General features: G+C 64.7%; 40 protein-coding genes and 2 pseudogenes (1 of these 42 running past the window's edge). 23 read left to right on the top strand and 19 right to left on the bottom strand.

Features of this window, described 5'->3' with window-relative positions; translation table 11 throughout:
* On the top strand, window positions 1–2,320 hold the 3' portion of the coding sequence (locus RMO51_RS20505; protein WP_310397844.1) for a BamA/TamA family outer membrane protein. Its footprint begins 374 nt before the window's first position; only the last 2,320 of its 2,694 coding nucleotides appear in the window; its start codon lies beyond the left edge, outside the window; the stop codon is at window positions 2,318–2,320.
* Window positions 2,321–2,527: 207 nt separating this feature from the next.
* On the opposite strand, the gene RMO51_RS20500 is transcribed toward RMO51_RS20505, so the two are convergent.
* Window positions 2,528–4,735: a thiamine pyrophosphate-dependent enzyme gene (locus RMO51_RS20500; protein ID WP_310397843.1), complete on the bottom strand. Its 2,208-nt coding sequence runs from the start codon at window positions 4,733–4,735 to the stop codon at window positions 2,528–2,530.
* A 149-nt stretch (window positions 4,736–4,884) separates the two neighbouring features.
* On the opposite strand from RMO51_RS20500, the gene hemF reads away from it, so the two are divergent.
* Together hemF and RMO51_RS20490 are read left to right on the top strand one after the other, a co-directional pair.
* Complete coding sequence (hemF, locus tag RMO51_RS20495) at window positions 4,885–5,817, top strand: oxygen-dependent coproporphyrinogen oxidase (RefSeq protein ID WP_310397842.1); 933 nt, start codon at window positions 4,885–4,887, stop codon at window positions 5,815–5,817.
* A gap of 60 nt (window positions 5,818–5,877) precedes the next feature.
* The gene (locus tag RMO51_RS20490; RefSeq protein ID WP_310397841.1) at window positions 5,878–6,486 is read left to right on the top strand and encodes a phosphatase PAP2 family protein; all 609 of its coding nucleotides are present in this window, start codon (window positions 5,878–5,880) and stop codon (window positions 6,484–6,486) included.
* A gap of 90 nt (window positions 6,487–6,576) precedes the next feature.
* Here the strand turns inward: RMO51_RS20490 and RMO51_RS20485 are convergent, their stop codons facing one another.
* The 8 genes from RMO51_RS20485 to RMO51_RS20450 all read right to left on the bottom strand — a co-directional run bounded on the left by RMO51_RS20485 (window position 6,577) and on the right by RMO51_RS20450 (window position 16,021).
* Complete coding sequence (locus RMO51_RS20485; RefSeq protein WP_310397840.1) at window positions 6,577–7,245, bottom strand: hypothetical protein; 669 nt, start codon at window positions 7,243–7,245, stop codon at window positions 6,577–6,579.
* Between the two features lie 177 nt (window positions 7,246–7,422).
* Window positions 7,423–8,013, bottom strand: coding sequence for a riboflavin synthase (locus tag RMO51_RS20480; RefSeq protein ID WP_310397839.1), 591 nt, complete (start codon window positions 8,011–8,013; stop codon window positions 7,423–7,425).
* 122 nt (window positions 8,014–8,135) lie between these two features.
* Window positions 8,136–8,450, bottom strand: coding sequence for a hypothetical protein (locus tag RMO51_RS20475; protein WP_310397837.1), 315 nt, complete (start codon window positions 8,448–8,450; stop codon window positions 8,136–8,138).
* A gap of 322 nt (window positions 8,451–8,772) precedes the next feature.
* Entirely contained in the window at window positions 8,773–10,467 is a 1,695-nt protein-coding gene (locus tag RMO51_RS20470; protein ID WP_310397836.1) for a S8 family serine peptidase, read from the bottom strand.
* Window positions 10,468–10,502: 35 nt separating this feature from the next.
* Window positions 10,503–11,291, bottom strand: a complete 789-nt coding sequence (locus RMO51_RS20465) for a hypothetical protein (RefSeq protein ID WP_310397835.1) — start codon at window positions 11,289–11,291, stop codon at window positions 10,503–10,505.
* Window positions 11,292–11,320: 29 nt separating this feature from the next.
* Window positions 11,321–12,478, bottom strand: coding sequence for a tRNA 2-thiouridine(34) synthase MnmA (mnmA, locus tag RMO51_RS20460; protein ID WP_310397834.1), 1,158 nt, complete (start codon window positions 12,476–12,478; stop codon window positions 11,321–11,323).
* A 245-nt stretch (window positions 12,479–12,723) separates the two neighbouring features.
* Window positions 12,724–14,559 (bottom strand): choice-of-anchor Q domain-containing protein, encoded by a 1,836-nt coding sequence (locus tag RMO51_RS20455; protein ID WP_310397833.1) that lies wholly within the window; start codon window positions 14,557–14,559, stop codon window positions 12,724–12,726.
* A 76-nt stretch (window positions 14,560–14,635) separates the two neighbouring features.
* Window positions 14,636–16,021 (bottom strand): sugar transferase, encoded by a 1,386-nt coding sequence (locus RMO51_RS20450; protein ID WP_310397832.1) that lies wholly within the window; start codon window positions 16,019–16,021, stop codon window positions 14,636–14,638.
* 134 nt (window positions 16,022–16,155) lie between these two features.
* Here RMO51_RS20450 and RMO51_RS20445 point away from each other — a divergent pair, with 134 nt between their 5' ends.
* The 4 genes from RMO51_RS20445 to RMO51_RS20430 all read left to right on the top strand — a co-directional run bounded on the left by RMO51_RS20445 (window position 16,156) and on the right by RMO51_RS20430 (window position 20,851).
* Window positions 16,156–16,872 carry a protein-L-isoaspartate(D-aspartate) O-methyltransferase gene (locus RMO51_RS20445; protein ID WP_310397866.1) on the top strand — a complete coding sequence of 239 codons (717 nt, stop codon included), beginning with the start codon at window positions 16,156–16,158 and terminating at the stop codon, window positions 16,870–16,872.
* A 220-nt stretch (window positions 16,873–17,092) separates the two neighbouring features.
* A complete protein-coding gene (locus RMO51_RS20440; RefSeq protein WP_310397831.1) occupies window positions 17,093–19,297 on the top strand; it encodes a M43 family zinc metalloprotease in 2,205 nt (734 codons plus the stop codon).
* 240 nt (window positions 19,298–19,537) lie between these two features.
* On the top strand, window positions 19,538–20,017 hold the full coding sequence (locus RMO51_RS20435) for an acyl-CoA thioesterase (protein WP_310397865.1): 480 nt from the start codon (window positions 19,538–19,540) through the stop codon (window positions 20,015–20,017).
* Window positions 20,018–20,083: 66 nt separating this feature from the next.
* Window positions 20,084–20,851, top strand: a complete 768-nt coding sequence (locus RMO51_RS20430) for a hypothetical protein (protein ID WP_310397830.1) — start codon at window positions 20,084–20,086, stop codon at window positions 20,849–20,851.
* A gap of 82 nt (window positions 20,852–20,933) precedes the next feature.
* Here the strand turns inward: RMO51_RS20430 and RMO51_RS20425 are convergent, their stop codons facing one another.
* The 5 genes from RMO51_RS20425 to alaS all read right to left on the bottom strand — a co-directional run bounded on the left by RMO51_RS20425 (window position 20,934) and on the right by alaS (window position 28,323).
* Window positions 20,934–22,070 carry a TlpA disulfide reductase family protein gene (locus RMO51_RS20425; RefSeq protein WP_310397829.1) on the bottom strand — a complete coding sequence of 379 codons (1,137 nt, stop codon included), beginning with the start codon at window positions 22,068–22,070 and terminating at the stop codon, window positions 20,934–20,936.
* A gap of 164 nt (window positions 22,071–22,234) precedes the next feature.
* Window positions 22,235–23,695: an Asp-tRNA(Asn)/Glu-tRNA(Gln) amidotransferase subunit GatB gene (gatB, locus tag RMO51_RS20420; protein WP_310397828.1), complete on the bottom strand. Its 1,461-nt coding sequence runs from the start codon at window positions 23,693–23,695 to the stop codon at window positions 22,235–22,237.
* Between the two features lie 120 nt (window positions 23,696–23,815).
* The gene (locus RMO51_RS20415) at window positions 23,816–24,538 is read right to left on the bottom strand and encodes a hypothetical protein (protein ID WP_310397827.1); all 723 of its coding nucleotides are present in this window, start codon (window positions 24,536–24,538) and stop codon (window positions 23,816–23,818) included.
* A gap of 247 nt (window positions 24,539–24,785) precedes the next feature.
* Window positions 24,786–25,571, bottom strand: a complete 786-nt coding sequence (locus RMO51_RS20410; RefSeq protein WP_310397826.1) for an energy transducer TonB — start codon at window positions 25,569–25,571, stop codon at window positions 24,786–24,788.
* A 10-nt stretch (window positions 25,572–25,581) separates the two neighbouring features.
* Entirely contained in the window at window positions 25,582–28,323 is a 2,742-nt protein-coding gene (gene alaS, locus RMO51_RS20405; RefSeq protein WP_310397825.1) for an alanine--tRNA ligase, read from the bottom strand.
* Window positions 28,324–28,524: 201 nt separating this feature from the next.
* Here alaS and RMO51_RS20400 point away from each other — a divergent pair, with 201 nt between their 5' ends.
* From RMO51_RS20400 to RMO51_RS20385, 4 genes are read left to right on the top strand one after another with little or no spacing between them, the layout of a single operon-like run.
* The gene (locus RMO51_RS20400; protein WP_310397824.1) at window positions 28,525–28,887 is read left to right on the top strand and encodes a MerR family transcriptional regulator; all 363 of its coding nucleotides are present in this window, start codon (window positions 28,525–28,527) and stop codon (window positions 28,885–28,887) included.
* Between the two features lie 17 nt (window positions 28,888–28,904).
* Window positions 28,905–29,318, top strand: a complete 414-nt coding sequence (locus RMO51_RS20395; protein ID WP_310397823.1) for a hypothetical protein — start codon at window positions 28,905–28,907, stop codon at window positions 29,316–29,318.
* Window positions 29,319–29,364: 46 nt separating this feature from the next.
* Window positions 29,365–30,504, top strand: coding sequence for a DNA-processing protein DprA (gene dprA / locus RMO51_RS20390; protein ID WP_310397822.1), 1,140 nt, complete (start codon window positions 29,365–29,367; stop codon window positions 30,502–30,504).
* Window positions 30,505–30,540: 36 nt separating this feature from the next.
* Window positions 30,541–31,365, top strand: a complete 825-nt coding sequence (locus tag RMO51_RS20385) for an aminotransferase class IV (RefSeq protein ID WP_310397821.1) — start codon at window positions 30,541–30,543, stop codon at window positions 31,363–31,365.
* Here RMO51_RS20385 and thyA (RMO51_RS20380) read toward each other — a convergent pair.
* The 4 genes and pseudogenes from thyA (RMO51_RS20380) to RMO51_RS20365 form a co-directional block, all read right to left on the bottom strand.
* Window positions 31,310–31,786 (bottom strand): annotated as a pseudogene (thyA, locus tag RMO51_RS20380) (thymidylate synthase); the annotation flags it as partial. The gene RMO51_RS20385 and the pseudogene thyA (RMO51_RS20380) overlap by 56 nt on opposite strands.
* A gap of 582 nt (window positions 31,787–32,368) precedes the next feature.
* A pseudogene (gene thyA, locus RMO51_RS20375) lies at window positions 32,369–32,671 on the bottom strand (thymidylate synthase); the annotation flags it as partial.
* A 100-nt stretch (window positions 32,672–32,771) separates the two neighbouring features.
* A complete protein-coding gene (locus RMO51_RS20370; RefSeq protein ID WP_310397820.1) occupies window positions 32,772–33,875 on the bottom strand; it encodes a type I restriction endonuclease in 1,104 nt (367 codons plus the stop codon).
* A 110-nt stretch (window positions 33,876–33,985) separates the two neighbouring features.
* Window positions 33,986–34,228 (bottom strand): hypothetical protein, encoded by a 243-nt coding sequence (locus RMO51_RS20365; RefSeq protein WP_310397819.1) that lies wholly within the window; start codon window positions 34,226–34,228, stop codon window positions 33,986–33,988.
* A gap of 171 nt (window positions 34,229–34,399) precedes the next feature.
* On the opposite strand from RMO51_RS20365, the gene RMO51_RS20360 reads away from it, so the two are divergent.
* The 8 genes from RMO51_RS20360 (at window position 34,400) to RMO51_RS20325 (ending at window position 47,574) form a co-directional block, all read left to right on the top strand.
* A complete protein-coding gene (locus RMO51_RS20360; RefSeq protein WP_310397818.1) occupies window positions 34,400–36,703 on the top strand; it encodes an MMPL family transporter in 2,304 nt (767 codons plus the stop codon).
* A gap of 186 nt (window positions 36,704–36,889) precedes the next feature.
* Complete coding sequence (locus tag RMO51_RS20355) at window positions 36,890–37,696, top strand: oxygenase MpaB family protein (protein WP_310397817.1); 807 nt, start codon at window positions 36,890–36,892, stop codon at window positions 37,694–37,696.
* Window positions 37,697–38,058: 362 nt separating this feature from the next.
* On the top strand, window positions 38,059–39,396 hold the full coding sequence (locus tag RMO51_RS20350) for an SWIM zinc finger family protein (protein ID WP_310397816.1): 1,338 nt from the start codon (window positions 38,059–38,061) through the stop codon (window positions 39,394–39,396).
* A gap of 53 nt (window positions 39,397–39,449) precedes the next feature.
* Window positions 39,450–42,500, top strand: coding sequence for a DUF6493 family protein (locus RMO51_RS20345; protein ID WP_310397815.1), 3,051 nt, complete (start codon window positions 39,450–39,452; stop codon window positions 42,498–42,500).
* A 66-nt stretch (window positions 42,501–42,566) separates the two neighbouring features.
* Window positions 42,567–42,965, top strand: a complete 399-nt coding sequence (locus RMO51_RS20340; RefSeq protein WP_310397814.1) for a hypothetical protein — start codon at window positions 42,567–42,569, stop codon at window positions 42,963–42,965.
* Window positions 42,966–43,025: 60 nt separating this feature from the next.
* Window positions 43,026–45,575: a DUF4132 domain-containing protein gene (locus tag RMO51_RS20335; RefSeq protein WP_310397813.1), complete on the top strand. Its 2,550-nt coding sequence runs from the start codon at window positions 43,026–43,028 to the stop codon at window positions 45,573–45,575.
* Between the two features lie 149 nt (window positions 45,576–45,724).
* Entirely contained in the window at window positions 45,725–46,867 is a 1,143-nt protein-coding gene (locus RMO51_RS20330) for an FAD-dependent monooxygenase (protein WP_310397812.1), read from the top strand.
* A 188-nt stretch (window positions 46,868–47,055) separates the two neighbouring features.
* Window positions 47,056–47,574: an FKBP-type peptidyl-prolyl cis-trans isomerase gene (locus tag RMO51_RS20325; RefSeq protein WP_310397811.1), complete on the top strand. Its 519-nt coding sequence runs from the start codon at window positions 47,056–47,058 to the stop codon at window positions 47,572–47,574.
* Window positions 47,575–47,598: 24 nt separating this feature from the next.
* On the opposite strand, the gene RMO51_RS20320 is transcribed toward RMO51_RS20325, so the two are convergent.
* The gene (locus RMO51_RS20320; RefSeq protein WP_310397810.1) at window positions 47,599–51,336 is read right to left on the bottom strand and encodes an AAA domain-containing protein; all 3,738 of its coding nucleotides are present in this window, start codon (window positions 51,334–51,336) and stop codon (window positions 47,599–47,601) included.
* 566 nt (window positions 51,337–51,902) lie between these two features.
* Here RMO51_RS20320 and RMO51_RS20315 point away from each other — a divergent pair.
* The 4 genes from RMO51_RS20315 to RMO51_RS20300 form a co-directional block, all read left to right on the top strand.
* Window positions 51,903–52,484: a hypothetical protein gene (locus RMO51_RS20315; protein ID WP_310397809.1), complete on the top strand. Its 582-nt coding sequence runs from the start codon at window positions 51,903–51,905 to the stop codon at window positions 52,482–52,484.
* 15 nt (window positions 52,485–52,499) lie between these two features.
* Window positions 52,500–52,856 carry a hypothetical protein gene (locus RMO51_RS20310; protein ID WP_310397808.1) on the top strand — a complete coding sequence of 119 codons (357 nt, stop codon included), beginning with the start codon at window positions 52,500–52,502 and terminating at the stop codon, window positions 52,854–52,856.
* Window positions 52,857–53,640: 784 nt separating this feature from the next.
* The gene (locus tag RMO51_RS20305) at window positions 53,641–55,866 is read left to right on the top strand and encodes a beta-1,3-glucanase family protein (protein ID WP_310397807.1); all 2,226 of its coding nucleotides are present in this window, start codon (window positions 53,641–53,643) and stop codon (window positions 55,864–55,866) included.
* A 231-nt stretch (window positions 55,867–56,097) separates the two neighbouring features.
* Window positions 56,098–57,671 (top strand): AAA domain-containing protein (locus RMO51_RS20300; protein WP_310397806.1); only part of this gene is annotated, 1,574 nt, incomplete at its 3' end.

The following is a 57,671-nucleotide window of genomic DNA, read 5'->3' as shown; positions in this document are numbered from 1 at the left end:
GCGCAAAGTCAACCGCAAGCAGCTGGCCCTGGAAAAGGGCAACGCCATCATGCGCCTAGGCGAGGCCCCAGTGGTTTACGACTCGGCCCTCACGCGCCGCTCGGTGGACCAGATGACGACTTTTCTGCACTCGCAGGGCTTCTTCCGGGCGAAGGTGGCGGCCACCGACACCGCCCGCTACGAGCGGGGCCGGGTGGCCCGGGTGCTGCTGGCCCTGGGCCGGGTGTTGCCGGGCAAGCCCGACTCGCTGGACGCCGCCAAGCGCTACCGCCGCGTTACGCTGACTTACCGCATTGCCGAGAACCAGCCCTTTCGGTACCGGCTCGGGTCGCCCGCCATTCCCGACTCGGGCGTGGCGGCCGTGGTGCGCCAGGGCCAGGGCGCCACGCTGCTGCGCGAGAACGAGCGCTACAACGAAGACCTCATCGGCCAGGAGCGTGCCCGCCTGGAAACCCTGCTGAAAAACGCGGGCTACTACGATTTCCGCCAGCAGTACGTCACCCTCGAAGCCGACACCAGCTACGAGCAGTTTACGGTGCGGCTGCGCACCCTCATTGCGAACCCCGGCCCTGGCCAGGGCCACCGCCTCTACACGCTGCGGCAGGTACGCTTCGTGACCGATGCCGGGGTGGGCCGCACCCTGCGCAGCGCGGCCGGCGACACCCTGCGCCGGGCCGGCTCGGCCGGTGCCCTGCGCGACCGCCCCAACCTGGGCGTGCGAACCGATACAATCGTCACCGATTCGGTGCGCTTCGCGGCGTACAAGCAGAAGTTCACCACCCGCCTGCTGGCCCGCAAGGTGCTTCTGCGGCCCGGCCAGCGCTACAGCCTGGGCCGCACCGCGCAAACCCAGCGCCTGCTGGCCGACCTGGACATGTTCCGGTTCAATACCGTGAACTACCGCAAGGTGCCCGACCCGCCCACGGCCGACAGCGCCGGCACGCGCCCGAGCACCGGCGAGCTGGTAGCCGTCATCAATGCCTCGCCCTCGCCCAAATTTGCCGAAACCACCGAGTTTGGGGGCACCTTCGTGGCCAACCTGCCGGGTCCCTTCATCAACATCCGCCTGAAAACCCGCAACCCCTTCGGCGGGGCCGAAGTGCTGGAGCTGGGCGTCCGGGCCGGCTTCGAGGGCCAGCTGACCCGGGTGGCCGTGGCGAACGCCGAGGACCCGCCCCTGGCGGTGTACACCACCCAGCTGGGGGCCACCGCCGCGCTGGTGCTGCCGCAGTTTCTGGTGCCTTTCAACACCAACCGCTTCCTGACGCGCTACAACCCCAAAACCCGCTTCTCCCTGTCCGAGACGTACGTGGACCGGCCGGAATACGCCCGCTCAAATTTCGACGTGGCCATGGATTACATCTGGCAACGGTCGGCGTACCATCAGTACGTGTTTTCCCCGTTCATCCTCACGCTGGTGAACTCGTCGGTCAGTCCAGAATTCCAAGAGCGGCTTGACACGCTGCGGATTGAGGACGGGGTGTCGCTGTACCGCTCCTTTTTTCCGCTGCTGGAGCCCAGCTTCAGCTTCACCTCGCTCTACAATTCCAACGACTTCAACCAGACCCGGGACGCGCGCTATTTGCGGCTGTTCGCGGAAGTTGGCGGGGTGACCCGTTCGTTGTACCAGGACGCGCTACTGGACAAAGCCGGGCTGAGCGTTTACGACTTTGCGCGCGTCAGCGCCGACTACCGCCGCTACCATCGCCTCACGCCCAGCACCTTTTTCGTTTGGCGGCTCAATGGCGGGGTGGTTCACGCCCTGACGCGCACCCCCGACCCCCTCACCGACACCAACGAATTTTTTGTTCCTTACGACAAGTCCTTCTTCGCGGGCGGCTCCACGAGCTTGCGGGCCTGGCAGCCGCGCCGGTTGGGGCCGGGGGGCTACTCGCCCACGCGCACCGTGAACAACGAGCAGGTGCGTGATTTTGTGACCGAGCAGCCCGGCGAGCTCCTGCTCGAAGGCAGCGTGGAGTACCGGTTCCCCATCTACAATTTTATCAAAGGCGCCTTATTCACCGATTTTGGCAATGTGTGGGGGTTGCAGGAGCGCAAAAACCAGGATGCAAGCTCGTCGGAATTTGGGCGCTACCTCCGGCCCGGCGCCCAGTTTCAACTGAATTCTTTTTACAGACAAATTGCGGTGGGCTCGGGCCTGGGCATCCGCTTCGATTTCACTTTCCTCATTCTACGGCTCGACATCGCCACCAAAATCTACGACCCCACCGCTCCCCTGGCCGACCGCTGGGCCCTGCGCAAATTTGACACCAGCGCCAACCCCATTGCCTTCAACCTGGGCATTGGCTACCCGTTTTGACGCTGCGCTTAATGAGGAATGAAGAATGAGGAATGAAGAATGAGCAGTGCGCAAAAGAACCGTCATGCTGAGCGCAGCCGAAGCATCTCGCGTGCGGTAGTAACTCAATCGGGCAACGAAGCGAGCGAGATGTCTCGGCAAGCTCGACATGACGGTTCTTTTGCCCACTGTTCATTCCTCATTCTTCATTCTTCATTAAGCGCAGCGTCAATAAGCCAGCAGCTCGGTTAGCGCGGCGGCGACCTTGGCCGCGCTGGGCAGCATTTGGCGCTCCAGCTCCACGTTGAGGGCAATGGCGGGCAGGTTGGCGGCCCCGAGGGTGAATACCGGCGCATCGAGCACCTCGAAGCAGTGGCGCTGAATGCGGCCGGCCAGGCTTTCGGCAAAGCTGTTCAGGAGCGGCTCCTCGGTGAGCACCAGCACCTTGCCGTGGCGGCGGGCAGCAGCCGTCACAGCGTCAAAATCGAGCGGGTTGAGGGTGCGCAGGTCCAGAATTTCAATCCGGCCGGGGAAGTCGCGGCTGGCCGCTTTGGCCCAGTGCACGCCCATGCCGTAAGCAACCACCAGGGCCGTCTCGCCCAAGCGCAGCTTTTCGGGGTCGGCGGCCTGGGCCACGGCGGCCTGGCCCAGCGGAATGACGTAGCCCGCGGCCGGCTCCACGGTTTTGGCGTCTTCGGTGCCCGGCACCTTGCTCCAGTACAGGCCCTTGTGCTCGAGCATCACCACCGGGTTATTGTCGAGGAAAGCCGCCCGCATCAACCCCTTCATATCGGCCGCGTTGCTGGGGTACACCACTTTGATTCCCCGGATGGTGAGCAGGGTGCTTTCGATAGAGCCCGAATGGTAGGGCCCGCCCCCGCCGTAGGCCCCAATGGGCACGCGGATGAGCGCCGGAACCGGGAACTTGCCCAGGGTCAGGTAGCAGGACTTCGAGAGCTCCTCCACCAGCTGGTTGAGGGCCGGCCAGATGTAGTCGGCGAACTGAATTTCGACGATGGGCCGGGCGCCCACGGCCGCCATGCCCGCCGTGCTGCCCACAATGTAAGCCTCCTGGATGGGCGTGTTGAACACCCGCGCGTCGCCGTACTTCTTGGCCAGCAGCGCGGCCTCGCGGAAGACCCCGCCCAGCTCGCCGCCCACGTCCTGGCCGTAGAACAGCGCCTCCGGGAATTCGCGCAGAATGTCGTCCACGGCGTGCAGCGCGGCGTCCACCATCAGCACTTTTTCGGCCCCGGCGGGGCTGCGCTCCCCGGCCTCGGCGGCCACGACGACGGGCGCAAACTCGTGGTCGGCGAACGTGGCCGGGTCGGGGTTGGGGGCCGCCAGGGCCTGTTCCCAGTCGGCGCGCACCGTGGCCTGGGCCTCGGCGGCCAGGGCGGCCAGCTCCGGCTCGGCGAAGCCGTGGCGCAGCAGGTGCTGGTGCAGGCGGGGCAGCGGGTCCTGCTCCTGGTGCGCCGCCAGGTCGTGGCGGTACCACTCGCGGCGCACGCCGCTGGTGTGGTGGCCCAGCAGCGGGCACTTGGCGTGCACCAGGGCCGGACCACGCCGGGCGCGCACGTGCGCAAAAGCTTCGGTCAAGCCGCGGTGGGAGGACTCGAAGTCGGCCCCGTCCACCTGCAGCCGGTGCAGGCCCGGAAAGCCGGCGGCAAACTCGTACGCATTCATGGCCCGCATCTCCCGGCCCGTGGCCGAAATTCCCCAGTCGTTGTCCTGCACCAGGTACACGATGGGCAACTGGTGCAGCACGGCCATTTGCAAGGCTTCGGCCACTTCCCCCTCCGTCATGGCCCCATCCCCAATAGAGCACAGCACCAGCGGCTGCGCCGCTGGTGAATTAAGAATTAAGAATTGAGAATTAGAAATTGGACGTTCAGCAGGGGCACCGGCCTGATTCTCCGCAGCGTCATTCTTAATTCTTAATTCATAATTCTTAATTTTTTCTCCCTCCAAATACTTAATGGCGTGCGCCATTCCCGTGGCCGGAATCACCTGCATGCCCGTGGCCGAGCTTTGGTGCGGAATCACGGGCATTCCCGCCCGCCGCAGCGAGGGATGCGCGTAGTACGTGCGGCCGCCGCTGAACGGGTCATCGGCCTTGGCCAGCAGTTGCAGCATCAGCTCGTAGGGGCGCAGGCCCAGGCCCAGCAGCAGGGCATCGTCGCGGTAGTACGGGGCGGCGTAGTCGGCTTCGGTGAGCAGGAAGGCGGCGGCCAGCTGCACGGCTTCGTGGCCGCGGGCGGTGGCGTGCACGTAGCGAGCGGCGGTGGCTTTTTCCGTTTCGTAAAGCGCCGCCATGGCCGCGGCCGTGTGCATCAGCCGGTAGGCGCGGCGCAGCAAGGGGGCGTCGGGCGCGGGCAATTCGGGGGTAAAGTCGGGGGTTTCGGTTGCAGCAGCAGCGGCAGTTTCAACGGGCATGGGGGCGGGCAAAGGGACGACCAAAAGTACGGCGTTTGCGGCGCCCGGTCCAGCCCGGCGTATCTTCGCGGCAGCAAAATCCTCCCCTTAAAAGTGCGGACGGAGCCCGCCGCCGCGGCTATCAGCGGCTTCCCGCGCCGGAAACTCCCTTGAACAACTCCCCCACCACCCGCCCCGAAATCGAAACCTGGCTGGCCGACTTCCAACTGCGCCTGTGCCAGCAGCTAGCCGCTGCCGACGCCGGCCCCGCGTCCTTCCTCACCGATGCCTGGCAGCGCGCGGGCGGCGGCGGCGGCCGCTCGAAGGTGCTCGAAAACGGCCGCGTTCTGGAAAAAGGCGGCGTGGGGTTCTCGGCCGTGTGGGGCCAGATGAGCGAGGCCGCCGCCCGGCAGCTGCACATGCCCGACCCCGCGTTTTACGCCACCGGCGTGAGCGTGGTGCTCCACCCGCGCAGCCCCCGCGTGCCCATCATCCACATGAACGTGCGCTACTTCGAGGCCGGCAACGGCGAGGCCTGGTTCGGCGGCGGCATCGACCTCACGCCCATCTACGTGGACGAAGCCCAGGCCCGGCGCTTCCACGCGCAGCTGCGGGCCGTGTGCGACCGGCACAACCCCGCCTACTACCCCAAGTTCACCCGCTGGGCCGACGATTACTTTTACTTGCCCCACCGCCAGGAAACCCGCGGCGTGGGCGGCATTTTCTTCGACCGGCTGACGGTGGGCGCCGACGGCACCGCCCCGGAGCTGTTCGCCTTTGTGCAGGACGTGGCCGAGTTATTCGGCCCGTTTTACACCCAATTGATGGCCGAAAACCACGCCCTGCCCTTCGCCGGGCGCGAGGAAGCGTGGCAGTCGCTGCGCCGCGCCCGCTACGCCGAATTCAACCTGGCCTTCGACCGCGGCACCCGCTTCGGCCTCGAAACCGGGGGCCGCACCGAGTCCATCCTCATGAGCCTGCCCCCGCGCACCGGCTGGGCCTACAACCCCGCCCCGCCCGCGCCGGGCTCGCCCGAGGCCACCACCCTGGCGTGGCTGCGCAAGGGCGTGGACTGGCTGGGCGCTCCGCTTGATGAGGAATGAGGAATGGGGAATGAGAAGTGTGAAGATTCTGAAAACAACTGTGCGATTACGAGTGCCGCCATGGCAATTCTTCATTCTTCATTCTTCATTCTTCATTATCTGCAAGCTTTCGACCGGCAGGTGCTGCTGGCCATCAACCGGACCCACACGCCGGTTCTGGACGCGGTGATGGTGTTTGCCTCCAACCGCCTGGTGTGGTTTCCGGCCTATGCGTTACTAGTTGCAGGGTTGGTGTACTGGTTCCGGCGGCGCGTGCTGCTGCTGCTGCCGCTGCTCATTGTGGCCGTGAGTTTGGCCGACAGCATCACCAGCCGCATTTTCAAGCCGTTTTTTGCCCGCCCCCGTCCCTGCCACGACCCCGCCCTGGCCGGGCTGCTGCACCTGCCCGGGGGCTGCGGCGGCCAGTTCGGGTTTCTGTCGTCGCACGCGGCCAACTCATTTGCGCTGGCTACCTTTCTGCTGCTGGTCTTGCCGGCGGGGCGCTTTCGCTTCCTCAAAACCGGGGTGTTTTGCTGGGCTGCGCTGCTCTCGTACAGCCGCCTGTACCTGGGGGCCCACTACCTGACGGATGTCGTGGGCGGGGCGGCCATCGGCGGCCTGCTGGCCGCCGTCGCCGCCGCCATCTACCAGCGCCGAACCAACGCCGCAAGCAAGCCCGCATCCGTCTAGGGTCCCGCGTTGGCAGGCTGTGGGTACGCTCGGCTAAGCAGGTTTTTGGCCCGCCCCGCCGGCTTCCGAACCGCGCATCCTTGCCCGGGGCTACCGGAAGGTCCTGATTCCGTTGTCGTAATAAATGAGTTTGCCGCCGTTGTCCTCGTAATACGCGAATGGGTACTGCGCGTCTTTCCGCGTCACTTTCCAGGCCTTCACCAAATTCTCGGGCGCGTTGCTGGTGCCGGCCCCGAGGTCGTAATAGCCAAACTCGGCCGTTACGCACTGGTCTGAGTCAGCATTGGCCGCCCGGTCGAACTGCTCCATCGAAGCAAAGAACAAGTTTCTCACTTCGACCAATGTGAGGCCGGGCGAAGCCGTGAGGCTGGTACCGGCGGTGGACTGGCCGATTCTGCCATGAAACCGACCATTCCAAAACACAAAGTTTGAAACGGCCGTGAAAATCGGCAGTCCGTTGGCGTACTCTTGAATCCCGACCACCTGCTCGTCGTACGTGGTGTAGGGCGGGTAGTACGTTTCGAAAGGGCTGCGCTCGTACCTCACGTAGCGGAAAGTGCGGTTGTCGATGCCGCTGCTGCTAAATAATTTATTCGCCGCGGCGATGTCGGCCGCGCCGAGGCTGTGGGCCGTTACGGGGATACTGACAAATTCGGCACAGCCGGTTGCGCTGTTGGGCGCGGGCGCATCCGATTTGGCACAGCTCCAGAACGTGGCGGTCAACCCGAGAATAGTAGCGGCGCGTAAGGCACGTTTCATGGCAATTGGGAGGTTCGTTTAGTGCCTGACCGCCCGCTCCGCAAAAACGTTGTATTGCCCTCGCCTTTTCGCAAGCAACTACTTCAAGCAACTGTTTGAAGTAGTAAGAATGGATAGCGACGCAAAACAGTGCGCCCCTGCCCCGTTCCAGCGGCCCCGAGCCAACGCCCATAGTTGCTACCGCGCCAGCAGCTTGGCCACGTACTTCCCCACGATGTCAAACTCCAGGTTCACCGTTTCGCCGGCTTGCAGCTGCTGGAAGCTGGTGTGTTCGTAGGTGTAGGGAATGATGGCCACCGTGAACCCTTCATCGGTGCTCTCAAAGCAGGTCAGGCTGGTGCCGTTCACGCAGATGGAGCCCTTCTCCACGGTGAGCCGGCCGGGTCCGGCGCCGTGCCCGAACCGGAACAGCCACGACCCGTCCTGGTCGCTCACGCTCAGGCAGGTAGCCGTGGCGTCGACGTGGCCCTGCACGATGTGGCCGTCGAAGCGGCCGTTGGCGGCCAGGCAGCGCTCCAGGTTCACGTGGCGGCCCGGCTGCCACTGGCCCAGGTTGGTCACGCGCAGCGTTTCGTCGATGGCCGTGACCACGTGCGTGCCGGCGGCGGTGTCCACGGCCACCACGGTCAGGCACACGCCGTCGTGGGCCACGCTTTGGTCAATTTTGAGTTCGGCCGCGAAGGACGAAGCCACCGTAAAATGGCGGTTGCTTCCGCTGGCCTCAACGGCTACAATGGTGCCCAAGGCTTCGATAATCCCGGTAAACATGATTCTCCTTACTGAACGAATTTTGAAATGGCGCGGATGCTAACGCAAAGAACGGCACCCTGAACCCAGGAGGCCGTTCCGCTCAACCCAACAACTAACCAACCGCGCGGGCGGCCGAACGGTTACCGGTCGCCTTTGTCCAAGGCTTTCCAATCCAGCTCCCCGCCGTCGCGGCGGCGCAGGAACACGGTCTGGTCGTCTTTCTGGGTTTTGCCGAAGGTCAGGTCGCCGCGGCAGTCGAGGCATTTCACCGAGGTGTACTTGAACTTGTCCTGCGCCACGCGGCTGGTCAGGTCCAGGTTGTCGGAGCCGCACAAGCCGCAAGCGGCTACGTCGGCGAAGCTGAGGCGGTCGTATTCGGCCACGGTTTCGTGGAAGTTACTGCCCTGCACGGTGAAGTGAAACTGGCGGCGCCCGATGCGCTTAGTAATCATCATTTGTAACATTCTACGCGAAAAAACGAAGGTGAATTGAAGCTTTAAAGTTACAAAGTATGACCCTCAAAAACAAGCCGATACGCGACCTGAACGCCCAGAAAAAGCCACTGCCCAATGGCCTTTTTTTGGACGTGAAATTGCACAAGAAGTTCAAATTTCAGCCCCGGCGGGGCGGCACCCGGCTGCCCTGGCCCGCACGACCGCCGGGTGTCGCCCCGCCGGGGCCTGGTCGTGGTTGAACCGCCCATTGCAACCGATACGCCGCCCCGCTGGGGCTCGTGGTGTGGGAACGTGCGGAAGTCCCGTGTGACCAAATAGAAGATTACTGCTGGACGAATTTCACCGTGCGGCGGGTGCTGCCCGCGCTCACTTCGCAGGTGTAAACGCCCTTGGCCAAGCGCCCCAGCCGGAGCGGCGCCGCGCTGCCCGCGCTGGCCGGGAACTGCTGCTGCGCCACCACCGCACCCCGAACGTCGAGCACCCGAACGCGCAAAAGCTGCCCGCGCAAGGCCGCGGGCAAGGCCAGCGCCAAAGGGCCGTCGCCGGTCGGGTTGGGGAAGATTCCCAATGCCTCTTCAAACGCGGCGGGCTTGCTGCCGGACAGCGGGGCGTTGGGATGCAAAGCGTCGTAGGCCGCCACGAAGTTGGGGATGCCGTAGCCCAGGCTGTTATCGGGAGCGGTGGCCTGGGAAGCCGTGCTGCGCAGGGCCACAATCACCTGCTGGGCCGTGAGCGTGGGATTGGCCTGCCAGAAGCCGGCCGCCATGCCCGCCAGCACGGGGCAGGAATAGGACGTGCCGTTGCCCCGGAAGGCCACGCCGTTGGGCGCCAGCACCGCCGCGGCCCGCCCCATGGCCGAGAGCGTGGGCTTGGTGCGCCCGTCGGCCGAAGGGCCGAAAGAGCTGAAAGAGGCCCGGTTGCCCAAAGAATCCACCGCGCCCACCGACAGGACGGAATCGGCATCGGCGGGCGCCGAGATGTAGCGCCAGGCATTGTTGCCCTCGTTGCCGGCCGAGGTGATTACCAGGATTCCTACCCGAGCCGCCACGGCCGCGGCCCGCGAGCTAATGGCGGTGCGGCCGTTCATGTCGGCGTAGGTGTAGGAAACCGAGGGCGCGTCGAACGTGGTGTAGCCGAGCGAAGAGCTGATGATGTCGACGCCGGCCGAGTCGGCGTATTCGGCCGCGGCCAGCCAGTTGGCTTCTTCCACGGGATGCTCGGAGTTCACGTCCTCGGTCAGGCACAGGCGGTAGCGGGCCTGGGGGGCCGTGCCGATGTAAAAGCCGGTTTGGTTGGCCGCCATCGCCGACAAGCAGTTGGTGCCGTGCCCACTGCGCAGGTACACGGCGGTGCCGCCGTCCACGAAGTTGCGGGTGCCGAGCAAGCGCTGCTCCTGAAAGAGCGGCTGCAGCGCCGGAATCTGGTCCACGCCGGGGAAGCCCGCGTCGAACACGGCAATCTCCACGCCCTCGCCCCGAAAGCCCGCGTCGTGCATGGCCAGCGCGCCAATCTGCTGGTTCTGGCGAAAGGCCGGGCCGTATTGGGCCCGGGTGGCCGTAGCGCCGCGCGCGGCGGCGTTGGGCACCTGCACGGGCGGCACCGGGGGCCCCGGCCGCTGAAAGCTACGGTTGAGGGTGACGGCGTTGCGCACCACCGCCAGGTCCGAAATGCGGGCCAGGGTGGCCGAATCGCAGGAAACCACGGCCGCATTGAACCAGCGCGAGGCGTAGAGCACCTGCGCGCCCCCGGCCACGCCGCGCACCTGAGCCAAGTAGGCCGGGTTCACGGGCAAGTCGCGCGGGAGCACGGCAATGCCCTGCCGGGCGCGGCGGGCCACCGAGCGGGCCGACAGAAAAGCCTGCGGCTGCGCCACCGAAAACGGCGTGCCCGCCTTATCCCGAAAATACACCAAATGGCGCCGCACGGTGCTTTGGGCGGCAGCCGGCGCGGCAGCCAGCGCCCCCAGCGCCCCAATCAGCAGGCCCGCCACCAGTCCTTTGCTCGTCAAACGTGTCATAGGAGAACTTAATAAATTGTGACGCAAAAACAGGGCTAGCGCGGGCCGTATTCGACCAGCGTTTCGGTGCGGGAAAATCCGTAGAGGTAGGACCGGGACACGAAAGACACAGTGCCATCGGTATTGTTGACAAAGAAATTGGCGAACCGACGAGTGCGGCGGTAAACGGGCCCCACCGCCTTGCCGTACACCTGCTGGTAGGTTTTCACGTAGTACAGGTCGTCGGCCTTGGCTTCGCCTTCGTTGGTGGTGGTGACCGTGGCCGGGTACGTTTGCGCGCCCGCCCCGGTGCCGGCGCCGAAGGGCTGACTCACGTTGCGGTAGCGCCGGGTTTCGGCGGTGATGGTGTCGTTAAAGTTGTTGTTGTAGGCGTTCAGGTTCCACAGCCGGCCCTCGCGCACGGGGAAAATCAATTCCACGGTCCGGGTATTGTTGCGGTTGAGCACCACGGTCTGGGCCGTGGCGCTGAGCACAAACACGCTGTCGTCGCGCCAGGCCGTGCTCGGCGGCACGCGTTTGGCGCGCACCAACCGGTACGCTTTCTGCCCGGCGGCGTCCGTGAATTCCTCGGCAATGGTTTCCCGGAACTGGTAGGCGCTGGGGGTGGCCACGCTGGGCACGGCCGGCGTGGCCTGGCTCCAGGAAGTGTCGGCCACGGCGTAAATCCAGTAGTTGCCCACGGCCACGGGGTAATAGTCCCTGCCCGTTTCGGGGGCGGGCACCGAGGCGTCCTTGCAGCCGGCCAGGCCCAAGCCCAGCACCACGGCCGCGCCGACGCGCCGCGCGGCCCCTTTTCCGTTCCAACTCAACAGCATTCGCAGCATAAAACAGGGGCAGAAAAGAAATGGCAACGTTAATGAGTGGCCGTCGCGGCCGCAACGGGAAGCGGAATTTCGCCAATTACGTGGCGCTCAATCCAGCCCCCGCCGAGCACGTCGGCGCCGTCGTAGAACACGGCGGCCTGGCCGGGGGTGATGGCGTGCACGGGCTCCTCGAAGTATACGCGAATTTTGTCGTCCACAGATTCCAGGAACGCCGGGGCGCCGTCGTGGTTGTAGCGCACCTTCACCACGGCGGGCACCAGGCCCCGGCCGGCCAGGCTGGCCAGCTTGCCCATGTTGAGCTTGCCCACCACGGTGGCCGTGCTGGCCAATTCGTCGTAGTTGCCGAGTACTACTTCGTTGGAATCGGGCCGAATTTCGAGCACGAAGACCGGGTAGCCCAGCGCCACGCCCAGGCCCTTGCGCTGCCCGATGGTGTAGAACGGGTAGCCCTCGTGCCGGCCGATGACGCGGCCGTTTTTAGTCACGAAGTTGCCGCCGGCCACGCGGGCTTCCAGGCCCGGCACGCGCCGGCGCAGGAAACCCCGGTAGTCGTTGTCGGGGATGAAGCAGATTTCGTAGCTCTCGGGCTTGTTCACCAGCTCGGTGAAGCCCCGCCGCCGGGCCTCGTCGTAAATCTCGGTTTTGCGCATGCCGCCCAGCGGAAACAGCGTGCGGCTGAGGCTCGCCTGGCTCACGCCCCACAAGGCGTAACTCTGGTCCTTGTTTTCGTCGAGCCCCTTGCTCACCACGAAGCGGCCGGTTTCGGCGTCCTGGCGGATGTTGGCGTAGTGGCCGGTGGCAATGAACTGGCAGCCCAGCTGGTCGGCGCGGCGCAGCAGGGCATCCCACTTGATGTGGGTGTTGCAGAGCACGCAGGGGTTGGGCGTGCGACCGGCGAGGTATTCATCGGTAAAATTATCAATGACAAAGTCGCCAAACTCCTCCCGGATGTCGATGATGTAGTGCGGGAAACCCAGCTGCACGGCAATGTCGCGGGCATCGTTGATGCTGTCGAGCGAGCAGCAGCCGGTTTCCTTTTTGGAGCCGCCGGCGCTGGCGTAGTCCCAGGTTTTCATGGTCATCCCGACCACTTCGTAGCCCTGCTCGTGCAGCAGCACGGCGGCCACGCTGGAGTCAATTCCGCCGCTCATGGCCACGAGGACCCGGCCTTTTACTTCGGTATTCATAGTGAGATGCAATTCACCCGGAACTTGAATGGTTCCGGCCGGCAACCGCAAAGGTACCGGACGCTGCGCGTAAGACGCTGCGCTTAATGAGGAATGAGGAATGAAGAATGAAGAATACTCGGTTGAGACTTTGTGCCAAGCCATTGGGCTGATTCCTCCAGCTCCGCCTTCATTGGGGCTCACGCAAAGCCTTCATTCCTCATTAAGCGCAGCGTCTTACGCGCAGCGTCTTACGCGCAGCGTCTTCACTCCACCACCAATTGCGCGGCCCGCTGGCCGGGCACGCGCACCCAGTACTGGCCGGCGGGCAGGCCGCGCACGTCGAGCACCGCGGTGCCGGCCGGGTACAGCCGCACCGCCCGGCCCAGCGCATCGAGCAGTTGCACGGGCGCGCCGGGGCGGGCATTGGCCAGGCGGACGCTGGCACTGGCCGGGTTCGGCGCCAACTGCAAGGGCTGGTCGGCGGCGGCGGCGGGCCGGGCGGTCAGGGGCACGGCGCTGCCAAACTCGTAGGCCCCAGCGTCGGGTGTGTCCAGGCGGGGGGCGCCGCGCTGGTCGGTGGGCGGGGCGCCGGGGGCCGTGGCCCAGTCGCGGGCGGGGCTGGTGGCGGGCAGGGCCTGGGTGAGGGTGGGGCCGCCGTTGCTGGCCAGGGGCAGCAGCTGGGCGTCGGCCACGCGCACGGCCGGCGTGAGCCAGTCCTCGCGCTGGGGGCCGAACTGGGCGGCGTAAGTTTCGGGCCACTGCACGTTGCCGGCGGCCACGGTCAGGGCCGAGCCTTTGTTGACGGTGCCGCCGCCGTAGGGGTTGCTCTGGTTGCCGGTGCCGGTCAGGTTGTTGTGAAACACCGAGTTGGCCAGCGTGAGGTTGCCGCCGTTGAAGAGGGCACTGGCGAAGTTGCCGGCGCGGTTGGCGCTGAACGTGGCGTTGGTGATGGCGGCCCGCTTTTCGGTGCCCGAGCCGTCGATGGCCAGCCCGCCGCCCAGCCCTCCGCCCGCGTTGTCGTTGGCCTGGTTGGCGGTGAAGGTGCAGTTGCTCACGTCCAGCAGACAGTTGGTGACCCAGGCGCCGCCGCCCACGGCCGGGCAGCGGTTGCGCGCAAACGTGGAGTTGCGCAGCGTCAGCGGCCCGTTCATGTAATACAAGGCCCCGCCCTTATCAACGGCGGCGGTGTTGTCCTCGAACGTGAGGCGGTCCATCGTACCGCTGCTGCCCTTGCCGTCGTAGAAAATAATGTTCACGGCCCCGGCCTGGTAGCCGGCCGTGTTGCGCCGGAACGCGCAGCCGCAGAGCGACATTGAATTGGTCACCCCGTTCTGGTCCACGCCGTCGACGTACAGGGCCCCGCCGCTGCCGCCCAGGGCGAGGGTGCCGGTGGCCGCGTTGTCCTCAAACACGCAGTTGACGAACTGCTGGGCCGAGCCGATGGTACCCACCGCCCCGCCGTTGGCCCCGCGGTTGCGCCGGAACGTGCAGCCGCTGAACACCACGCTCTGGTACACGATGGTGTGCACCGCCCCGCAGGCGTCGGGCTGCGCGAGCGGGCCCTCGTTGCCCTCAAACACCACGTCCACCACCTTCAAGCGCCCGTAGGCCCGGCCCCGGATGGCGCCGCCGCCCAGCACGTCCTGGCCGGGGTTGGCGGGCACGTTGGGGGCACGGCCGTCGCGCAGGGTCAGGCGCTGAAGCACCAGGCGCGAGTCGAGCGCGGCCGACGGCGCGGCCAGCTTGTCGAAGATGCGCGTGCGTGCCCCCCCGCTCAGGGTGAGCAGGTTGCCGCCGTCGAGCAGCACGTCGCGGTTGGGCACCACCAGCGGGGCGCTGAGCGTGACCGTGAACGGCTGGCTGCCGCCGTTGCAGCGGATGGGGCCGCCGGCGTCAATCAGGGCCTGCAACGCGGCCGGGGTGCAGCTGGCGGGCGTGCCCGTGCCCCACACGGCGGCGTTGGCGGGCACGGCGTCGGGCGCCACGGCGGGGCACACCGCCGGCGGCCCGGCCTGGCCCTGGGCCCACGCCGGGGCCACGGCCCCGAACAAAAGGAGCGCGGCCGAACGACGACAACCCGCGAGAAAGAGTTTTTTCATGGGAAAGGAGAGGGATAAAAGCTTGGGAAGCGCTAAAGCTAGCGCCTCGTTTTCAGACCCCATCCCACGCCTTTGGCTACTTCCCCCGCCCTTGCAGAATAATCTTGAAGGTGTACAACAGCACCCGAAAATCCATGGCCAGGCTCATGTTCTCGATGTAGAGAATGTCGAACTTCAGCCGCTCCACCATCTGAGCCACGGTTTCGGCGTAGCCGTACTTCACCTGGCCCAGAGAGGTCAGGCCCGGCCGCACGCGGTGCAGGTGGCGGTAGTGGGGCGCAATTTTGACAATCTGGTCGATGAAGAACTGCCGCTCGGGGCGCGGGCCCACGATGCTCATGTCGCCCTTCACCACGTTCCAGAACTGCGGCAGCTCATCGAGCCGCACCCGGCGCATGAACCGGCCCCAATTGGTAATGCGCGGGTCGTGGTCGGAGCTGAGCGCGGGGCCCGCTTTTTCAGCGTCCACAAACATCGACCGGAACTTGATGATGTTGAACGGCCGGCCGTTTTTGCCAATCCGCTCCTGCCGGTAGAACACCGGCCCGGGCGAGGAAAGCTTCACCATGACGGCCGTGAAGGCGTACACCCAGCTGGCCAGCAACAGAAACAGGGCCGAGCCCACCACGTCGATGGCCCGCTTGAAAACCACCTGCCACACGGGCAGCAGGTCCTGCTTGATTTCGATGAGCGGCGTGCCGAACAAGTGGTTCACTTTCACCGAGCCCAGCAGCATCTGGTAGAGGTCGGGCAGGATGCTGATGCGGGCCGGCGTGCCCTCTAGCAGCGTCAGAATATCCTGAATGAGCCGGTGCTCGCTGGGCTCGATGGCAATGATGAGCTGCTCGACCTTGAGGGCGCGCACCAGGGCGGGCAGGCGCTCGTAGGAGCCGCTGGCGGGCAGCGCGGCGGCCAGGCCGGGGTCCACGGTGTTGCCCACGGGCGTAAACCCCACCAGGCGCAGGCCCAGGTGGCGGCTGGTCCGGGCCAACTCGTGAAAAGTACTCAAAGCCAGCGCGTTGGAGCCCACCAGCAGCGTGGGAAACGAAATGCGCCCCCGGTACACCAGGCCCTGCACGCTGCTCACGGCCGTGGTGCGCAGAATGCCTGTGATGAAAAAATGCAGCAGGTAATAGGCGGTAAACGTTTTGTAGTACGCGCGGTAGTTCATCACGCCCTCGTCGTCGAGCAGCAGGGTAAAGAAAATGACCACCGCCCCCAAAAATGACACCCGCGCCAAGCGGATGATTTCGGCCAGGCGCGACTTGCGGAAGATGTCCCGGTACTCGCCGACGAAGGTGTAGAGCACGGTCCAGAACACGGCGATGAGAACGGCCGACCCCGTGAGGTCAAACAGCGCGCCTTCGGTAAACCGGTAGCCGGTCAGCTCGTTGAACAAGTATTTGCGCACGAGGTAGAAGCACATCCACGCAATCAAAGCCGCGCCAAAATCTGCGGCCACGAGTTTGACGTATTGAAAGCGGCGGATTAACTGCAAAGCGGCGGTTTGGGTAGTATTTTCGCGGCCTGTGGGCGGGCCGCGTACCAGACAAAGGTAGGACCTGGGGGAGTTGTCGGGCCGGCCGGGCCGGCAATATCCGGGCCGGGCCGTGGCCGGCCTTTTTTCGTTTTTCAAAACCTCCGTTCGCCATTTCACCGCTCCCGGACACCTACCGCCACCAGGGCCAACGACGCGCCCTCGCCCGCGAGCTGCGCCTGCGCGGCATCCACGACGAGCGCGTGCTGGCGGCGCTGGCGGCCGTGCCCCGCCACTTGTTTTTCGAGCCGGCCTTCGAGGCCCACGCCTACCAGGACAAGGCCTTTCCCATTGGCGAGGGCCAGACCATCTCGCAGCCATACACCGTGGCCTACCAGACCCAGTTGCTGGGCGTGCAGCCCACCGACCGGGTACTGGAAGTCGGCACCGGCTCGGGCTACCAGTGCGCCGTGCTGCTGCGCCTCACGCCCCACGTCGACAGCATCGAGTTCAACGCGGTGCTCTTTGCCCGCGGCCGGCTGCTGCTGGCGGCCCTGGGCGCGGGCGGGGCGGCTTTGCACTGCGGCGACGGCTCCGTGGGCCTGCCCGCCCGCGCGCCCTTCGACGGCATTCTGGTGACGGCGGGCGCGCCGGGCCTCCCACCGGCCCTGCTGCGGCAGTTGCGCGTGGGCGGCCGGCTGGTGATTCCGGTGGGCGACAACCAAACCCAGCGCATGGTGCGCGTGACCCGCGAAGGGCCGGAAACGTTCGTGCGGGAGGAGTTTGAGGATTTCCGCTTCGTACCCCTGCGCGGGGCCAGCGGCTGGCGCGGCTAGTCCGGTTTCCCATGCCCGCCCGGAATGCGGGCTGGTGGGTTGCAATGGAATGCCGCGGGCGGCCGGTAAAGCCCTGATTGTCCGACTTAGTTACGGCCCAACCCGACGCGCAAAAGTTGCTGTTTTTTTGGTAAATTTGAAGGCCTCAGGGTGGAACGGTGGGGCCGGCTCCCGTTCCTTCGTTTCCTCCCAACGCTTTTTCCTTTTCACCTTGTTTTTTATGTTGAAACACCTTTTACCCACTTTGCTGACCGCGGCGTTGGCCCTGAATAGCTTCGGCGCCCGCGCCCAAACGTCGCCCGATGGGCGCAATCGCGCCTGGTGCGGCACCGCCGCCGAAGAAGAGCGGTACTACGCCGAGCACCCCGAAGCGCGCGCCGCGCAACGGGCCTTGTACCAACGGCTGGAGGCCGCGGGCCGGGGCCAGCAGCGCCGCGCGGCGGCCGCCCCCGACGTAACCATCCCGGTGGTGGTGCACGTGATTCACGGTGGCGGCGCCGAAAACATCAGCGACCGGCAAATCAACAGCGCCATTACCCTGCTTAACAACGACTATCAGCGGCTCAACCCCGACACCACTTCTATTTCCCCGCTGTTTTTGCCGATTTCGGCATCGACCGGCTTTCAGTTCCGGCTGGCCAAGCTTGACCCCAACGGCAACTGCACCACGGGCATCACCCGCCACTACGCGCCCAACCTGGTCAACGACAACCTGAGCGGCGCGGTGCAGGCCGTTTCGAACTGGGACCGCAACCGCTATATGAACATCTGGCTGGTCGGCTCCATTGGCACGGCGGCCGCCGGCGGCAATTTCACGGTCGGCTACGTGGCCAACCCCAAGGGCCCGCTGAACCCGCGCGACGGCTTCACGGTGCGCAGCGACTACTTTGGCGACGAAGGCACCAGCAGCCCGGGCCGAGCCCGGCTGCGCGCCGGCACCCACGAAATCGGCCACTACTTCGGCCTGCTTCATCCCTGGGGCAACAACAACACGCCGGAGGTGCCCGGGTACTGCAGCGACACCGATTTCGTGGACGACACCCCGCCCACGAACGGCACCTTCGCCTGCGACCTCGCCTACGCCCCCTGCGGACCGGTTGCCAACGTGCAGAATTTCATGGACTATGCCGCCTGCGCCAACATGTTCACGCAGGGCCAGCGGACGTTGATGCGCAATTTTCTGACCACAGAGCGCGCCGCCCTCACCACCCCGGCCAACCTGACGGCCACCGGCACCACCGACGGCTACGTGGCCCGCAACTGCGCCCCGATTGCCGCCTTCGCGCCGGCCGCCGGCGCCAGCCCCAGCGTGTGCATCAACACGCCCGTGACCTTGCGGGATTACTCGTATAACGTAACTCCCGGCGGCGGCACGCTGACGTACGCGTGGTCGTTTCCCGGGGGCACCCCCGCCACGGCCACCGGCCAATCGCCGACCGTGAGCTATGCCGCCGCCGGGTTTTACCCCGTGACCGAAACCGTGAGCAACACCGTGGGCAGCAACACGGTCACCGTCACCAACTACATCCGGGTGGAAGGCCCGACGGGGGCCGAAACGGCGCCTTACGCCGAGTCGTTTGAAAGCACCACCTTCCCCGTCATTTTCCCGGCGCCTACGCTGCGCAACTACGAAACCTTCGGCACCACCAGCGCCGGGGGCCCGGCCAACTACCGCTGGCAGCGCCAGGTGCAGGCCACGGTGCCCGCCGCCGAGGGCAGCGCTTACCTGCTGGTGGCCAACCGCACCCTGCCGCTGGGGGCCGTGACCACGCTCATCACGCCCAACATTAACCTCACCAACGTGGTCAGCCCGGCGGTGCTAACCTTTTCGCGAGCCTTTGCCCTGCGCCGGGCCGACAGCAACGAGCAGCTGCGGGTGTCCTTCAGCAGCGACTGCGGCGTGAACTGGTCGACCCCGACGGTGCTCGACGTGACGGCCCTCACCACCCAGGGCCTCACCCCCGTCGACGGCTACGTGCCGACGGCCGGCACCGATTGGCAACCGCTGACGGTGCCCATCCCGGCCCAGTTTCAGGGCAGCGGCTTGTTCAAAGTGCGCCTGCAGATGGTGAACGGCACCGCCGCCAACAACAGCAACAACTTTTACTTTGACAACCTGCGCGTGTCGTCGGGCCCGCTGGGCACCAGAGCCAGCGCGCTGGCCAGCCGCGGCATCAGCGTGTACCCCAACCCGCTCACCGACGAAACCGCCGTGCACCTCAACCTGACCACAACCACCCAGGTGCAGCTGCGCCTGACCGACGTGCTGGGCCGCGACGTGCTGACGCTGCCCGCCAAAACTTACGGCATCGGCCGGCAGGCGCTGTCCCTGCAAACCGCCGGGCGCCCGTTGCGCCCGGGCCTGTACGTGGTCCGCATCTCGCTCAACGGCGAAACCTTCTCCAGCGTGCTGACCGTGGAATAAGTCCCGATTTCGTCCGCTACTGGAATACCTCGAAAAGCCCCGGCCGCAAGCCGGGGCTTTTTTGGCAATACCCTTTTCGCTGGGGCCGGGCCGTACCTTTGCCCGACCGATTGCAGTCGGCAATGAATACCCTCAGGGCGCGGGCCGCAATGCCTGCGCGTGACCCCGGGTTGCTGATTACCTAATTTAAACTTCCCCGCTGTGCGCAAGCAAAAACCCGTCGCCGACTCGTTCGTCATCATGACCGAGCTGGTGCTGCCTAACGACACCAACACCCTGAATAACCTGATGGGCGGCCGCATGATGCACCTGATGGACATTGCCGCCGCCATTTCGGCCCAGAAGCATTCCAACCGCATTGTGGTCACGGCCTCGGTCGACAACGTCTCGTTTCGCGACAGCATCCGGCTCGGCAACGTGGTGACGCTGCAAGCGCAGGTGACGCGGGCGTTCAGCTCCAGCATGGAAGTCCACATCGACGTGTGGGCCGAGGACATCCCCAGCGGCACCAAAATGAAAACCAACGAGGCCTTCTTCACCTTCGTGGCCGTGGACCAGGCCGGCCGGCCCATCGACGTGCCCGAGGCGCTTCCGGAAACTGACGAAGAAGTCCGCCTCTACGACGGGGCTTTGCGCCGCCGCCAGCTGCGCCTGGTGCTGGCCGGCCGCATGAAACCGGCCGAAGCCCAGGAGCTGAAGGCGCTGTTTGCGCTGGACTAGCCCCCGGCGCTGGGCCATCACCCGTGCCTTCGCTCTGTCTGCCTCGCCGCTTCACCTCGTTCAGCCATGCCCGCTAAAAAGCTCGCCTTCCTGCAGAATTTTTATACCGACGTGACGCTCTACGTGCCGGCGGAGGCGGTGCCGCCCCCCGCCCCCGCCAACGCGCCGGCCCTGCCCGCGCGCCCGGCGCCCACCGCCCCCGTTCGGCCGGTGGCCACCCTGCCCACGCGCGGCTTTAGCAAGCCCTCGGCCGGCCTGGAGCGGTTGGCCTCCGGTTTTGTCCCGCCCGTGGTTCCGGCGGAAAAGACGGATGTGGCCGCCGCGCCGATGGTAGTCAGGGCCGCCGCACCAATTCCGGCCGCGTTAGCCCCCGCGGCCTCGGTTCCTCCGGCCAGGGAGCCGGCCGCCCCGGCAGTACCGCCCGTGCTGTTGACCCCATTTTCTACGCTCGGCACCAATGACCAGGGCGTGCTGCTGCTGTTTCGGCTGCCGCAGGACCAATTCCTCAAGCTGCACCGCAACGTCTTTCTCAACAAGATGCTCCAGGCACTGGGCCTGGTCATGGCCGACGTGGTGCTGGTGAACGTGGAATCGGAACTGCCGGTGGCGCTGGTCAACCTGCGGCGCACGTTGGCCGGGACCCACATCGTGGCCTTTGGCAAAAATCTGTTGGACACCACCATCCGCAACACCCAGATTTACGAGCCCGTGCTCTTCCCCGGCCTGGGCCTCTCCTACCTGGCCTCGGCTACCGTGGACTTGGTGGAGTACGATGTGAGCCTGAAAAAGCGCCTCTGGCCGGGCCTGCAGCGCATGTTCGGCCAGGCTTACTGAATCAGTGCGCTTTGCGGCCCACGCAAAAAAGGCCCTTCTGAAATCAGACGGGCCTTTTTCTATTTCTGCAACTGCGACAACGCTATTTCACCGCGGGGCTGCCCAGAACTTCGGCCAGCTTGGCGGCCAGCGCTTCGCCCCGCAGGTTCTTGGCAATAATCTTGCCCTGCGGGTCGACCAGGAAGGATTGCGGAATGGATTTGACGCCGTAAGCGGCGCCCGCTGCGCTGTTCCACCCCGCCAGGTCCGAGACGTGGTGCCAGGTGAGGCCGTCGGCGGCAATGGCTTTGTCCCACTTGGCCTTGTCCTGGTCCAGCGACACGGAGTAAATGGTGAAGCCCTTGCCCTGGTCCTTGAATTGGTTGTAAGCCCGCACCACGTTGGGGTTTTCCTGACGGCAGGGGCCGCACCAGCTGGCCCAAAAATCAATGAGCACGTACTTGCCGCGCAGGCTGCTCAGGGCCAGTTTGGCGCCCGTGGGGGTTGGGAGGTTGATTTCCGGAGCCTGGGTGCCCGCAGCCGTGGCGCGCAGCGGCTCCAGGCGGGCCGTCAGCTCCTTGGTGAACGGCGAGGTGGGGTTGGCCCGGCGCTGCACGGAGGCCACCGAATCGGCAAACTGAAATTCTTCGTCTGGATTGAGAAAGGCCCCCACCGCGAAGCCGCCCACCACCGACGTGGCGTTGCGCCGAATCAGGGTTTTGACCTTGGCGGTGTTGCCCCCCTGAATTGCGTAGAACTCCTTCTCGATGGCCTTCATCTCCTCGGTTTTACCGGCCTGGCCGGCGGCGTTGTAGCGCTGGGTGAGGCCTTCCATTTGGCCTTTGGTGCCCTGCATCACCTGCGTGAGCTGGCGCAGAATCTCGGTGTCCTTGCTGCCCTTCACGCTGTAGGTGGCCGACAGACTTTTGGCGTCGCCGGCGAGCTGCACGCGGGTTTTGTTGTCGAGCAGCAGCAGCACCTGGTTGGCTTCGTCCACCTTAAGCTGGAAGATACCCGGCTTGGCGGACGCGCCCTTGAGCGTAAACTTACCCGAAGCGTCGGTTTTGACCTGGCTTTTTTCCACGAACTGGTTCGACACCAGCTCGGACAAGCGCAGCACGGTGCCCACCGGCGCATTTTTAAACTGACCCGAGACTTCGTAGCCGTCGGCGGCGGCGGCGTTTTGGCAGGCGTTGGCCAGGCCCAGTACGGTGGCGGCCACAAAAACAGATTTCATCATGGGAGAAGGCATAAAAGCAGTTAACAGTGAGCAGTTAACAATGAGTGAATGGTGGTGGCGGCAGCAGCAAAGGCAGCGGGCCGGCGCGTTTCAACCGCCGGTGATGGCAATGAAGTTTCAACTATCAGCTCGTCCTCAACTGCTCACTGATAACTGCACACTGCTCACTCATTTTCCAAGGCGGCGCGCAGCAGTTGGTTGGCCAGCTTGGGGTCGGCTTTGCCGCCGGTCAGCTTCATCAGCTCGCCCATAAACATACCGGTGAGGGATTTTTTGCCGGCGCGGTATTCGTCCACTTTGGCCGGGTTGGCGGCCAGCACCTGCTGCACCAGGCCGGCCAGCTCGCCGGTGTCGGCCTGGGTGAGCAGGCCCAGGCTCTCGGCCGCGCCGGTGGCGTTGGCCTGCGGGTGCTCCAGCAGGTGCGGGAAGAGCTGCTTGCTGGCCACCGAGTAGTTCAGCTTGCCCGCGTCAATCAGCTCGATGATGCCGGCCAGCTGGCCGGGGTCGAGCGGAAATTCTTCCATGGGCAGGGCGCGCTCGTTGAGGTAGGACTTCACGGGGCCCATCACCCAGTTGGCGGCGGCCTTGGCGTTGGGCGTGAGGCGGGCCAGCTCGTCGAAGAACAAGGCCACGTCTTTCTGGTCGACCAGCACCGCGGCGTCGTAGTCGCTCAGGCCCAGCTCGCCCACGAAGCGCGAATACAGCTGCTGCGGCAGCGCCGGCAGCTCGGCGGCCACGCGGTGCAGCCACTCGTCGGAAATGACCAGCGGGGGCAGGTCGGGCTCGGGAAAGTAGCGGTAGTCGTTGAGGGTTTCTTTGCTGCGCTGGCCGTTGGTGGTGCCGCTGGCGGCGTCAAAGCCCCGGGTTTCGCTGTCTACTGCGCCGCCGGCTTCGAGGAGGGCAACTTGCCGTTCCACTTCGTAGGCAATGGCCCGCTGCACGTTGCGGAAGGAGTTCATGTTCTTCACCTCCACCTTCATGCCGAACTGCGCGGCCCCGTGCCGCATCACCGAGATGTTGGCGTCGCAGCGCAGCGAGCCTTCCTCCATGTTGCCGTCGCAGATGCCCAAGTACTCCACCAGCTTCTTGATTTCGACGAGGTAGGCGTAGGCTTCCTCGCCGGTGCGGATGTCGGGCTCGCTCACTATTTCGATGAGCGGCACGCCGGCGCGGTTCAGGTCCACCAGGGTTTCGGTTTCGCCGGCCAGGTGCATGCTCTTGCCCGCGTCCTCCTCCATGTGAATGCGCGTGACGCCGATGCGCTTGACGGAACCGTCGGGCAGCCGCACGTCCAGGTGCCCGTCGTGGCAAATCGGGGTTTTGTCCTGGGTAATCTGGTAGCCCTTGGGCAGGTCGGGGTAGAAGTAGTTCTTGCGCGCAAACAGGTTGTCGCGGCGAATCTGGCAGTTGGTGGCCAGGCCCATTTTCATGGCAAACTCCACGGCCGTGCGGTTCACCATGGGCAAGGTGCCGGGGTGCCCCAGGGTGATAACCGAGAGGTTGGTGTTGGGCGCCACGCCGTACTCGTTTTCGTCGGACGAGTACATCTTACTGTGCGTGAGCAGTTGGGCGTGTACTTCCAGGCCGATAACGGGCTGGTATTTGGCAAGGGTGGCTTCGTCCATAGCTTAAAAAAAACGCGGGGTGCGCGGCGGTGCCGGGCCCCAAAGGTAACAAGGAGCGCAGGCCGGCGAACCATCCTTTGCAGCAGCTACTCCCCGGCGGGGCGCCGACCCACGCCGCCACTACTCGCCCGCGAGGGCCGCCGCCAGGCGCTGCCGCAGGGCCCGGGCCTCCTGCCCGGCGTGACTGTATTGCGCCAGAATGCTGGCAATCACCTCGCCGCGGGCCAGATAGTTTTGCATCGGTCCTTCCCGAAGCACGGCCAGCAGGTTGCTCTGGTCGGGCCGCAGGTGCAGGTCCAAATACGGCCCGGTGGTCTGGCGGTGGTATTCGGCATACCCGCGCCCGTTGCTCGTCAGGCTCGTCGTGGTGCGTTCGTAGTAGTTGAGCAGCTGTTGCAGCAGCTCTTCGTTTTCCACGATGCCCAGCCCGCCCGACGATTTCAGGCCCTGAAAACGGGTGTCGTTGGGCGTGAAATAATTAGTAGCCGTTAGCGTCGCGCTGTAGTACCTGACGCTGTCGTTCGGCCGGCGGGCCGTCAGCTTGCGGAAGTACCGCAGTCCCTGCTTTTGCCAGGCGAGCGCGGCCGAATCCTCCCGCATCTCGCGCAGGTCCTCGGCCAGGTCCCGCTGCAGGCCCAGCAGAAACTGGCGTTCCCGGGCCCGGTCGTGGCGGTGCTCCTGCCAGGAATGCAGCCAAATCGACAACGAAATGGCAAACACAATGATACCGATTTCGAGCAAAATCTCGCCCAGACGGGCGCGCCAACCGCGCGCTTCGTGCGCGTGCTCGGCCAGGCCCAGGGCTTTTTTGCCGTGTTTCTTGATGATATCAACCTCAATCATGACGCAACCCGTTTAGGCGGTGACTTGATTAAACCGAGCCCGAGCTTTCCCAGGCGCCCGCCGCTTCGCCTGACCGAGCCGCTGGGCGTCCCCAAAGTTAATTGCCGGCTGCGAACCAATGGTATGTGTAGAGCGGGTGCGCACGTTCTGCACGGTCCCGGGCGAACTCGGGACAATCCCCAAGGCGCAGGCAGGCACAAATAGCCAGGAACCGGCCTTAACTGCCTTGGGCACAGCCGACGGGTTGTTACAAGCCCAGGCTTCTGAGCGTTTTCATGGCGCCCGAGGCCTTGAATGTAATCGGCACCAGCATGCCGATGGGCATTCGTTCGCCGTCGATGCGCCCGGGCTCGAAGGGCGGCAGCTGGCGCACCGCGGCCACGGCCGCCGCGTCGAGCCAGGCGTTGCCGGGCCGCAGCACGCGCACTTCGGTCACGTCTCCCCGCGCCGTGACCGTAAAGCTGACCATTACCTGGCCTTCGGCGGCGCTGCGCACCGCGTCTGCCGGGTAGACCAAATGCTGCTGAATGGCGGCCGTGAGTGCCGCAAGGCCGCCCGGAAAGGCCGGTTGCTGCAGCAGGGAAAGGTAAGGCTCGATGGGCTGGCCATCGGGCCCAAAGTATTGCCCTTTTACCAACCGGCCGTGGTCGTAGAGGTCCCTGCGCTTGCGCGTGCCATCGGGGTAAAAGCCGTCAAGGTAACCGTGGACAACCCCGTCGTCGGCCTCGTACCGAAGCTTGGTCGCGCCGTTGGGGTAGCGGTCCAGGGCCGGGCCTTGGAGGGTAAGCCGCCGGAAGCTGGCGTACGTGACGGCGGAGCGCTGCTGCCCGCCCGGGTAGTACATGCTCCAGGTTCCGCCCGCAGCGGTTGTGTACTGCTTGACGCGAGTGTAGAAGGCCTGCTTGGGCGACGCCACGCGCACAAAGTCCGCGTCGAGGTAATCCACCAGTGAGTCTTGAATGCACGCTTGCTGACCCTGCACGCAGGGCCCCCAGAGCAGCAGCAACAGCAACATCGCAGCAAACGCTCTCATTTTTTCGGGGCTAGGCACTTTGGCTAATCAAGTTCTCCGCCTTTCCAATTGCTGCCGCCAGCCCGGCCACGTGCTTGCCGCCGGCCGTGGCGAAAAACGGCTGCCCGCCCCCGCCGCCCTGGATTTCCTTGGCCAGCTCGCGCACCAGCGCGGTGGCGTTGAGCTTGCCGACTTTCGCAATTTCATCGTCCAGTATCACGGCCAATTGCGGCTTGCCGTCAATTTCGGCGCCGAGCACGGCCACCAGCCTGGGCACCACCTGGCGCAGGTCGTAGGCCAGCTTCTTGAGGCCGTCGACGCTGCCGGCTTGCACCACCGCGGCCAGGAAATTCACCCCGTTCACTTCCTTCACCTGGGCGGCCAGCTGGTCCTTTTGCTGGCTGAGGCTTTGCTGCTCAAACTGCTCCAGTTGCTTGCGGAGCGTGGCGGTTTCCTCGCCCAGCTTTTCGATGCTGGGAATGAGGTGCTGGGGGTTGCCCAAAGCCTCGCGCACCTGGGCCAGCAGGTCGAGCTGCTGGTCCACGTAAGCCTCGGCGCCGGCCCCGGTCACGGCTTCGATGCGGCGCACGCCGGCGCCCACGGCGCTTTCGGCCGCGATTTTGAGGTAGCCGATGCGGCCGGTGTTGGCCACGTGCAGGCCGCCGCACAGCTCCACCGAGTAGTCTTTGTCGAAGGTGATGACGCGCACGAACTCGCCGTACTTCTCGCCGAACAGGGCCATGGCGCCCAGCGTTTTGGCTTCGGCCAGGGGCACGTTGCGGCGCTCGTCGAGCGGGATTTGCTGGCGGATGCGGCCGTTCACCAGTTGCTCAATCTCGCGCAGCTGCTGGTCAGTTACTTTGGTGAAGTGCGAGAAGTCGAAGCGCAGTAGCTTCTCGCTCACCAACGAGCCTTTCTGCTGCACGTGGCTACCGAGCACTTCGCGCAACGCGGCTTGCAGCAAGTGCGTGGCCGAGTGGTTTTGCCGAATCTGGTCGCGGCGGGCCGCGTCGGGCCGGGCCATGAAGTCGGCGGTCAGGTCCTCAGGCAGCTCCAGCAGGGTGTGCACGATGAGGTCGTTTTCGCGCCGGGTGTCAACCACGCGCACCTTCGACAAGTCGCTTTCCAGGTAGCCAGTGTCCCCAATCTGGCCGCCGCTTTCGGCGTAGAACGCGGTTTGGTCGAGTACGACCTGGTACTCGGTCTTGCCCTTGGCCGTGGTCTTGCGGTAGCGCAGGATGCGGGCGGGCGCGGCGTCCAGGTCGTAGCCCACAAAAGCGGGCTGGTCGTCAAAATCACCCACCACGGTCCAGTCGCTCTGCTCGGTTTCCTGGGCGTTGCGACTGCGAGCCTTCTGCTGCGCCAGCTCCTGTTGGAAGCCCGCTTCGTCCACCGTCAGGCCTTTTTCGCGGGCAATGAGGGCCGTGAGGTCCAGCGGAAAGCCGAAAGTATCGGACAGTTCGAAGGCCGTTTTGCCGTCGATGCGGTTGCCGTTGGCGCGGGCTGTTTCTTCCAAAGCATCGAGCCGCCGCAGGCCGGTTTCCAGCGTTTTCAGGAAAGCAATTTCCTCCTCCTCAATTACGCGCTGCACGAAAGCCACCTGGGCTTTTAGCTCGGGGAAGATGTTGCGCATCTGCTCGGCCAGCACCGGCACCAGCTTGTAGAGGAAGGGCTGCTTCTGATTCAATGACGAAAACGCGTAGCGCACGGCCCGCCGCAAAATGCGCCGGATGACGTAGCCGGCCTTCACGTTGCTGGGCAACTGGCCGTCGGCAATGGTGAAGCTAATGGTGCGAATATGGTCGGCGATGACGCGGATAGCAATGTCGGTTTTTATTTTTAAGCTGTCAGCTGTTAGCTGCTGGCTATTGGCTTCGTTCGACGAAGAGCTATCAGCTAACAGCTCTTGGCTAACAGCTAAGGAAGAAGGAGGCGTGGTGCCGTGGTATTCCACCCCTACTTCCTGGGCGATGAACTGGATGAGCGGCTGGAACACGTCGGTGTCGTAGTTCGACTTCACGCCCGACACGGCCATCATCAGGCGCTCGAAGCCCATGCCAGTGTCCACGTGCTGGGCCGGCAGCTTCACCAGGCTCTTGTCGGCCAGGCGCTGAAATTCCATGAACACGTTGTTCCAGATTTCCACCACCTGCGGGTGGTCGGCATTCACCAAGTCGCGGCCGGGCGTGGCGGCGCGCTCTTCGTCGGCGCGCAGGTCGATGTGGATTTCGGTGCACGGGCCGCAGGGGCCGGTGTCGCCCATCTCCCAGAAGTTGTCCTTCTTGTTGCCGGGCAGGATGCGGTCGTCGGTGGTGTACTGGCGCCACAGGGCCTGGGTTTCGGTGTCGGCACCCAGGCCGTCGCCGGCGTCGCCCTCGAAATACGTGACGTAGAGGCGGTCTTTATCCAACTTGTATACGTCGGTGAGCAGCTCCCAGGCCCAGGCGATGGCGTCGGTTTTGAAGTAGTCGCCAAACGACCAGTTGCCGAGCATCTCGAACATGGTGTGGTGGTAGGTGTCATAGCCCACCTCCTCCAGGTCGTTGTGCTTGCCGCTTACGCGCAGGCATTTTTGGGTGTCGGCGATGCGCTTGTAGGGCGCCGGCCGGTTGCCCAGAAAATAGTCTTTAAACGGGGCCATGCCGCTGTTGATGAACAGCAGCGTGGGGTCGTCCTTGACCACAATCGGGGCCGAGGGCACGATGTGGTGGCCTTTGGAAGCGAAGAAATCGAGGAATTGCTGACGGACGTGCGAGGCGGTGGGAAGCGGCATACGGTAGCGCCAAGCTCCAGCTTGGCGAATGGAAACGATGAACGAAATAACCGGCCGGGCTTGGTGGCCGCCGCCGGATTTATGGCTACTTTTCGGCCCGGCAAGCCCGGCGGAAGCTGGTTTGGCAAAGGTAGCCGCTCGGCAGTACATCGTTTTACCCACCGCAACACCCACTCGCCCAGCTGGAGCTTGGCGCTACGTATGCCTTACAAAGAGCGCAGCATCGAAAAACAGTACTTCACCATCGGCGAAGTGGCAGCCCAGTTCAAGGTGGCCGAGTCGCTGGTGCGCTTCTGGGAAACCGAGTTCGACGAGCTGCGCCCCCGCCGCAGCAAGAAGGGCAACCGCCTTTACACGCCCCAGGACATCGAAATTTTCCGCACCATCTACCACCTGGTAAAGGAGCGCGGCTACACCATCCCCGGCGCCCGCGACATGCTCAAGCAAAAGGGCCCGCAGCTCAAGGAAAAGATTGACGTGGTGCAGGCCCTGGAGCGGGTGCGGGGATTTCTGGTGAGCCTGAAAAAAGAAGTGGAAGCCGCCGGCAAGGCGGACACGGAGTAAGCGCAATGGAAGCGGTTATGCTCATCGCGGAAGCGTCGGATTTGCTACCGACATTCAGGCAAGCCCTACGGGAAGCTTATCCGATGGCGCTTATTTCTGACATGGCAAATCAGTCAGATTTTGCTATTGAGTTTTCGACCCATTCGCGGGTTTACATTGAATACGACGGCCCTGATTTAGAATCGATAGGGTGGGAAGTTGATGAAATAAGCATAATCACCACCCAATTCCGGCAGTGCCCCAACGTCTATAGCTTAGCTTACCACGGCATTGATGCAATAAAACAGGTCGTTATAATCTTGGCAAATTCAGACCAAGTAATGATTGATAACGATTGCGGTGATTTGATGATTGGGTCAATGTTCGTTGCTAGAATTCTTAAGGAACCTGACTGGAATTGGCTTCAAGACTTTTATGATAGAGAAGTATAAATAACTTCCTTAATTGACTTGACTCCCCTCCTGCCAGAAAAGATAAATGTCTGCCCCTACCCCTAGCGAAACCCTATTCCACGAGCTGGCCCTGACGCTGCTGCCCGGCATCGGCCCCCAGCTCACCCGGCAGCTGATGAGCTACGGCGGCGCGGCCAAAAATGTGCTCGCCATGCCGGCCGGCAAGCTGCGCCGCATCCCCGGCGTGGGCGACGCCACCGTGAAAATCCTCACCGGCCCCGAGCGCGAAACCGCCCTACGCAAGGCCGAGCACGATTTGCGAAAAGCCGAAAAAGACGGCGTGGAAATCATCTTTTACACCAGCAAGCGCTTCCCCAGCCGCCTCAAGCTAATTCCCGACACACCGGCCCTGCTCTATTACCAGGGCTCGGCCGACCTGAACGCGCCCAAAACGGTGGCCATCGTGGGCACGCGCCAGGCCACCGACTACGGCCGCGAGCAGACCGAGCGCCTCGTCCGGGGCCTGCTGCCGCACCGGCCGCTGGTCGTCAGCGGCCTGGCCTACGGCATCGATATCCTGGCCCACCGCGTTGCTTTGCAGGAAGGGCTGGACACCGTGGGCGTGATGGCCACCGGCCTCGACATCATTTACCCCGCCGCGCACCGCAAAACCGCCGAGAAAATGCGCGAGCAGGGCGGCCTGCTCACCGAGTTTCCGTTCGGCACGCCGCCCGACCGCTACAACTTCCCGGCCCGCAACCGCATCATCGCCGGCCTGGCCGACGGCACCGTGGTGGTCGAAGCCGCGATAAAAGGCGGCGCGCTCATCACCGCCGAGCTGGCCCTGAGCTACGACCGCGACGTGCTGGCCGTGCCCGGCAACCTGGGCTCGGCCGCCTCCGAAGGCTGCAATGCCCTTATCAAAAACAACAAAGCCGCCCTCTACGCCGAGCCAGCGGACCTGGAGCAGCTCCTGAATTGGGACGCGGCCCTGCACCAGTCGGGCAAGTTCAAGCCCACCCCCTGCTACTCGCCCGACGATTTTTCGGCCGATGAATTTGGGCTGATAACCGTGCTGGCGGCGGCCGGTGGGCGCGAAGAGCAGATGGACGAATTGGCCTGGAAAGCCCAACTGCCCATCTACGCCGTGGCCTCGCTGCTGCTGGGGCTGGAGTTTCGGGGCGTGGTGCGGGCGCTGCCGGGCAAAAAGTTTCTCCTAATCTGAACCCCGGATTTATCGGATTTTGTGAACGGCCGGACCATGCAAATACTCTTCAACGGCGAACTGCTACCGGCGGCTTCCCTCAACCTGGGCTGGCCCAACCGTGGCCTTGCTTTCGGCGACGGTTTTTTTGAGACGCTTGTATTCGAGGCCAACCACCTGCGGTTCGTTGATGACCATTTCCAGCGCATGCAACAGGCCGCCACCGCGCTGCAGCTGAAGCTGCCGGCAGCGCTGGCTTCCGGCGAGGCGTTGGCAACTACCCTGCTTCAGTTGCCTCACGCCAACGCCCTGCCCGCCGCTCGTTTGCGCCTCCAACTCTGGCGCGCGGGCGGCGGCCGCTATACGCCGCTCACCACCGCCTGCGAATGGCTGGCCACCACCGAGCCGTTTGTCGCGGATGACTCCCCAATTGCAACCGCTGATTTTGCGGTAGAAACCCACTCAGTACATTCCCCCCTGAGCTTTTGCAAGGGTCCGCAGGCGTGGCTCTACGTGCGGGCGGCCCACGAACGCCAGCGGCGCGGGCTGGATGAGATTATTCTCTGCGACGCCGCCGGGCACGTGGCCGAGGCGGGCGCAGCGGCTGTTTTTTGGGTGAAAAACGGCGTGCTGTTCACGCCTTCGCTCACCAGCGGCTGCGTGGCCGGGGTGCGCCGGGCCCAGGTGCTGCGGGCGGCGCGGGCCGCGGGAGTTGAATACCGAGAAGGTCTTTTTTTTCAGGCCGAAATGGCGGCGGCTGATTCGGTCTTCACGGCCAACGTAGCAAGCCTGCGCGCAGTCCTGCGCATAGGCGCCAAAGAATTTGCTACACCGCCACCGGCGCTTTTATCGCTGGCCACGGCTCATAGTTCTCAAGCTTAAAATCTTCATACTGAAAGCCAAAAATGTCCGTTACCTCGGGGTTGATGCGCAACTGAGGCAGCGGGCGGGGCTCACGGGTCAATTGCAGCTCCGCTTGCTCTAGGTGATTGGAATACAGGTGCGTATCGCCGCCGGTCCAGATGAACTCGCCGGGTTGCAGGCCCGTCACCTGGGCCACCATGAGGGTGAGCAGGGCGTAGCTGGCAATGTTGAAGGGCACGCCCAGGAATACGTCGGCCGAGCGCTGATAGAGCTGGCAGGAGAGCTTGCCGTCGGCCACGTAGAACTGGAACAGGGCGTGGCAGGGCTGAAGGCGCATTCGTGGCAGGTCGGCCACGTTCCAGGCGCTGACAATGATGCGGCGTGAATCGGGACGCAAGCGGATTTCAGCAATGGCTTGCCGTATTTGGTCGTGGAGCCGAAGCCGTGGCAATAAACCATTGGTGTCCAATACTTCGAAGTGCCAACCTTTGTGCGCGGCCCGGTCGCCCCGCAGGCATTTGTAAACCGTCGATTCATCCAGCTCGTGGTCCTGGCACAAGCCCGCTAAATCCATCACCACCGCTGAGTCGCCCCAGGGAGCAGTTGCTTTTACAGCTCGTCCACGCCGGGTGTTGATGTTTTGCTCTTTGCGGGTAAGCCAAAGGCAGGAATCCGGGCCATATTTATTGGTGGCGTAGTAGTCTTTGTCCAACTCGTAATCGTCGGGAAATGCTTGTTTCAGCAAACCATTCGGCAGCTTGTAGGCATCGGCCGCAAAGGTGGCAAACTCGTGCCAGCGGGCATCGACGAAGACGCCGCGGCCACCGTATTCGGCATAGCTCTTTTTACTGGAGTCGTAACAGCGGTGCAGCATCTCGTTCCAAGTGGCATACAACTGCGCCAAGGCCGGCGTCTGGCGGCTTTCAACCAGCGAATTGCGGCCAATCCCGGCAATTAGCCCCGATTGCCAAGAAGTGGGCGGGATGTCAAATTGACGAGGCGCTATCAACTCGACCTGCTCCCAGCGCCGCCACTGCTTGCCGTACACGGGGCCTAACGAGCCATCTTCACGCGCCCATTCACGCCAGATTTTCACGCCTTCTTTCTCAAGCACGTTATGGTTGGTGTCGCCCCTGAGAAACCAGAGCAGCTCGTGGATGATGCTTCTCAAATGGACCTTTTTGGTGGTCACGAGCGGGAAGCCCTCGGCCAGATTAAACCGCATCTGCGGCCCGAAGATGGACACCGTGCCCGTCCCGGTCCGGTCGGTTTTGACGGTGCCGGTGTCGAGGATTTGGCGGAGCAGGGCTTGGTATTGGCGCATGTGGCGATGGAGCAAAGGCTCAAGGACCAAAAATAGCGAAAGCCGCCGGTGTGGGGACGGCTTTCGCCTTTACTCAGGACCCATATCCGCCTTTATTACTTTATTCTGCGGCAGCAGCGGCCGGCTTGGTTTCGTGTTTTTGCACAGCCGCCCGAATGCGCGAAGCCATTCCGTACAAGTCGTCCAGAGAAGTTATATCAACTCGCTCACCTCCTTCAATATCGAATAAAGTGACGTATTTTTTACTGCTGTTGAAATGAAGCCGGCAGATGGGTTTTCGGTTGTTGTCGTCCAATAAAATACCGCAGTAGGATTGCACATCCCGCATCACCACTCGGTTGACGGGCACCATTTTGCGCAGAATGGCCCGCACAATCATAAAGCCCTCGGTTTCTTCTACCGTGGTTTGAATGTCCTTGCCCTCCGCTTCGGCGGCAGCAACAGGCTCGGGCATCGACGGCACGTCGCTCACCAACGGACCTTGACCGCTGGTGTCAATCATGGCTGAACGCAGCCGCATGGCTATTTTGTCATTTAAAAACTGGTGGAAGGACCGGTGGACCAACACGCTGAACTGTTCTTTGAGCTTGGTAGTCAGCACTCCATCGTAAACTTGTTTTGACACAAAATGCGTAAAATCGGCCGAGGGCTGAGTGAATTGTTCGCCGAAATACTTTTTGAAAGCCCGCATGTATTTGAGATTATACGCGGCAAAGAGTAAGTCATCGATGTTGAATGAGGGCTTGCTCAGCTTCTTAATTTCAACGATGTCGTTCTCGTGAAAATTAAATAAGTCGAACTCTAAAAATGGCCGCTCGTCCATCTTATTGGCCTGCTCTAAATCCGTGAACAGCCGGTACACAACGCCGTTAGTAAGCACGGCAATGCGGGCATCCGTCACGTGAAAATACCGAAACAACTGACTGGCGTGGTTGATGTTGAGGTCGCTGCCCACGTGCTTGCATTCAATCAGTATGATTGGCTTCCCTTCGCGCATGATGGCATAATCAATCTTCTCGCCCTTCTTAGTGCCGATATCACAAATGAATTCCGGAACCACTTCCGTCGGGTCAAACACATTGTATCCCAACGCATTGATAAACGGCATTACCAAGGCCGTTTTAGTGGCTTCTTCGGTTTGAATGTAGCCAATTTGCTTTTGGGCCCGTGAAGCTAGATTCGTTAGTTGGTCAATAAGGTCCATTTGGGTACTTGATTGGGTAGAAATCCGGATTGGGGTTGTAAGCTAACCATAAAAAAAGCCCTGCATCAAAAGAGCAGGGCTTTTTAAATTTCAAAGAAGGCAGTTGCTTTTTACAGCGACTTGGCCACCGCCACCACCGGGGCTTTGGCGGCGGGCTTCACGGCTGCGACTTTGCCGCCTTTCATGCAGCAGGAGCTGCCACCGGCCAGGCTGGCCTTGGCGCCCATGGCGCACGAAGCTTTGGGGCTGGTGGAGGCAGTGGCTTTTTTAGCGTCTTTGCCCGGGCCCTCCTGGGCGAAAGCGGAGCTACCAGCGAAAGCAAACAGGGCGAGGGCAAGAAGGGTATTTTTCATAAGGTTAAGAATTTGGGGTTTGTTAATGAAAGATACAACGGCGCGCCAAAGTTTGATTGCAAGTAGCGGCCAATCCCGGTGGCATCCGAACGTTGTGGCAGCTGGCTTGTTGTGCAAGCTCCGTCTTTTTTGCGCCGCTGGCTGCCCGCTGGCGGCGAATAGCTTTCCCAGATGCCCCTCCGCCGCTACGCCCATTTTACCCTCGTTGCCCTGGGCCTGCTCACGGCCCTGGCCCTGTACTTCGTGGTCCAACTGCGGTTCAACTACAATTTCAACGACTTCTACCCCGCCGGCGACCCCGACCTGGAGTTCTACCAGGGCTACACCCAACGCTTCGGCAACGACAACGACTACGTGCTGCTGGGCGTGGAGGCCCCGGCGGGCAAAACGGCCTTCGACCCCGCGTTTCTCGCCCAAATTGACTCGCTTACGCGCCTGGCGCGGCGGCAGCGGCACGTGCTCAGCGTTACCTCCCCCACCACCCTGGCCAACCCCGTGGTGGAAGGCCTGGGCGTGTTCAGCCTGCCCTACCTGCACCCCGCCGAGCCCGCCCGCCGCGCCGACGACTCCACCCTGATTTACCGCACGCCCGGCCTGGTGGGCAACGTGTTCAGCGCCGATGCCCGGGCCGTGGCCCTGGTGCTGCAAATCACGCCCGACCTGACCAAACCACCCGGCGACTCGCTCTTTGCCGCCCTGCACGCGGGGCTGGCCCGCTTGGGCCTGCCCGAGGCGCGGGCGCACTTCGCCGGCAAGCTGGTGGCCCAGTCCGTGTTCGTCGACCGGCTGAAGTGGGAGCTGGTGGTGTTCATGTCGCTCTCGGTGCTGCTGGTCACGGGGCTGCTCTGGCTCACGTTTCGCACCTGGTGGGGCGTGGTGCTGCCGCTGATTGTCGTGCTGGGCACCATCCTCTGGGGCCTGGCCCTGATGGCGGCCTGCGGCGTGAGCATCGACTTGATGACGGCCCTGCTGCCGCTCATGCTCTTCGTGGTGGGCATGTCCGACACCATCCACATCATCAGCCGCTACGTGAGCGAGCTGGGCTACGGGGCCAGTAAAAAGGACGCCTTGCGGGTCACTATCAAGGAGTCGGGGTTCGGGTCGGGGCTGTCGGCCCTCACCACCAGCCTGGGCTTCTTCACGCTGATGACCAGCACCATCCGGCCCATCCACAACTTCGGGCTCTTCACCGGCGTGGCCGTAATTTTGGCCTTCCTACTGAGTTTCACCCTGCTGCCGGCCATGCTGGTGCTGCTGGGCAAGCCCCAGTTGCGCGAGCCGCGCCGCCAGGGCCACAGCTGGGACGGCGTGCTGGGCCGCCTGTTCCGCACGGTGCTGGTGCGGCGGCGGCTCATCTTCACCGTCAGCGGGCTGGTGCTGGCGGTGGCCATCGGCTTCGCCACCCGGGTGCGCATCAACTCGGCCCTGCTCGATGACTTGTCCAAAGGCGACCCGGTGCGGCAGGACTTCGCCTTTTTCGACCGGCAGTTTGCCGGCGTGCGCCCGTTTGAGCTGGAGTTGCAGCCGGCGCCCGGGCGCGGCATCTACGACCTGGACGTGCTGCGAGCCACCGAGCGCATCGAGAGCTACCTCAGCCGCACCTACGGCCTGCAGTACGCCGCCTCGCCGGTCACGCTGGTCAAGGCGGTGCGCAAGGCCCTGAACGGCGGCGGCCTGGCCGAGTACCGCCTGCCCGCCGATACGCTGGAGCTGCGCCGCCTGCGCGGCAAGCTCCGCCTGTTCCGCAAGAAGGCCGAATTCAGCGCCCTGGCCCTGCCCGACGGCTCGGCCGGCCGCCTCACCGGCCGCATGGCCGACGTGGGCAGCGTGCGGGCCGCGGCCCTCAACGACGAGCTGCGCCGCTACCTACGCACGTCCATCGACAGCACCGTGCTGCGTACCCGGCTTACGGGCTCGTCGAACCTCATCGACAAAAACAACGAAAACCTGACCCTGAACATGATTCAGGGCATGGCCATCGACGTGCTCATGGTCACGCTCATCGTGCTGGCCCTGTTCAAGTCGCTGCGCATGACGGTGGTGGTGCTCATTCCCAACCTGCTGCCCATCGTCATCGTGGCCGGCGTCATGGGGCTGGCCGGGGTCAGCATGAAGGTCAGCACGAGCATCATCTTCACCATTGCCTTCGGCATCGCCGTCGACGACACCATTCACTTCATCAGCAAGCTGCGGCTCACGCTGGGCCGGGAGCCCGACATTTTTAAGGCCGTGCGGCACACTTACTTGCTGGCCGGCAAGGCCGTCATCACCACGTCGCTGATTCTGGTGGGCGGCTTTTCGACGCTCTTGTTCTCCAAGTTCGACGGGACTTTTTACGTGGGCCTGCTCATTGGCCTGACGCTGCTGTTCGGCGTGGTGGCCGAGCTGACGCTGCTGCCGCTGCTGATTCTATATTTCTACAAGCGGCCGGCGCCCCAGCCCGTCGCCCCTGGCATCGAGCAGCCGGTTTCGTAGCGCCACCTGGGTTTAGCCGGCTTCTGCTGCCCCGCGGGTCGCCAGGGCGGGCAACACGGCCGGCTTGTGGGAATGCATCAAACAAGCCGAGTACAAAGCCCATTTGACGACGGTTAATAAAGCAGGGCGCCGCCAAAATTACGCTTAGCTTTGTTATTCAAAGTTCTTTATAATATGGCATATTTCGTGGCTCCCGAGTCTATCGTCCGCCGCATCTGGGGCACTTCCGACACGGTGCTGTTCATCTTCGCCGGCGCGGCGGCCGAGTTCGCCCTGAATAAGGCCGTGGACTGGATTTATTTCACCGGCCGGCTGCCGGCCGACCCGCTGGCCCGCTTATTTTCAACGGTTGACTACGCCCGCCGCATCGTGTTTGCCGAGCGTGCCGAAGCCGAGCGGACCATCGCGGCCATCGCGGCCATCCACGCGGGCGTGGAATCCCGCCGGGGCCGGGCCATTCCCGACTGGGCCTACCGCGACGTGCTGTTCCTACTCATTGCCTATTCCATCCGGTCCTTTGAGGTGCTGGAGCGCCAGCTGACCGCGGCCGAGCGGGAAGAGGTAACGGCCGTGTTTTGCCGCGTGGGGCAGCGCCTGGGCATCCCCGAGCTGCCCGGTTCCTACGCCGACTGGCTGGTTGCCCGCGAGCAGCACCTGGCCCAGAACCTGGTCCTGAGCCACCACACCACCGATTTGTACCGGCAGTACCGCCGGCACCTGGGCGGCCCGCGCTACCAGTTGCTCCGAGCGGTACAAGGGCTGGTGGTGCCGCCCCCGGTGCGTCGGCAGCTGCAATTGCCCACCGGCGGGTGGCTGCGTCCGGCCGTGGCCTTCTACCGCCGCACGAAGCACTGGCCGGCCAGCCAGTGGGCCAGGCAGGCGATGCTTCCGGCAGACTACCGGGCCCGAATCCGGGCGCTGGATTCGCCCCCGCCCCCGTCTGCTTCCCCGGTGCCGGTTCGCCCCGTGCCCCGGCGCTGCCCGATGCGGTAGCCAAGCGCGACAACAGGTGATTAGCCGATTGCAGGAACTACAGTGGCTGGCAGGTTCGTGCGCCGGTCGTGTGGTTTTCTTTTATCTGATTATTTAAGAGAAAGGCCAGTGGCTAGGTTTTCCAGCCGTGCCATGCACCTGGACTTAAATACTGTTCTAAACACTTAATAAGTCAGATTAAAAGATTTATAGCGCCTGATTACGACAACACAATTACTAAGAATACTGGCCTAGCAAATATTATTTCTTCTGTTTACCAAAAAAATTAGTATAATTTCAGAATATTTCCAATTAGATTTGCAGTAGATGCTCCAGGGCCGACCTTGAGCGGCGCGCTTTTCCCAACATATTCTGCTCTAGCCATGTCTGATTTTGCTTACGCCTATGCCCGTCCTTCCGCCCTGCAAGCCAGCGCAGAGGGCAATACGCTGTCGCTGGCGGCCTACGCGGAGGATGCCCCCGCCGGGGCCTCGTGCTTTTTCTGGGGCCGGCTGCGCGACTCGTGGCTGGTGGCCCGCGGGCTAACCACATTAGCCAAAGTGGTGGCTTCGCGCTTCGTGCCCCAGAGCGCCGCGCTGCGCGACCCCATCGTGACGGCGGGCGCGGGCAGGCTGCGGTTTGAAGCCTTCTCGTCGTGCAACGGCGTCTACGCCCGCCTCGATTTGGGGCCGGACGCGTTGGACGGCGAGTTTCTGAGCAGCGGCACCACCAACGTCGACTTCAACGAGCCGATGGTGAACGCGCTGGCCCGCATTGCGCGCACCGAGCCGGTGCTGCTGAGCGTGGGCGACCGGGAAGTGACGCTGGAACGGGCGGCCGGCAAAGTGACCGAGCGCAAGGTGGCCCTGCCCGAGCGCTGGATTAAGGGCCTCACCGCCGTGCAGGGCTACCTGGCCGTGATGGACAAAAAAATGACCCTGAGCCGCGTGCAGGCCCTGCAATTGGTGCAGAGCATTCCGGCGGGCACCACGAAGTCGGACTTTTTTCTGGTGCTGCGCGGGCCCCGGCCGAGCTTCGCGCCGCTGGGCAGCGCGGGGGCAGTACGGGTGGGCGGCGTGCACCGACTGCGGTTACTAGAAGGGCTGCTGCCGCTGTGCCAGGGCGTGCGGGTGTTTGCCACGGCCGACGGGCAGGCGGCGGCCTTCGTGCTGGCCCTGGGCGGCGGGCAGGAGTTTGTGCTGGCCCTGTCGGCGGAAGTGAACCGGGGCTTTTCGGGCGAGGGCAACCAGCTCGATACGCTGCTGGACGAGCTGCCCGCCGAGTGGATAGTGGGCGCCAACCACCTGTTCCGGGGCAACGAAACCTTTAATCCCGCCCTGTTCGCGGTCGAACACAACCTGGCCCCCGACACCGTGGACCGGCTGTGCGCCAGCCTGTCGGCCATGGGCCTGCTCGGGTTCGACCTGGCCGAAAACCACTACTTCTACCGCCGCCTGCCCTTCAAGATGGAGCGCATCCTGAAGCTCAACCCACGGCTGAAAAACGCCCGTGCCCTGCTCGACGCCGCCGATGACGTGCAGCTGGTGGGCCTGGGCGCGGGCGGCCGGACCGAGGCGCGGGTGCGCGGCACCGGCGTGTGGCACACGGTGGTGGTGGGCGGCCCCGCGCCGCCGCGCTGCACCTGCCCGTGGTTTACCGGCAACCAGGGGCAGCGCGGGCCGTGCAAGCATATTCTGGCGGCGCAGATGCGGTTTTTGTAGCGTATGAGCTTTGGGCAAACTTCTCTCCTTTCACGAAATCACCCCGCCTTTGCATGCCTGCTGCCCCCACCCCCGTCGAGGCTTTTGAGCACATTATCCGCCGCCAAAACACAAAGGAGCTGGTGCCCTTTCTCCTGGAGCTGGAGCGAAAAAATGTGGTAGCGGTGCGAACCAAAACCAAGTCCTTGCACAAGGAGCTGGACGAATACACCGTTCGCGCCAACGGCCATTGGAATCGGCTCATGCAGCCAGACCAGGAGCTGATGCTGTTTCTGGCCGGGCTCGTCACCTATTCGCGCAAAGAAGCCTTCGCACGCGGGTTCACATTCCCGTCGCAGTTGAGCCACGAACAAGAGCTTCAGCTGCTGGAAAACCGCCGCCAGATGATAAAGGTGCTTGAACATGCCCGACCCGACTGGTTGGCTGATTGGTTTGAGCGCACTACCCGGGCCAATCAATGGGCTGCGCCCGACTACTCATTGCTGCGTGAGTTAGAGTCCCGGGACTTGATAGCACACCACCCGTGGCTGTTCGCGAAAGCGGCCGCAGACAAGCTCAACAGGTACAACTGGTTGCGCAATTTTCAGCTTCCAAAAGCTTCGCAAGAAATAGCGCCGCAGCAAACCATTCTACCCGATATCCAGACTAATACGGTCCTGCTACAGCGCGATTTACCGCTGCTTTTTGACTTTGACACGGTGGCCGATTCTGCCTTGGTTTACGACAATCAACGCCAGCAGAACACCACGTGGCTGACCCTGCTGCCGCAACTCGCCGCCTCCGGCCACCTCGACCGCGCCGACCTGCTCACGCGCTGCCTGCTGGCCCTGCGCCGCGACTTCCGCCGGCCGCTGCTGACGTGGTTCAAGAACCTGTTTTTGGCCCTGGGTCCCACGGCCGCCGAACGCCTGGCCCGGCAGGCCGAGCTGGTGGAACTGCTGGCGCACCCGTTGCCCCTGGTCGTCAACTTCGCCCTCGACCAGCTCAAGGACCTGTGGACCGAAGTCGGTTTCCGGGCCGAGGCGCTGCTGCTTTACGCCGACGGGCTGATGACGCGGCCGGACCTTAAAACCGGTGTACGGACGCTGTTGGGTGGGCTAGGCAAGCTGGTCAAGACTTCGCCGGGCCACGCCACGGCCATCGCCCAGCTCTGCGCCGCTGCCCTGGCCCACGCCGACGGCGCCGTGCAGGAGCGCGCCGCCAAGGGCCTGGCGGATTTGCTCAACGCCAAAAAGCCTTTGCTCGCCGCCGCTGAAGTTGCTGACCTAACTGACCGCCTGAACCAGTACGCCGACCTGCTGGCCCCGGCCGCTCGCCTCGTCCTCGCGCCCTGGCTGAGCGAAGCGGCCCCCGCCCCCGCGCCGGCCGATGCCCCGGCCGCCTACGAGCCGCGGACCGACTACGTGCCCGACCTCTCGCCCGCCACGGCCATCGCGCCGGTGGCCGACTGGCACGAGCTGCTGTTCCTGACCGGCCAGGTGCTCCGGCACGACGACCCCGCCGCGCTGGAACGCTGGCTGGAGGGCCTGCTGCGCCTGCGTCCGCACTTTCCAGCCGACTGCCAAGGGCCCTTGCAACCGTACCTGCACCAACTCCTGCCCCACCTACAGGGCAAAACGGAAACCGAGCAACGGGCCATTCTGGATAATCCTGCTTTCGCCGTCGGCTACGCCGGGCTGGCGCAGGCGCTGACGCTGGGCTGGGCCGGGGGCTTCGCCACGCCGCTGGTGAAGCGGGTGGAAATGCGCACTGCTTACCAAGCGGCCGACCCCCTGGTGGCCGTGGAGCAGCAGCGGCTGCTGTTTGCGGAGCAGTTGCTGCGCGCCCGGCAACCCCTACCGCTGCTGAGCACGCCCACCCACGCGCCGCACTGGGTGGCGCCCACGGCGCTGGTGCAGCGCCTACTGGCCTACGAGGCTGCCGCCCAGGAGCCAAATTTCGCCGACTTAGCCGTGGCCCTGGCCCGGACTGCCCGGGCCCACCTCGCCGAAGCGGCCGCCGCGCGGGCCCTACTGCCGCAGCTGCGCCACGAGGGCCTGCGCGAATTGCTGCACTGGCTGCTCCAGCCGGCCGGCGCGCCGCTGCCCGCCGCCGCGGCCGACCGCCGGCCCTTGCTCACCCTGCTCAAGCACGTTACGGAACGACTGGGGCAACTGCTGCCGGCGGCCGCTGCCAAGATGCCCGGCTCCCTGGCCGAATCCCTGCCCTGGCTGTGGGCGGTGGCGGCCCGTATCCGGGAGCCAGCCGCCGATTTCCCGGCGCTGGCCGGTCTGACGGCCAAAGACTATCCGGGCGTGGTGCGGCCCTGGCAGCCGCGCTGGGAGCTACAGCCCAAGTCCAACACCTACGTGGAAAAATGGAAGCCCGGCCAGCCCGAGGTTACCGACCGTTGGACCGAACTGCGGCTCTTGCCCCAGCCCACCGAGGGCCCGGCCCCCAGCGGCTTGCTGCTCTATTCGCTCCACGTGAACTTTAAGGTGAACGAGTCGCACCACATTTGGCATCATATGAGTTCGTTGACCTCGGATTACCCGTATCTGGTGGCGCTGCTGCCGCAGTATCCGGCGCCGCTGCATTGGCACGCGCTGCGCCTCGCCGCCACCCGCGACACGGTCGACTCGACCACCCGGGAATTGCTGGTCCAAGCGCTGCGCAGCTTACTGGGGCCGGGGCCGCGCTTCGACGAACCGGCGGCGCTGCTGCTGGCCGTGGGCCTGACGCACAACGCCCCAGGGTGCCGGGCGCTGGCGGTGGAAGTGCTGCTGGCCGCAGTGGCAGCCCGGCGTCTGGAGCCCGTCGCGCTGGGCCAGGCGCTGGGCCAGCTCTTGGCGGCCGAATTTGTGCCGGTGCAGCGCCTGGCCGACGGCCTGGTCCAGGCCCGGGCCATCAACTTCGCCACGGACGACGCCCTGCGCCGCACCCTAGACGCGCTGCTGCCCCAGCTGCCTGCTGAGCCGATGCGCAACGTGCGCAAGCTGCTCGAAGCCTACGCCGACCTCACGGCCCGCACCCGCCAGCCCGTGCCAGCCACCGTGGAGGACCGATTGCGCGAGTGGAAGGCGTCGCCCAGCCTGAAAAAAGTTGCCAGCGCTTTATTGAGTTAGGGCTTTTAACCAGGAGATTGTACCGCAGGCAAAAATCATCTATTTCACTTTTTGAGTCCCCGAAAAATGGCCCTTCTCACTTTTCAGGACGAGACTGCGACTGGCAGCGTCCTCAGCCGTTTGGAGCTGGAAATCAGCCAGGAAATGCTTACTGTGCGCGAGCTGATAAGCCGGCGCGTGCAGCAGGAAGTGGCTGCCCACAACGCCAACCAAACCACCCTTTTCCAGGGTTTGGTGCAACCCACCGACTCCGAGCGGCTGCTCAACGGCAGCGGCTTCCGCCTGCGCCACGCCAAGCCCATCGACGCCGAGCAGCAGGTGTACCAGGCCCTGCTCGCGTTTCAAAACAACGGTTTTTTTCTGCTGGTGAACGACCGGCAGGTGGAATCTTTGGACGAGGAAATATGGCTCGGGGCCGGGGCCACGGCCAGCTTTTTGAAGCTCACGCCGCTGGTGGGCGGCTGATGCCGGCCGCTGGTTCTTTTGGCTTACGGGCGTAACCTCCCTTTTTCATGGCAAAATTTTATGGCAAAATCGAAAAAGCTTTTGTTTGAGGCCCTCCCCGAAGGTGCCAGCGCCGGGCTGCTGGAGATGCAGCCCGTGCTGCAACGGCTCATCGAGGAAGCGGGCGCCACGACCAACTGGCACAGCACCATCACCGAACTGCCGACTTACCAGGCGGCCCGCACCAAAGACGCTGCTTACCGGGGCCGACTGGTTCTGGCCGCAATGGCCGGCATCCGGCTCAACCAGGGCCGCATTCGCACCACGCTCGTCAGGCTGTTGGAGAGTTTGATGAGAACCACGCTCACGCTGAGCGAAGCGGAATTCATCGCGCTTTTTCAGCTCTACGGGCTTTCGTTCGATACGCCCAGCCCAACCGCCATCCGCGATGCGCTGGGCATTTTTCCGGTCGCCCTCACATTGGGGCAGGTGGAGAAAGCCGTGCAGAAAAATGGCCTCGGGGAACCACTGGCGGCCTACTTGACCCGGTTTCTAGCCGGCACGCAGCTGGAATTGACGGGCTGGCGAGCCAGTGAGGTGAGCAAGCTACAGCGCCGGCTCCAGGCCGTGTTGAGCGCGGGCAACGGGGACGCGCGGCCCATCATCACCTTTCCCAGCGACGACGAGTTTGGCCGAAGCCTGACGCAGTTCGCCGCCGGCCTCGCCGACGACGCGCCCGCCACCCTGCCGTGGCTGCGCCTGCTGCAACTCTGGCAAAAAGCCAGCGCCGGCCAGCCCACCGCCAAGCTGGGCAAGGAGCTGGACGTCGCCCTGGCGGCCGTGGGCCCCGAGCTCGCCCGCCCGCAGCTGCGCGCGTGGCTGGAGCTGCTGAACGCGATGCCGGTGCGGGAACAAGCCCATACCCACGACTACGGCGACGGCAGCACGTACAATTACACCACCTGGGATTACCTGCACGAGGCCAATGCCATTGCCGCCAAGGGGTTAATCTGGACCGCGCAGCGCCTGGCCGACGCGGCCACGTTGCAGCAGTTGGCCACGCTGGCCGCCAAGTGCTACCGCAAGATTCCCGGCAAGGGCCCGCTGGCCATGGGCGTTGGCAACGCCTGCCTGCTGACGCTCTCGCAGCTGGGCCTGCCCGGCGTGGCGGCCCTGGCGCGGGTGCGGGCCAAAATCAAGCAGACCAACACCCAGGAGCTGATTGCGCGCTACATCGAGCAGGGGTCGCGGGCGCTGGGCGTGAGCCCGGCCGAGATTGAGGACATGGCCACGCCCGACTTCGGCCTGCAGGCCGGCCGCTGCGCCGAGCAGTTTGGCGAGTACACCGCCACCCTGGCTTTGGCCGGGGGCAAGGCGGAGGTGCACTGGGACAAGGGCGGTAAAGCCCTGAAAACCGCCGCCGCCGCCCTCAAAACCACCCACGCCGACGAGCTAAAGAACCTGAAGGGCACCCACGCCCAAGCCCAGCAAACCTACACCGCCCTGCGCGACCGCCTCGACCGCAGCTTCGTGGACGAGCGCCGCATTCCGTGGCCCTGGTTCGAGCAGTACTACTTCGGCCACGGCCTGGTGGGCGAGCTGGCCCGGCCGCTCATCTGGCGCCTGCACCAGCCCGACGGCACCTTCCGGGACGCACTGTGGCTAAACGAGCAGTGGCAGGACGCCCACGGCCGCCCCGTGCCCGCCCCGGCGCCCGATACCGAATTACAGCTCTGGCACCCCGTGCTGGCCCCGGCCGCCGAGGTGCTGGCTTGGCGCGCGCTGCTCGAACGGGCCCAGCTGCGCCAGCCGCTCAAGCAGGCCTTTCGCGAAGTGTACCTGCTCACGCCGCCCGAGGAGCGCACCCGCACCTACTCCAACCGCATGGCGGCGCACATCCTCAAGCAGCACCAGTTCAACTCCCTGGCTAAGCTACGCGGCTGGAAATACAGTCTGTTGGGCGCCTACGACAAGGGCTATAATTCCGACAAAGCCACCCTGGCGCTGCCTGCCCATCAGCTCCAGGCCGAGTTTTGGGTGAGCGAGGTGGATGCCGACGGGGCCTGGAACGACACGGGCATCTACCACTACGTGAGCACCGACCAGGTGCGCTTCACCCGGCGCGACGACGAAGCCGTGGCCCTGCCCGACATCCCGCCGCTGGTGTTTTCCGAGGTGATGCGCGACGTGGACCTGTTCGTGGGCGTGGCCAGCGTGGGCAACGACCCGCAGTGGCGCGACAACGGCGGCCTGGTGCAGTTCCGCACTTACTGGGAAAGCTACAGCTTCGGCGAGCTGGGCGAGGTGGCCAAAAACCGCAAGCTGGCCCTGGAGCGCCTGGTGCCCCGCCTGAAAATCGGCAAAGTGAGCGAAATCAAGGACAAGTTTCTAGTGGTGAAGGGCCGGGTGCGCACCTACAAAATTCACCTCGGCAGCGGCAACATTCTCATGGAGCCCAACGACCAGTACCTGTGCATCGTGCCCGACCGCTCGGCCAAAACGGTGGGCACCGCCGACGTATTTTTGCCTTTCGAGGGCGACGCCGTGCTGTCCATCATCCTCAGTAAAGCCCTGCTGCTGATGGACGACGACAAGATTACCGACGAAACCATTTTGCGGCAGATTAGATAGCGCACCCACCAGCTGGAACCTGGCCCTGTTCGCGGCCCCGCTGACCTTTCGCGCGGTTGGCTGTTGATGAACGCAGGATACGGGGGCTTGCCCCGCCTGCCACCCTGCTCACCCGAAACCTACTTAACGCTTCAACCCTTCCCGCTTTCATGCAGCTTCCCGGCCTCGTTATTGGCGGCGGCATCGCCGGGCTCACCGCCGCCATCGCGCTTCACCAGCGCGGCATTGCGGCCACGGTGTGCGAAGCCGCCCCGCACATTCTGCCGCTGGGCGCCGGCATCTGGATGGCCCCGAATGCCATGCAGGTGTTCGAGCGCCTGGGGTTGGCCACCAAAATCAACGCCGGCGGGGTTCCGCTGCGGGCCATTGAGATTACGGACGGGTGCCTGCGCCCCCTTCTCCGCACCGACCAGGCGCGCATTCGGCAGCAGTTCGGGCACGGCACCACGGCCATCCGGCGGGCCACGCTCCAGCAGATTCTGCTGGCTGAGCTGGACCCGGCCACCGTACGGCTGGGCAAAGCCTGCACCGCGCTGGCCCCGGACGCGGCCGGCGTCACGGTGACTTTTGCCGACGGCACGGCGCACCGGGCGGCCTTCGTGGTGGGAGCCGACGGCATTCACTCGCCCGTGCGCGGGCAGTTGTTCCCGGGAGTGCGGCCGAACGGCACCGGGCACCTGGTGTGGCGGGGCATGTCGGCAGTGGCGCTGGCGCCCCGGTTCCGACGGGCCATCCGCGAAGCCTGGGCCGGCGGGCTGCGGTTTGGCTTTTCCGAAATCGCCGACGGCGTGGTCGATTGGTTTGCGGCGGTGCCGGGCGCGTTCGGAAGCGACCGGGCCGGCCTGCTGGGGCGCCTGCAAGCGGCCTTTGCCGGTTTTGCTGAGCCTGTGCCGGCGTTGCTGGCCGCCGCCGATGAGCCCGCTATTATTCGCAATGAAGTCGTGGATTTCAACCCGCTGCCCTGCTGGCACCGGGGCCGCATCGGCCTGATTGGCGACGCGGCCCACGCCACCACGCCCTACCTAGGCCAGGGCGGCTGCCAGGCCGTGGAAGACGCTTACGCCCTGGCCCTGTGCCTGCACCGCCACCCGGCCGACCCGGCGCGGGCCTTCGCCGAGCTGCTGCGCCTGCGCCGCGCCAAAGCCCGGCACGTCGTGCGCACGTCGCGCCTCATGGGCCGCATCGGCTACCTGAGCGGCGCCGCCGCCGAGCTCCGCGACTTGGCCATCCGCGCCACCCCACGGTGGGTGTCGGAACGGCAGTTTCGGCAGGTTTACGGGTTGAACTACTAGGTGGCGGCAGGCGTCGGGTGCGCTGGCCAATGGAACCATACCGCGCCAAAAGCAGCTGCTGTTTCCGACGAACTGAATAGCGCTGAATTTGCCGCCGCAACCTTTTCGAGCGGTATTAATTTCAGCAGAGCCCTAGTGCCCAACGTCGCATTCGGGCCCAATGGTCTATTTTTACAAAAAAACGATTCATGAAAACATTATTTTCCACTGGAATTCTCCGGGTGCTGTTTGCGGCGCTGGTAGCCACAACGGGCGTGCTGACAACCGCCTGCAAAGAAGAAGTTGAGGTCACCGACCCCAACCAGGACTTCTCCGCCATCGACGAAGAAATCATCAAGAAATACCTGGCCGACAACGCCATCACCACCGCGCAGCGCCAGCCCTCCGGGCTCTACTACGTGCCGGTTACCAGCAACCCCGCGGCCACCCAGGCCACCGCCGGCAAAAAGGTAGCAGTCTTATACACGGGTCAGTTCCTAGACGGCCGGGTGTTTGATGCTTCGTCACGCAACGGCAACCAACCTTATGAGTTCACGCTGCCAGGCAATGTCATCAAGGGTTGGAATGAAGGGATACCCTTGATGCGCAAAGGTGAAAAGGGCATATTGCTCATTCCATCGGCACTAGCTTACGGCGAACTCGGCCGGTCGCCCATCCCGCCGAACACAGTGCTTCGTTTCGAGGTAGAGCTGGTGAACGTGCAGTAGACGGAACCACTCTCGCGTTATTTTTTAGTAAGCCTCGGCTACTCGTGCCAGCAGCGCCGCGTGCTGCGGCGCCCGGCTTAACACCAGCTCATTGCCGAGTAGCACCAGCTGCTGGCGGGCCCGCGTGAGGGCCACGTTCAGCTTGCGGTCGACCTGGCCGGATTCGTCGGGCGACACCATGAGCTCCAGTTGGTGCTCGTGGTGGCAGCAGAAGCTCACGATGATGACCTCGCGCTGGCTGCCCTGGTAGCGTTCCACAGTATCGACGCTGACCTGGGCCAGCGCGGGCAGGGCCAACTCGACGGCCAGCTGCGCCAGCCGAGCCCGGATGCGCGCGGCCTGGTTGCGGTAGCTGGCGATGATGCCCAACGTGGTTTCGGGGTTAAAATCACCGCCGTAGCCCTGGGCCACGCAGGCAGCCGCGCGCCCGGCCAGCTCCACCTCCTGGGCCGATTCCTTCATCGACAAATCCTCGGGCAGGCGCCGCGTGGGCATAAACACCACCCGCCGCGTGCGCAACAACGCCGCGAAGGCGTCGGCCGGGTCACTGGCGGGCCAGGCGGCGCGGTCGAGCGGGGCAGCCTGCCAGGGCTGGGGGCAGCGGAGCTGGTTGTCGTAAAAATCCTGGTTGACCAGCGCGGCCAGGTCTTGGTGCATGCGGTACTGGTCGGCCAGGGTGCCGTGGGCGTGCGGCCAGTGCGCCTGGGCGCGGCGGAACAGGCGTTCGAAGTACGAATTGCGCAGGTTGGTGAGGCCCAGCTCATCGCGCAGTAGGGCGGCCACTTCGGAAGCCACGGCGCTGGTTTCGGGCTCCTGAGCCACCACGGCGGGCAGCTGGCGGTGGTCGCCAATGAGGATGAACTTCGGCACCTTGGCCAGCAGGGCCAGCATGGGCGACTCCAGCACCTGGCTGGCTTCGTCCACCACGGCCACGTCGAATTGCTTGAGCAGAAACAGCTCCGGCTTGCCCAGCAGGCTGGCCACCGTGCCCACGTAGAACGGGCAAGTGGTGAGCCGGCCGCGCACCATTTGCCGGCTGGTGCAGTCGCGTAGCATGTTGTCGAGCAAATACGGCCGGTACCCGGGCGCCGTGCCCAGCCGCGAGCCCACCCGAATGAACGGCAGGCCGGCCTGCACCAGCTGCTCGCAGATTTCGTCCACGGCGCGGTTGGTGTAGGCGGCCAGCAGCACCTGCTTATCCTGCTTGTAAAGGCTGACCGCCAGCTCGCGCAGCACCGCGCGGGTCTTGCCGGTGCCGGGCGGGCCGCAGAGCACAAACCAGTCGGGCGCGGCCAGGGCGCGGGTCACCACTTCCGCGGCCGTGGTGGCCGGAGCGGCAGCGGCCGTCCAGCCTTCGGGCTCGCGCGGGCCGGTGCGAGCCAGCAGGCGGCGGCGGCGTTCGGGGGCCAGGCTGAGAAAGGCCGACAGCCCGGCCCACTCCCGGCGAAAGGTGTCGTAAGTGTCCGGCTCCAGCGCCCAGTGCGAATGGCCCAGCAGGTAGCGCGGCGCCATGCGGCGGTTGCGCACGCTGAGCACCACCCGGCCGTCGGCCCCGAGGTCTTCGGCCAGCACCACCTTCACCACCTGGCTATCCAAAGGACTCAGGGACTTGGGAACTGAGGGGCTCAGGTCGGCTTGCGGAGTCGGCGGTTCGAAGTTTGGGGGGGAGGGCTGCGGGGCGGAGACTGCCGCGGGCCGCTTGGTACCGGCCGCTTCGGCGCGGCGGCGCGGGTAGAGAATGAGCGTGTCACCGGCCCGGAAGTTCACCTCACGGCCGTCGGCGGGCCGCTGGAAGATGAGGTGCGGGCCCAGCCCGTCGCGGGCGTCATCGTCGGCGTGGCTGTGGTCTTCTAGCAGCACAAGGTCGTCGAGCAGGCTGAAGTTCTGGTGCTTGCGGGCCTGGGGCAGCAGCCAAAGGCCGGCCTGGCCGCCGGCGTCGCCCGGGCGGCCCTCGTCGCCAAGCAGGGTCAGGCGCATTTCGCGGGCCGTGAAGCGGACCAACTCCAGGCAATAGGCGCGCTCCACGGCATCGGCGGCGGCCCAGGCGGCGGCCATTTTCTCGGCCTTGGCCTTGCCGAAAGGAGGCAACGCCAGCAGGTTGGGGTGCAGCACGGGGGCCAGCAGCTGCTCGGTTTGGCGGGGGCCGGGGGCGCGGGCCAGCTGCAGCTCGGTGCCTACCAGCTGGTTGCGGGCCATGAGCAGGCGGTCAATCAGGTCCTGGTCCTGATCGACGCGGCGCACGGCGGGCTGGCCGCTGGCCGCGTTCGAGTACAGGATGCTGGTGCGGCCCCGGCCGGCCGTCTCGCCATCGGCCCCGAACACCGACTCCAGCAGCAGGCGGTAGAGCTGGGCCTGGGCGGCGTGGTTGCTCCACGGCTCGGCATGAGGCACTTTGGTGGAGCTTTTCAACTCCACGAGGTCATAGCCCGTGGGGCTTTCGTGCAGCAGGTCGAGCCGCCCTTGCAGGCCGTAAGTGGCCGAGAGAAAGGTGGGCTCCAGGAAGCAGTCGGCCAGGCGCAGGGGCTCCTGCTGGTAGCCGGTGCGGCTGGCGGCCACGAAGCCCTGGGTGCGCGTTTCGCGCAGGGTGCGGTGGTGGCGGCGCAGGTCGTTGAGCAGTTCGGGCACGCCAGTACGGGTCTGAAACTCCGGCAGCGTGCTGATGGCCAGCGGCGCCGTGCGAAACAAGCGCTGCTTGAAGAACCGCTCCAGGTTGAAATCCTCGTTGTTGATTGTTCGTAGCGGGTTGTCGGCTCCTAGTTCCAACTTCTCGTTTCCGACTGAATCCTTTTCTACCGCCTCGCTACTGTTTTGCCCGGCTGGGTGGTCATTGCCATTCGAGCTGACCACCGGCAGCTGCCCCCTAACCGCCGCCTCCGCTTGGCGCGCGGCGTGGCTCACTTCTTCGTCCAGCAGCAGGTTCACCAGGTTGCCGAGCACCAGCGGGCGCGAGGTTTCGTCGGGCAAAAATGCGTTTAGCAGCGCCCATTCGGGGACGGTGCCGTCCTTTTGGGCGCACTCGGCCACGGTAGTCACGCTCACCAGGTAGTCGGGTTCGAGCACCACGCGGCGGGCCCGCACGCGCCCATCGGCCAGCAGCACTGGGCCGATGAGGTGCAGCGTGGGGTGCAGCGCGGCGGCCAGCGGCAGCACGGCTTCGTAGGCCGCGGGCAGCAGCAGGTGGAAAGGACCGCTGGGCCGGCCATCGGCGGGCGAAGCCATTTCCACCGTCAGGTCGTCGGCAACAAGGTCGGCGTGCAGCACCCGCACCCGCCAGGCGGTACCGGCCGGGGCCGGGCTCAGCGTGGGGACGAAGGCGCTTAATGCCGCCGCCGCAAGGTCAACGGCCGGGTCGGAACTGGCGGTTGTGGCCGAAACCGGCGTTTCCAGCAGCGGCGGGCCCGCGTACTGCTCGCCCGTCAGGTACAGCACCAGGGCCGCGACGGCCGCGAAGCCGCTGGCCGTTTCGGCCGGCGTGCCGGGGTAGCTTTCATGAACCACCAAATTGGCCACCAGGCGCAGGGCTTGCAGCTGGTTGCGCAGGCCCAAGGGTAGGTTGTGGGCGTACGCGACTTGCCCAATGGCCTGGTTCAGGTCCACAAAAGGCGCGTCCCGCTGCTTGCAGTCGTCGCGCAGCACCGTTTCGAGCACCTTGCGCAGCTTGGGCAGCTGGTCGGCCGGCGCGGCGGCGGGGTCGGCGGCCAGGGCCGCGAGGCGCGGGTAGTAGCGGGTGGGCATGGGGTAGAAAATAAGCGCGGCGGCCATAAAAGTAACGGGTGCGGCGTCCCCCATTGCCGGGAACGGTGGGGCCAGCGGGCGCCCGCGAAGCCCGGCGGCGCCAGCAATTTACCGCCCCGGCACATATTAATGCGGCGCGTAACGAGCGCGGCTGCGCCGGCCCAGCTCACGGCGTGCCCGGTCCGGCAGGGCCGTGCTGGCGGCCACGCCACGGCGGGTTTTGAACGGGCAGCGGCTCGCCTGCCGCTCGTAAGTGACGACCTGACCCTGCGGGCCCTCGGGCGGATTGGATTGCGGCAACGCAGCTGGTTGCGCACGCCGGCCGGGCGGCCACCGCCTACCCGCGCCGCGTTGTGAACCACGTGGCCGTAGTTTCGTCCGGGCTCGCCTCGCGCACCGCCAACGGCAGCCCGAAGGGTTCGGCAGGTGCGTTGTTGCCGGCGGGCCAGGGGTTTTTGCCGTACAGAGCGGGCGCCTTGCGGCGGGTGGCGCACCCGGCTACCCGCCGTCCCATGACTCCCTACCGGAGCCGAGTAGTTTTTCGTATAACCAATCCATTGATGATATTTGCCGGCCGGCCCTCCTTCCCATTCATGCCACAAAGAATGCAGACGCGCGCCAAACGCCGTTTTTTTACAGCCTTTGCCGCGGCCTTGGCTTGGGCCGCCCTCCTGCCCGCCTTTGGCGAGCCCGAGCCAGTGACACCCGACGGCCCGTTGCCCGGCCTGCTGCGCGAGCGCGCCGTGCTCACCCGCCGCTACGCCGCCGCCAGCGCCCAGCGGCACAGCCTGTTTGGCAACAAGGCTTCCAAGAAAGACCTTCAGGAAGTGGTGAACGCGCTCCAGGGCATTGTCGACAAGGACCAGCAGATTGTGGACGTGCTGAACGCAACCGCCCGCCAGGCGCAGACCACGTCGGTACGCCTGGCCGCCACCACCACCCACCTCGAAAGCACCGGCCGCGACGACCGCAACCTCACCGCCCAGCGCCTTTCCGAGCTGCAAAACGAAACCGAAAACCTGCGCCAGCGCGAAAAACAGCAGCTCGCCCGCCAGCGCGACCTTGAAGCCGAAGTGGCCGAAACCAAGCAGGGCGACTTCGTGCGCGACGCCCTCATTGCCGTGCTGTCGGTGCTCAGCGTGGGGCTGCTGGTGGCCCGGCGGCGGCGCAAGTAGCCGTACTTTCGCCGCATGTCCAGCTTCCCTTTTCAGGTGGCCCCGCTGCCGCCGCCCGCCGCGCCCGGGCGCCAACTGGTCATCTTTGCCGATGTGGGCGGGCTGGAAGAGTACTACGTTCTGTTCCAAAATCACGGGTTTGGGGGCACCGCCGATTCCTGGGTTGAGCACATCGAAACCATCATCGAGGAGCACCAGCCCGCCTTGCTGGACGACGTGGAATTTGAGGAGGGCGGCCACACGTTCGTGGCCTACGTCCCCAGCCAGGCCGTGGCCGACCAGTTTTTGGCCTGCGTGCTGCCCTACTTCGGTTCGCTACCCAAGCTGCACAACTACCTGAGCCAAGCGGACCCCGGCAATTTTTTTGCCTGACAACCGGCCCATTTCATTTCGAAACGGCCCGAGCCCGAGCGCCATCCTGTAGAGATACCCCGGAAACACCCCGTCTACTTGCCGCGCCGGCGGAAGTGGACACGGGCGGTGGTAAGGCCCCCGCCTCCGGTTTTTTCGGAACCGGAGCCGGCCGCCAGTAGCCGGCCAATGGACCGGAGCAAAAACGAGCGGGACGACAGCGCACGAGCCAACAAGTTGGTGCGGCCCCCGCGCGCCCAGGCTGGCCGGGGGGCTGCCGGAACCGGTGCTCCCGGCCGGGGCCCTGCTGCCGACCAGCCGGCCGCCGGCCGGCCAGGGCGCCGCAGCTCGGCGGCCCCGGTTGCAGCCCAAGGCGGCTGCTCTTCTAAAAATAATGGAAAAAGTTTGCTGGCCGAAAGTTGTGTTTTAAACGCAAACGACCCCGGCTCTCAACTGCCGGCCAACCTGGGCGGCATTGCGCTGCCACGGCCTCGCACCACGGCCTGCGGTTGCGTAAATGAAAACCACGTGCGCGTTAAGTGAATTTGACGGTAAAACAATCGTTTTCAGCCCGTAACAGCGCATTTGTTTATTTAAAACACCCGAATACCTTTGCCTCGCTGCCGCCGTCAATGGCCTGTTTCAGGGCCGAAGGGTAGGCGGCGCTCCGGCCGGAGTCTGCCCGAAAATGCCCCGCTGGGCCGCCTGTCCGGCGGCTGGGTTGGCGGCTCGGTGCGCCCGTTTGCGCGGGCCCCGCCAAAAGTCCTTTCCACTTTTTGTTTCATTCCCGCCATTTTTCACAACTATGAAAAAGCCTACACTTTTTGCCCTTTGGGGACTGGTTTTCCTTTTGTGCTTCGGCCCGCGCGGGGCCGGGGCCCAAGGGCCCATTCCATTCACCGTCGCCAACACCTCGCCCTTCGCCGACAGCGACCTGTACGTGGCCATCGTGGGCCTCGACAACGCCGGCAACCACATCTGGGTGAACGCCCGCAACAGCGCCGTGGTGCCCATGGACCGCTCCTACAACACCGTGCTGGGGCCCACCTACAACGGCAACACCGGCCCCGGCGGCAATTCCCGCTACGCTTCCTGCTTCACCCGGCTGAGCGAAATCCCGAACAAAACCTTCACCCTGCCGCAAATCCAGGGCTGCCGGGTATTCATCTCCCGCGGGCAGCAGCTGTACCTGTATTTTTTCGGGTCCTCGGGCGCGCCCTCGGGCTATGCCGGGCCCAACGGGCAGAACCCGGACGACGTGAACCGGGGCATTCTGTACGAAATCATTGAGCTGACCAACAACCAGTTCGGGTTCTTTGGTAACACCACGCGCGTCGATTCCTACAAATACCCCATGGGCCTGGAGCTGTTCGGCGCGGGCTACCAGAAGCGCACGGGCGAGCTGAAAAACGCCGCCGACATCGTGGCCGCCTACAAAGCCAACGTGCCGGCCGAGTTCCAGGGCACGGTGAACGACGCCACCGGCGAAATCACCTTCCCGGCCAAAACGCCTGCGTTCTACGACGGCACCAACGGCACCGTGCCCGGCCCCCAAGCCAACTACTTTAAGTCGTACATCGACGCCATCTGGGCCAAGTATGTGAACGTGGACCTGGTTTTCAACGCCGGCAACGCCGGCGTGTTCAGGGGCCGAATAGCTGGCGACCGGCTCACGGTGGTGGGCCAGTCGGGGGCATTTGCGGGTCGCACGGGCATCATCACCCGGCGGCCCACCACCCAGGAAGCCTTTGAGGGCAAGGGCGTGCTGGCCACCCGCGTGGGCGACGGCGACTGCGACCTGGTCATCCAGGCCCAGATGACGGCGGCCATCAACCGCCACGTGGTGAACACCACCGCGGCCGACCCAGGCCTGCAGGACTGGTACAACGTGGGCAGCTTCTACCAGACCGGCCCGGCCAACTACTACGCGCGCTTCTGGCACCTGCCGGGCATCAGCGTGGACCAGCTGAGCTACGGCTTTGCTTACGACGACGTGGCCGACCAGTCGGCCACGCTGCAAACCCCGCGGCCGACGCGGGTCATTGCCACCTTTGGCGGCTACGCGGGCTCGGCGCCGCCCCCGGCGGGCGGAGTGGCTACCTTGTTCAAGGACTGCGGCTTCAGCGGCACCGCCGTTGCCCTGCCCGTCGGCGACTATAACCTGGGCCAGCTGCAAGCCCGGGGCATTCTGAACGAGGACGTTTCTTCGCTGACCCTGAACAGCGGCTTCCGGGTGATTTTGTACGAGAACGACAACTTCACTGGCGCGTCGCTCACGGTCACGGCCAACAACACCTGCCTGGTGAACAACGCGCTGGGCGCGGGCAACTGGAACGACAAGACCACCTCCCTGCGGGTGCAGGCCGTTTCCGCCGGTTTCAGCCGCCAGCTCGAAGCCGAAACCTTCAACGTCAACAACGGCATGGTGGTGGAAGCCTGTTCCGATGCGGGCGGCGGCCAGGACATGGGCTTCATTGACCCCGGCGACTACCTCGTATTCAACGGCGTCAACTTCCCCACCTCCGGCAGCTACCTCATCGAGTACCGCGTGGCCAGCGGGGCCAACGGTGGCACCATCTCGGCGGACTTGAACGCGGGCGGCATTCAGTTGGGCAACACGACCATTCCGGGCACCGGCGGCTGGCAGAACTGGACCACCGTCTCGCGCACCGTCACCATCGACGCCGGCACCTACAACTTCGGCGTGTTTGCCCAAACCGGCGGCTACAACCTCAACTGGATTCGCATCACCAAGCAGGGCGCGGCCCGCACCGCGCTGGCCCGCACCAACGCGCGCGACAACGCCCTGCTTGCCCTCTACCCCAACCCCGTGGCCGACGAGCTGCGCCTGGCGCCGGCCCCCGAGCTGATGGGCAGCGCTTACCGCATCGTAAACGCCATTGGGCAAACCGTGCGAACCGGCACCCTGGGCACCAGCCTGGACGCGGCCCGGCTGCCCGCCGGCTCCTACCTGCTGCTGGTGACCACCCAGGACCGGCAAACGCTGAGCCGGCGCTTCACCAAGCTGTAGCGCCCGCCGCGTGGTGCTGCTTAAAAAAGGCTGCCTGGCTTCCAGGCAGCCTTTTTTATGGATTTCCCAAGTGGTTCGACCCGGTGCATTCGCGGCGCTGGGCTTGCATTTTTGCGGCGGCGGCGGCGCTGTTTGTAGTTGGAGGCGGCCGCCTTGGGAAATGCGCCCGACCTTCGTCACTCATTTTCCGTTTTCGTTGTTACCAATCCAACGAAATCAACCCGCATTCTTTTGTCTGATATATCCTTCGCCCCCGTCGACCGCTACGCCCTCGAAAAGGAGCTGCGCCAGGTCCAGGCCCTGATGAAACTCGAGCAGCAGGAAGACCTGGTGCAGTTCAAGCTTAAAAACGCCAAGGCCAGCATTGCCGAGCGCCAGCAGCGCGGCCTCACTTGGTACCCCGTCACCATCACGAAGGAAGACGTGGGCTTTGGCGGCAAGGTGGTGCTGGAGCTGGAGCGCCCCGCCGGGCAGCAGGGCCTGCACTTGTTTCAAGTCGGTAAGAATGCCTCGCTGTTTGGCAACGTGCCCGGCCGCGCGGCCACCGACCGGCCCACGCTCAACGGCGTGATTACCAGCGTGCGGCGCAACAAGCTGCTGCTGGCCACCACCAAGGAAGACCTGCCCGACTGGGTGACCGACGGCGGCAAGCTGGGCATCGACCTGACCTTCGACGAGGTGAGCTACCGCGAGATGGACTACGCCCTGGGCAAGGTGATGGGCGCCTACGACGGCCGCCTGGCCGAGCTGCGCGACGTGCTGCTGGGCGCCAGGGCGGCCCGTTTCCGCGAGGAAAAAGCCTCCGACCTGTTCTACCCCAGCCCGCTCAACCCCTCGCAGCTGGCGGCCGTGCGCCACGTGCTGGCCGCCCAGGACGTGGCCATCATCCACGGCCCGCCCGGCACGGGCAAAACCACCACGCTGGTGCAGGCCATTCTGGAAACCATCCGGCGCGAGCGGCGGGTGCTGGTGTGCGCCCCCAGCAACACGGCCGTGGACCTGCTCACCGAAAAGCTGGCCGAGCGCGGCGTCAATGTCATTCGCATGGGCAACCCCAGCCGGGTGTCGGACCTGCTGCTGGAGCACACGCTCGACGCCCAGGTGATGGCCCACCGCAACTACAACGAGCTGCGCTCGATGCGCCAGACCGCCGAGCAGTACCGCGAAACAGCCAGTGAGTACAAGCGCAACTTTGGCTACGAGGAGCAGCAGCAGCGCCGCCTGCTGAAGGAAGAAGCCCGCGCCCTGCACCAGGAAGCCGACAACTTGGAGCGCTACATCACCGAGGATTTGCTGGAGCAAGTGCAGGTGATTACCTGCACGCTGGTGGGCGCGGCCAACCGCAACATCCGCCACCTCACCTACGAAACGGTGTTCATCGACGAGGCCGCCCAGGCCCTGGAGCCGGGCTGCTGGATACCCATTTCCAAGGCCAGCCGCGTGGTGCTGGCCGGCGACCACCACCAGCTGCCGCCCACGGTGAAGAGCGAAAAAGCCGCCCGCGAAGGCCTGCGCGAAACCCTGTTCGAGAAGTGCATCAAGCGCCAGCCGGCCACGGCCCGGATGCTCACGGTGCAGTACCGGATGCACGAGCAAATCATGGCGTTCAGTTCGGAGCAGTTCTACGACGGCCTGCTCGAAGCCCACGCCACCGTGCGCCACGCCGGCCTCGACGCCTACGACCTGAGCTTTGCCCCCGACCTGCCCGTGGAATTCCTCGACACCGCCGGCTTCGGCTTCCAGGAAATCACCATTCCTGAAAGCCGCTCCACCGCCAACCCCGAAGAAGCCGACCTGCTCCTGCG

Source organism: Hymenobacter sp. (assembly GCF_031398885.1).
Classification (GTDB): Bacteria; Bacteroidota; Bacteroidia; order Cytophagales; family Hymenobacteraceae; genus Hymenobacter.
The sequence above is the reverse complement of the archived record's forward strand: the minus strand, read 5'-3'. Positions and strand labels throughout refer to the sequence as shown.

Bases quoted from the DNA above. Each gene is read 5' to 3' on its own strand.
- RMO51_RS20500 (WP_310397843.1), bottom strand. From the start codon at position 4,735: ATGCCCGTTGAAACTGCCGCTGCTGCTGCAACCGAAACCCCCGACTTT.
- RMO51_RS20490 (WP_310397841.1), top strand. From the start codon at position 5,878: ATGGCAATTCTTCATTCTTCATTCTTCATTCTTCATTATCTGCAAGCT.
- RMO51_RS20485 (WP_310397840.1), bottom strand. From the start codon at position 7,245: ATGAAACGTGCCTTACGCGCCGCTACTATTCTCGGGTTGACCGCCACG.
- RMO51_RS20480 (WP_310397839.1), bottom strand. From the start codon at position 8,013: ATGTTTACCGGGATTATCGAAGCCTTGGGCACCATTGTAGCCGTTGAG.
- RMO51_RS20475 (WP_310397837.1), bottom strand. From the start codon at position 8,450: ATGATGATTACTAAGCGCATCGGGCGCCGCCAGTTTCACTTCACCGTG.
- RMO51_RS20470 (WP_310397836.1), bottom strand. From the start codon at position 10,467: ATGACACGTTTGACGAGCAAAGGACTGGTGGCGGGCCTGCTGATTGGG.
- RMO51_RS20465 (WP_310397835.1), bottom strand. From the start codon at position 11,291: ATGCTGCGAATGCTGTTGAGTTGGAACGGAAAAGGGGCCGCGCGGCGC.
- mnmA (WP_310397834.1), bottom strand. From the start codon at position 12,478: ATGAATACCGAAGTAAAAGGCCGGGTCCTCGTGGCCATGAGCGGCGGA.
- RMO51_RS20455 (WP_310397833.1), bottom strand. From the start codon at position 14,559: ATGAAAAAACTCTTTCTCGCGGGTTGTCGTCGTTCGGCCGCGCTCCTT.
- RMO51_RS20440 (WP_310397831.1), top strand. From the start codon at position 17,093: ATGTTGAAACACCTTTTACCCACTTTGCTGACCGCGGCGTTGGCCCTG.
- RMO51_RS20435 (WP_310397865.1), top strand. From the start codon at position 19,538: ATGACCGAGCTGGTGCTGCCTAACGACACCAACACCCTGAATAACCTG.
- RMO51_RS20430 (WP_310397830.1), top strand. From the start codon at position 20,084: ATGCCCGCTAAAAAGCTCGCCTTCCTGCAGAATTTTTATACCGACGTG.
- RMO51_RS20425 (WP_310397829.1), bottom strand. From the start codon at position 22,070: ATGATGAAATCTGTTTTTGTGGCCGCCACCGTACTGGGCCTGGCCAAC.
- gatB (WP_310397828.1), bottom strand. From the start codon at position 23,695: ATGGACGAAGCCACCCTTGCCAAATACCAGCCCGTTATCGGCCTGGAA.
- RMO51_RS20415 (WP_310397827.1), bottom strand. From the start codon at position 24,538: ATGATTGAGGTTGATATCATCAAGAAACACGGCAAAAAAGCCCTGGGC.
- RMO51_RS20410 (WP_310397826.1), bottom strand. From the start codon at position 25,571: ATGAGAGCGTTTGCTGCGATGTTGCTGTTGCTGCTGCTCTGGGGGCCC.
- alaS (WP_310397825.1), bottom strand. From the start codon at position 28,323: ATGCCGCTTCCCACCGCCTCGCACGTCCGTCAGCAATTCCTCGATTTC.
- RMO51_RS20400 (WP_310397824.1), top strand. From the start codon at position 28,525: ATGCCTTACAAAGAGCGCAGCATCGAAAAACAGTACTTCACCATCGGC.
- RMO51_RS20395 (WP_310397823.1), top strand. From the start codon at position 28,905: ATGCTCATCGCGGAAGCGTCGGATTTGCTACCGACATTCAGGCAAGCC.
- dprA (WP_310397822.1), top strand. From the start codon at position 29,365: ATGTCTGCCCCTACCCCTAGCGAAACCCTATTCCACGAGCTGGCCCTG.
- RMO51_RS20385 (WP_310397821.1), top strand. From the start codon at position 30,541: ATGCAAATACTCTTCAACGGCGAACTGCTACCGGCGGCTTCCCTCAAC.
- RMO51_RS20370 (WP_310397820.1), bottom strand. From the start codon at position 33,875: ATGGACCTTATTGACCAACTAACGAATCTAGCTTCACGGGCCCAAAAG.
- RMO51_RS20365 (WP_310397819.1), bottom strand. From the start codon at position 34,228: ATGAAAAATACCCTTCTTGCCCTCGCCCTGTTTGCTTTCGCTGGTAGC.
- RMO51_RS20360 (WP_310397818.1), top strand. From the start codon at position 34,400: ATGCCCCTCCGCCGCTACGCCCATTTTACCCTCGTTGCCCTGGGCCTG.
- RMO51_RS20350 (WP_310397816.1), top strand. From the start codon at position 38,059: ATGTCTGATTTTGCTTACGCCTATGCCCGTCCTTCCGCCCTGCAAGCC.
- RMO51_RS20345 (WP_310397815.1), top strand. From the start codon at position 39,450: ATGCCTGCTGCCCCCACCCCCGTCGAGGCTTTTGAGCACATTATCCGC.
- RMO51_RS20340 (WP_310397814.1), top strand. From the start codon at position 42,567: ATGGCCCTTCTCACTTTTCAGGACGAGACTGCGACTGGCAGCGTCCTC.
- RMO51_RS20335 (WP_310397813.1), top strand. From the start codon at position 43,026: ATGGCAAAATCGAAAAAGCTTTTGTTTGAGGCCCTCCCCGAAGGTGCC.
- RMO51_RS20330 (WP_310397812.1), top strand. From the start codon at position 45,725: ATGCAGCTTCCCGGCCTCGTTATTGGCGGCGGCATCGCCGGGCTCACC.
- RMO51_RS20325 (WP_310397811.1), top strand. From the start codon at position 47,056: ATGAAAACATTATTTTCCACTGGAATTCTCCGGGTGCTGTTTGCGGCG.
- RMO51_RS20320 (WP_310397810.1), bottom strand. From the start codon at position 51,336: ATGGCCGCCGCGCTTATTTTCTACCCCATGCCCACCCGCTACTACCCG.
- RMO51_RS20315 (WP_310397809.1), top strand. From the start codon at position 51,903: ATGCCACAAAGAATGCAGACGCGCGCCAAACGCCGTTTTTTTACAGCC.
- RMO51_RS20310 (WP_310397808.1), top strand. From the start codon at position 52,500: ATGTCCAGCTTCCCTTTTCAGGTGGCCCCGCTGCCGCCGCCCGCCGCG.
- RMO51_RS20305 (WP_310397807.1), top strand. From the start codon at position 53,641: ATGAAAAAGCCTACACTTTTTGCCCTTTGGGGACTGGTTTTCCTTTTG.